Genomic DNA, 42,268 nt, shown 5'->3' with positions numbered 1-42,268 from the left:
TTACACGCTGCTGTCAACACCTCTTTTTCAACTCCCTTTCGGCTTCGATGAACTGAAGCAGCTTGCTGTCGAAAACTGCGTAACTCTTTGTTTACCAAGGAGTTTTCCGTTTCGACTGCGCCGGAAGTGGGGCGAATTATAGACACCTGGAATCTGCCGTCAACCACTATTTACGCCTTTTTGGCAGAAGAGCCCTTTTTAGCCATTAGACGCGGGATTCGTCGAGCCAAAGGCGGTAGCCGCAGCACTGACAGCAATGCACCTATAGATGCATAGATCACCCACTCCTTCAGGTCGGCGCGCACAATCCAGAGCATATGCAGCAATCCCAGCCCGAGAATGACATACGCCAGGCGGTGCAACTTCTTCCAGCGGGTACCCAATCGTCGCTGACTGTATCGATTGGAAGTCACCGCCAATGCCAGCAAACCAAGAAAACCCAGCACCCCGACAATAATGTAAGGCCGCTTGCGCAACTCGACACCCAGCTGCGACCAGTCAAAACCAAGTATGAATGCGCAATAACTACTGAGGTGGAGCAGCACATAGGCAAAGCACCACAACCCCAACTGTCGTCGCACGGCATTCCACCTCGCCCAACCAGTGAGTTTCTGCAAAGGCGTCAAGCTCAAGATTACGAGCAACAGAACAAGCGCTCCCAAACCCAGCCGATCGACCAGTACCTTGCCCGGATCCGGCCCGAGGACATCCTCACAGGCCTGATACAACCACAGCAGCGGCCACATCAGCACCACGACAAATACACCGATACGCCAAAACGGATAGCGCATCAGTAGTTCTTCCTCAGGTCGAGCCCCGTATATAGAGAGGCGACTTCCTCTGAATAGCCGTTGAACATTTGCGTGTCGCGCACATTGGGCTTGAACAAACCGCTAGGCAGGCGGCGTTCACGCGCCTGAGTCCAGCGAGGATGATCAACAGCAGGATTCACGTTCGCATAAAAACCATACTCATCCGCCGCAATGCTCTGCCAGGTGGTTTTCGGCTGCTCGCTGACCAGACTGATCCGCACGATGGATTTGATGCTTTTGAACCCGTACTTCCAGGGCACGACCAGGCGCAGTGGAGCCCCGTTCTGATTCGGCAGTTCACGCCCGTACATACCCACCGCCAGAATCGACAACGGGTTCATTGCCTCGTCCAATCGCAGCCCTTCTATATAAGGCCAATCGATCAAGGCAAAACCGGAGCGCTGACCCGGCATGCTTTTGGGATCCTGCAGGGTTTCGAAGCGGATGAATCTGGCTTTCGAGGTCGGCTCGACTTCCTTGAGCAAGGCCGAGAGGGGAAAACCGATCCAGGGAATGACCATCGACCAGGCTTCCACGCAGCGCAAACGGTAGATTCGCTCCTCCAGCTGATACGGTTTCATGAAGTCTTCGAGCGCATACCGCCCGGGCTTACCCACCTCCCCGTCCACCACCACCGACCACGGCTCCGTCTTCAGCGTGCCGGCATTCGCGGCCGGATCACCTTTGTCGGTGCCGAACTCGTAGAAGTTGTTGTAGTGGGTAGCATCCTTGAAGGGTGTGATTGCCTCATCCTTGACGACAACCGCCCCCCACTTGACCGAGGAAAGCTTTTCGCTGAACCAGGAAGGCGCCTTACCAGGCTCGACGTCCGCATAACGCGCCACATCGTCGGCAGCCGCCCACCGAGGAAGACCGCTCACGGCCAAACCGGCAACAGCAACACCCAATACATTGCGTCGAGAAAGATAGATGGATTCAGGCGTGACATCCGACTCATGGCAGTCGGATGCTTTAGGGACTTTGATCAGCATGGCTACTCCGCAGTATTGGAGAACAGATGCACCAACAGACTGCGGAGTATGAGGGAAATTACATCACTCGACGCTTTTACGCCGACGAAGATGTAACAGGTATTGAACCGGGCCGGACGCGGCATAGGCGAGGAAGACCAGCAGCAGAATGCGCGGCGGATCACTGAACACTACTGCGAACACCAACACCACCGCGAGAATCGCCACGAAAGGTACTCGCCCCTTCAGGTCCAGTTCCTTGAAGCTGTTGTACTTGATATTGCTGACCATCAGCATGCCGGCCGCCGCCACCATCAGCGCAACCAGGAAAGACATCTTGGAACCCTGGATACCGTAGTCGCTGAACGCCCAGACGATACCTGCAACCACACCTGCAGCGGCAGGACTGGCCAGACCGATGAAGTAGCGTTTGTCCGCGGTGCCGACCTGCGTGTTGAAGCGCGCGAGGCGCAATGCCGCGCCAGCCACATAGATGAAGGCGACCATCCAGCCAACCTTGCCCATGTCACCCAAGGCCCAGCCAAAGGCCAGCAATGCCGGCGCAACACCAAAGGCGACCATGTCCGACAGCGAGTCGTACTCGGCACCGAAGGCGCTCTGGGTATTGGTCATGCGGGCCACGCGCCCATCAAGACCATCGAGCACCATGGCGACGAAGATCGCGATGGCCGCGAACGCGAAATACTTGCTCGCATTGGCCGAGTCACCGGCACTCAAGGCCGCCTGGGCGCTCATCGAGCTGATGATGGAATAGAACCCTGCGAACAGGTTCGCAGTGGTGAACAGATTCGGCAAAAGATAGATACCACGATGCCGGACTTTACGACCTTCAGCGTCATGCCCTTCCTCGACATGTTCATCGATGGGCAGCAGGCTTTCGGCGTCAGAAGCCTGGTTTGGCTCTTCGGGGCGTTCGCTCATGGACATTACCTTGCAACGGGGTGGAAAGTTTGGACAGGTGTCTGGGACGACGGTTCGGCCGCAAACGATGCAGCTTTATACCAGAACCGGCCCCTCAAACGAAAAAACGCGGCCTAAGCCGCGTTTTTCGTACAAGCGCGTGACTTAGTTTTTAGCTTTGTCGACGATCTTGTTGGCACCGATCCACGGCATCATGGAGCGCAGTTGCTCGCCGATGATTTCGATACCGTGAGCGGCGTTGTTACGACGCTTGGCGGTCATCGAAGGATAGCCGGTAGCGCCTTCGCTGATGAACATCTTGGCGTATTCGCCGTCCTGAATACGTTTCAGGGCGTTGCGCATGGCCTGACGGGATTCGGCGTTGATGACTTCAGGGCCGGTCACGTACTCGCCGTACTCGGCGTTGTTGGAGATCGAGTAGTTCATGTTGGCGATACCGCCTTCGTACATGAGGTCAACGATCAGTTTCAGTTCGTGCAGGCACTCGAAGTAGGCCATTTCCGGCGCGTAGCCAGCTTCAACCAGGGTTTCGAAACCGGCTTTCACCAGCTCAACGGTACCGCCGCACAGAACGGCTTGTTCGCCGAACAGGTCGGTTTCAGTTTCGTCCTTGAAGGTGGTTTCGATGATACCGGTACGACCGCCGCCAACGCCGGCAGCGTAGGACAGAGCGACGTTCTTGGCATTGCCCGAGGCGTCCTGGTAGATAGCGATCAGGTCAGGGATACCGCCACCCTTCACGAACTCGGAACGTACGGTGTGGCCTGGAGCCTTCGGCGCGATCATGATCACGTCGAGGTCAGCGCGCGGCACAACCTGGTTGTAGTGGATCGCGAAACCGTGGGAGAAGGCCAGGGTGGCGCCTTTCTTGATGTTCGGCTCGATTTCGTTCTTGTACAGGGAGGACTGGAATTCGTCCGGGGTCAGGATCATGACCAGGTCGGCAGCTGCAACAGCGGAAGCAACGTCGGTCACTTTCAGGCCGTGGGCTTCAGCCTTGGCAACGGTAGCCGAACCTTTACGCAGGCCGACAGTCACGTCAACGCCGGAGTCTTTCAGGTTGCACGCTTGAGCGTGGCCCTGGGAACCGTAACCGATGATGGCAACTTTCTTGCCCTGGATGATCGACAGGTCGCAGTCTTTATCGTAGAAAACTTTCATGAATTTCCCCTATATCAGGCCGTTCAGGCCGTTCGCTAATTTGGTTTAGATGCTGAGTACTTTGTCGCCGCGGGCAATGCCGGTCACGCCACTACGGACGGTTTCCAGAATCGAGGCGGTGCCGATGGACTGAATGAAGCTGTCGAGCTTGTCGCTGGTACCGGTCAGTTGAACGGTATACACGCTGGCGCTGACATCGACGATCTGTCCACGGTAAATATCGGTAGTGCGCTTGATCTCGGCACGCTGGGCGCCGGTGGCCTTGACCTTGACCAGCATCAGTTCACGCTCGATGTGAGCACTCTCCGACAGGTCGACCAGTTTTACCACTTCGATCAATTTGTTCAGGTTCTTGGTGATCTGCTCGATGACTTCATCGTGACCAACCGTGGTCAGCGTCAGACGCGACAGGGTCGGGTCTTCGGTCGGGGCCACGGTCAGGCTTTCGATGTTGTAGTTGCGCTGCGAGAACAGGCCAACCACACGAGACAGAGCACCGGGTTCGTTTTCCAGAAGCAAGGAAATAATGTGCCGCATGATTAGGTACGCTCCGTCTTGCTCAGCCACATATCGCGCATGGAGCCGTCTTTGATCTGCATCGGGTAGACGTGCTCGCTGGTATCGACCGAAATATCGATCACCACCAGGCGATCTTTCATGGCGAACGCTTCTTCCATCTTCGACTTCAAATCTTTCGATTCAGTGATGCGCACGCCAACGTGACCATAGGCTTCAGCCAGCTTGACGAAGTCAGGCAACGACTCCATGTAGGAGTGCGAGTGACGGCTGCCATAGCTCATGTCCTGCCACTGGCGAACCATACCCAGAACGCCGTTGTTCAGAATGACGATTTTTACCGGCAAACCGTATTGCAGACAGGTGGACAGTTCCTGGATGTTCATCTGGATACTGCCTTCGCCGGTGACGCAAACGACGTCGGTATCCGGGAAGCTCAACTTGATGCCCATGGCGGCCGGGAAACCGAACCCCATGGTGCCCAGACCGCCGGAGTTGATCCAGCGGTTGGGCTTATCAAACGTGTAGTACTGCGCAGCGAACATCTGGTGCTGGCCCACGTCCGAAGCCACAAAGGCGTCGCCCTTGGTCACTTCGCACAGGGTTTCGATCACGGTCTGCGGCTTGATGACGCTGCCGTCGCCCTTGTCGTAAGGGAACAGGCCGCGATCACCGCGCCACTCATCAACTTGCTTCCACCAGCTGGCTACGGACTCCTTGTTCGGGGTCTCGCCGATCTCCTTGAGGATCGCAACCATTTCGGTCAGGACGCTCTCGACCGGACCAACGATAGGCACGTCAGCCTTGATGGTCTTGGAAATCGAGGCTGGGTCGATGTCGATGTGAATGATCTTGGCGTTCGGGCAAAACTTCGAAGCGCCGTTGATTACACGGTCATCGAAACGCGCGCCGACAGCGAGGATCACGTCAGCATGGTGCATCGCCAGGTTGGCGGTGTAGCTGCCGTGCATGCCGAGCATGCCGATGAACTGACGGTCAGTGCCAGGAAAACCACCGAGGCCCATCAGGGTATTGGTCACTGGCAGGTTGAGCATCTTCGCCAGTTCGGTCAGTGGTGCGGAACCACCGCCGAGGATCACGCCGCCGCCGGAATACAACACAGGGCGCTTGGCCGCCAGGAGCATTTCTGCCGCCTTGCGGATTTGACCGGAGTGACCGCGAACAGCCGGACTGTAGGAACGCAGCTTGGCTTTTTTCGGGAAGACGTATTCGAACTTCTCGGCCGGGTTGGTCATGTCTTTCGGAATATCGACAACGACCGGGCCAGGACGACCGGATTGCGCCAGGTAGAACGCCTTCTTCATGACTTCCGGGATTTCCGACGCGTGCTTGATCATGAAGCTGTGCTTCACGATCGGCCGGGAGATACCGATCATGTCGGTTTCCTGGAACGCATCGGTACCCACCATGGTGCTAGGCACCTGGCCGGAAATGATCACCATCGGAATGGAGTCCATATAGGCGGTGGCGATACCGGTGATGGCGTTTGTTGCGCCAGGACCGGAAGTCACCAGTACTACACCGGCTTTACCGGTGGCACGGGCGTAGCCGTCAGCCATATGGGTAGCCGCTTGCTCGTGACGAACCAGGATGTGGGTCACTTCCGGTTCTTTGAACAGGGCATCGTAAACATGAAGAAGAGCACCACCCGGGTACCCGTAGATATATTTGACGCCTTCGTCGCGCAAAAAGCGGACGAGCATCTCACCGCCAGATAAAAGCTCCACGTTGCTCACCTCTAAAACGCCAGAATACCGCCCACGAAAAACGGGACGGGTCTTAATAGGTTTACTTCTCGGCAGAGCATGAGCGACGGTGGTCGCCGACTACGTCAGCACTGACTGAGCAAGTATTGGGATCGTCCCAAGTGTTGCGGGGCTTTCCCACCCAGCGCGAGGTAACGCGTTGCGGGTGTAACAGGTCGACGCGGATATGCGCCTCATGATCTGCTGAGAGGGTCTGCTTCTGGCAGTCCCTGTACAGCGGACTTTGGATTCTTCTGTTTCGTCCTTCGCAAGTCAAGTCGTCTATGTGCTTTATTCTACTAAGCACATGAGAACGCAAGAAAAAACCCGTAAATCAGCCCTGTGTTAGCTTCGATTGCGCAACTTTTAGCAAAAAATTGGCACGCGAATGCACTTACCCAGCAACGGCCGACAAAATAGAGAGATATTGTGAACAACTGCCAGCGGACGCTGGCAGCTTCTGGCTCAGCGAGACGCTGTGATCAACTGATCAAACTGCTTGAGTAATACCTGCAGCTGCCGATCCTTGCCCTGGACATTGCGTCCGGCAAAGACCATCTCAGCCATTTCCTGAATGCCCGAAGCGTTGGGTAACGGCAAATCCTGCTCGAGGATCATCTTCATGCGTGGCAGGAAGATCCATTGCAGCCACTGCTCGAAATCCAGTGTGTCGACCGAAAACGGCTCGACACTGGAAAGCGCTTCGGCGGAGGGCGGGACTTCATCCCACCATCCTTGCACCCGCAATTCGCGTTCGATCAACAACAGTTGATCGGCGATTTTCAGAAAGCGCGCATCCATCACAGCGTTACCTTGGCCTTCTGACGAGCCAATGCCGCGCCTTGGGAGTCACCCTGCTTATCACGCGCCTGGCCAATCAGGTCCCACAAGTTGGCCTGAAGGGCTGGACGGCCATTGGCCAAGGTCAGCCCACGGCGAGCGAACTGCTCGGCCTGGGCCGCATCGCCCTGAGCCATGCGCACCTGCGCCAGACGGTAAAGCACCTGCGGCTCACGCGGCGCAACGCGTTGGGCGCGTTCGAGACTGGAGGAAGCACCGTTGAGATCACCGCTCGTCTGTTGCTGTTGAGCGGTGGTCAGCAAGGCCAACACCGGACCGTCCAGTTGCTCGTCGGCAGAAAGTCCGCCCGCACTGGCCGATGGAATCCCGCTTGGCGACGACGGCATGCTGTAGCTGCCCTGATTGATCGGGGCCGATTGGACCGGCGACGTGTCAATCGGCCCCGGCGTGATCGGACCCGGGGTAATCGGCGCGGTGCTGATCGGCGTCGAAGTCGTTGCCGCGCCTGGCACCATCACCACTACGCCGCTGTCACCCTGCGGAATCGCCTGGGTCCGCGACTGACCTTGCGCAGGACGCTTGACGGTCGTCTGGCGGAAGCCGCCATTGGCCGAGATCCGTTCACTGTTGGACACGGCGGTGCCGGAATCCACGACCGGAATCGAGCCACGTTGTACGCTGGAACAACCGCTGAGCAAAGCTACGGCGGCAACCGCTGGAATCAACCACTTGTTCACTTGAAACCCTCTTTGCTTAATTCATCCAGCCTTTGACCCAGTCCATCACCGACTCAGCAGGGTTTTCACCACCGCAAGCGGCGCCGGGAGGCGGTTCGCTGCCGCGAATATACGGCATCTGCACGGCACCCGGGCAACCGGCGTCAGAACCTTGCCCTGTTCGCGAGTCCACCCAGGCCTGAACGATATTATCCGGCTGCGGCATGTCCAGCGGCAACGGGTCGGCCTTGCGCATGAAGCTGGTCCAGACCTGCAAGGCCCCGGTGGCGCCGGTGAATGGCGTCTTGCCGTTGTCGTCGCGACCCAGCCAGACCACCGCCAGCAAGTCCTGGCTGAAACCGGCAAACCAGCTGTCGCGCGAGTCGTTACTGGTACCGGTCTTGCCCGCCAGGGTCAGGGTCCTTGGCAGCACGTTATAGACCGAGCTGCCGGTACCTTCACGCATCACCCGCTGCATGGCGCTCTGGATCAGGTAAATGGAGGCCGGATCGAAACGCTGCTGGATCTGGAACGGATAACGCTTGAGCGGCTCGCCCTCGGCAGTCAGCACGCTGCGAATCCCGCGCATCGGCGTATTGAAGCCGCCGTTGGCGAGGGTCTGGTACATGGTCGCCACTTCGATTGGCGTCATGCCGCCGGCGCCGAGCAACATCGACGGGAAGGCCGGGAATTCACGGGTCACACCCAGGCGCTCCACCGTCTTCAGGACGTTCGGCACACCGACCGCCAAACCGAGACGCGCGGTCGACAGGTTGTAGGAATGCGCCAGGCCTTGATAGAGGAACACCGTACCGTGAGAACGACGATCATAGTTCTGCGGTTTCCAGACCTGACCGTCCGCGCCCTTGACCGAGAAGGATTCGTCCGACAGCCAACTGGTCAGTGTGTACTGGCTTGGCTTCTCCAGCGCAGTCAGGTAAACCGCCGGCTTGATCAGCGAGCCGATCGGCCTTACCGCATCCAGCGCCCGGTTGAACCCGGCAAAACTGGCCTGGCGACTGCCGATCATGGCCTGCACTTCCCCGGTCTCCGGGTTGGTCACGACCATTGCCGCTTCGACGTCATCGGAACCCTTGCGCCCCGCCAGACGCTTGAAGGTGTCGTCGACCGAGGCTTCAGCCTTCATCTGCAGGATCGGGTCGAAACTGGTGAAGATGCGCAGCCCTTCCTCGGTCAAGTCTTCGTCGCGATAGTCTTCGCGCAACTGACGCTTGACCAGATCGAGGAAGCCGGGGAACGAGCTGTCCGCCAGACTGCCGCGCTTGGTCACGCCCAGCGGCATTTTCTTCGCCGCCTCAACCTGCTCGGCAGTCGCGACGCCCTGCTCTTGCAGCACATCGAGTACCAGGTTGCGCCGCTCGAGGGCACGCTCCGGATAACGACGGGGGTTATAGGAAGAAGGCCCCTTGACCATGCCCACCAGCAGCGCGACCTGATGCAGCTTGAGCTCCGCCAGCGGCTGACTGAAGAAGAACTGGCTGGCCAGACCGAAACCGTGCACCGCACGCTGACCGTCCTGCCCGATAAACACTTCGTTGAGGTAAGCCTCAAGGATTTCGCGCTTGTCGTAATGCAGTTCAAGCAGCAGCGCCATCATCGCTTCGGTGAGCTTGCGGCTCAGGCTGCGCTCGTTGGTCAGGTAGAAGTTCTTGACCAACTGCTGAGTCAGCGTACTGCCGCCCTGACGCATGCGCCCGGACGAACCGTTGACCCAGATTGCACGGGCGATCGACTTCGGCGAAACACCAAAGTGATGATAGAAATCACGGTCCTCGACCGCCACCAGCGTTTCAAGCAGGTACGGTGGCACCTGATCGATCTTGATCAGAATCCGGTCTTCGAGGTTTTTCGGGTACAGGCCGCCGATCAACAGCGGCTCCAGGCGCACCACCGACAACTTCGAGCCTTTTGCCCCCGCCAACTCGGCCACGTAATCGCCGGAAAAACGCACCCGCACCGGTTGCGCTTGCTCCATGCCTTCATAGAACTGGAAGCCACGGGTGTTCAGGTCAACGGTGTTGCCGCTGACCGACGCCGCACCCGGACCATTGGCCACGCTTTCACGGCGATAGCCCAGGGCATCGAGTTCGGTCAGGAAATCATCCCGGCTCAGCTTCTGTCCGACGAACAGCTCGAGCGGGCGCGCGTAAACCTTGGCCGGGATGGTCCAGCGCTTGCCGGAGAACTTCTCCTGGACGATTGCATCAAGGTAAACGGCGAATCCGGCCAGCACCACAAGGGCGACCAGACTGAGTTTAATGGCCCAGCCCAGCCACGGGCGCAGGCCCCTGGAGGGTGGTTTTTTCGGGGTGCGGGGAGTTCGAGTACGAGTCATGGCGGCGGATTATACGCACTTTATTCATCCTCAACAGGAGCGCTCCGAGGTTTGCGTCAGGCGGACTTGCGGCCATAATGACGGCCTTGAATTTTCCAGACTCTGAAGGATCGCCTGTGAGCCAGTCACTGATCGCTGCCCTGCAAAACCCTGCCCTCTACCCGCATCCTGTAGAGGGATTCCAGGTCATCGAGACCCATATTTCCTGGGTACTGCTCACTGGCCCCTATGCCTATAAAGTGAAGAAGCCGGTGAATTTCGGTTTTCTCGACTTCACCAGCCTTGAGGCTCGCGAACACTTTTGCGCTGAGGAACTGCGCCTGAACCAGCGCCTGACCGACGATTTGTACCTCGAAGTGCTGCCCGTCACCGGCAGCGCCGAGGCTCCGCAACTGGGCGGCGCAGGCCCGGCCATCGAATATGTACTGAAGATGCGCCAGTTTCCGCAAACCGGCTTGCTCAGCACCCTGCAAGCCAATGGCGAATTGACCACCGCGCACATCGACGAGATGGCCGAGCAAATCGCCCGCTTCCACCTCAACGCACCGAAAGTGCCGGCCGGGCACGAAGCCGGCACCCCGGACAGCGTCATGGCGCCGGTGCGGCAGAACTTCGAACAGATCCGTCCGTTCCTCAGCGACAAGGCCGACCTGTTGCAACTCGACGCCCTGCAAGCCTGGGCCGAAAGCAGCTTCGAGCGCCTCAAACCGCTGCTCGCCCAGCGCAAGGCCGAAGGCTTCACTCGCGAATGCCACGGTGATATTCACCTGGGCAACGCCACCGTGATCGACGGCAAGGTCGTGATCTTCGACTGCATTGAATTCAACGAACCGTTTCGCTTTACCGACGTTTATGCCGACACCGGCTTCCTGGCGATGGACCTGGAAGATCGCGGCCTGAAGTGCCTGGCGCGTCGTTTCATCAGCCAGTACCTGGAGCTGACCGGCGATTATCGCGGCCTCGAACTGCTGAACTTCTATAAAGCCTACCGCGCACTGGTTCGCGCCAAGGTTGCCCTGTTCAGCATGCCGGCCGACGCCACTGCAGTGCAGCGCGCCACGACCCTGCGCCAGTACCGCAACTACGCCAACCTGGCAGAAAGCTACAGCACCATTCCTTCGCGCTTCATGGCCATTACCCACGGTGTTTCCGCTGTCGGCAAGAGCCATGTCGCCATGCGCCTGGTCGAAGCCCTGGGCGCGATTCGCCTGCGTTCCGATGTCGAGCGCAAGCGCCTGTTCGGCGAGCAAACCGTCGAGAATGACGTACAGGCCGGCATCTATAGCGCCGACGCCAGCGCGGCAACCTATGCCCACCTGCACGAAATCGCCGACGTCATTCTGCGTGCGGGCTTCCCGGTGGTGGTCGACGCCACTTACCTCAAGCGTGATCAGCGTGACAGTGCCGCAAAGGTGGCCGAAGCCACGGGCGCCCCCTTCCTGATTCTCGACTGCAATGCGCCACAGGCCGTGATCGAAAGCTGGCTGGCCATGCGCCAGGCAGACAAGAAAGATCCGTCCGACGCCACCCTGGCCGTTATCGCAGCCCAGCAAGCCAGCCGTGAAGCGCTGACACCCGCGGAAATCCTCTGCAGCAAGCGCGTCCAGACCAATGAAAGCGGGACGCTCGATACCGTTGTGGAACAGATTCGCCAGCGCCTGCCAGGCCTGTAAGAAACTATTTCGGTCGTGAGGCCCGCACTGGCTTCACGACCGTCAAATAGTGGCACTATACTGGCGTCATAAAACCATCAGGTGATGCGACATGAGCCAGCCTAAACTTCTCGACACACCGCTATATGCCCTGCTGCACAAAGACGACATCAAAGGCTTCAACAGTGAACGCCCCAAGGATGGCCTCATCGACATGGTGGGTGGAGATTTCCGGGGGCTGGACCTGCGCGAACTGAATGCCGACGGCGTGGATTTCAGCGACGCCTACTTCCGTTCCTGCGACCTGCGCGGCATCGACTTTCGCAAAGCGAACCTGGAAGGCGCGAGCCTGGCTCACGCGCAGATTTCCGGTACGTACTTTCCGGTGGAACTCAGTGCCGACGAAATCCTGATGTCGATGAACTTCGGCACGCGACTGCGCTATCGCACTCGCTGATCATCGCCGCTGACTGAAACGTCCAGCGCCTCTCGTTGCGCTGGACTGTGGGGATGTTCGCCCTTGATTTCCAGATTCTTCCCCACCTCTTCCCCTGCGCTCATAGACTTGTTCACGCACTGCCAATACTTGTTTCTTAGAAGCATTTGCTTCGTAAACGAGCAAACAATCACGCTTTTCCTACTGATGGCTACACTCCTCAGAAGATTGCCCACGCTCTCCATTCGGCCATCGCAAGGAGGCTTGATGAATGATGAACTGCAACACCTGAAGAATCTTGGCAAGACGTCAGCGCAATGGCTGCATGCCGTGGGCATCCATAGCGCTTCGGACTTGCGTCGCCTCGGGGCGGTGGATGCTTATCGGGCCGTGCGCACGCGCGGTTTTCGGGCGTCCAAGGTGTTGTTGTACGCAATTGAAGGCGCCCTGATGGACGTTCACTGGAATGATATTCCTGCCGAGCGCAAGGAAGCCCTGAACAAACAGCTGGAAGCCATTTCTACACGCCACAAGAATTGATCCGACAAATATTTCTGAAACTTTGCAGCCTTAAACCCAATGATTACGAGGCCTGCAGACGTAAATCCGGCGAATCGCAAGGAAATCGGAAAACAGCGGTTGACTTGGTAATGAGAATCGATATGATTATCACAACTGGTCGCGAGACTGGTCAGATATTCTGAAAAGCCCTTGGTTCGGACTCTCGGATTATCTCCTCATCAGGCTAATCACGGTTATTTGACCCGGCTCTTGCCGGGTCTTTTTTTGCCTGTGGAAAAGTACTGCCGAGATGCGGAGATCGATGGTCAGGCGCACAAACGGCTTCCTTCAAAGGATTCCCGGGCATCGAAGCAGCCGGCCTAGTATCCTCGACGACAGGCACTTGTACCCGACGGGCAAGGCAGCCATTTGATAGCATTTAACCCTCAGACTCGGACATATCCGGTCACGAGCCGCGGGACCGAGGATAGACATGAAGTTGCTTTGCGCAGGTGCCGAGCTGGTCAATGACAGCAGTCGCGGGTTCGACATCGATGGCCAAAAGTTTTTTGCAGTGCGCCGCAGCGGGCAGGTTTACGTCTACATCAATCGCTGTCCGCACCGGGGTGTTGCCCTGGAGTGGCATCCCGACCAGTTTCTCGACCCCAGCAACAGCCTGATCCAGTGCGCCACCCATGGCGCACTGTTCCTGATCGAAGACGGTGAATGCGTCGCCGGCCCTTGCGCGGGGCAAGCCTTGACCAGCGTGGCCTGCCGTGAGGATGAGCAAGGGGTCTGGATCAGCCTTTAGCTGCCCGGAAACACGTCCAGGCGCCGGTCGACCAGCATTTCTTCGTGGCTCAACCGCACACCGTAAGCCAGCACCTCGACTCCACAGGCAATCGCCTCACGCAAGGCCTGCGCATAAACCGGATCGATTTCCTGCGCCGGGCGCACGGCCTCGATGTCGGTCAGGCAAACGCAGTACAACTGCACCGCACGAATACCGTCCCTGGCCAAGTGCGCCAGCTCCCGCAGATGCTTGGCGCCACGCTGGGTGACTGCATCGGGAAACGCCGCCACCGCCGTACCGTCGAAACCCAGGGTTACGCTTTTGACTTCGACGTAGGCCGGTCCTTCGGGGTAGTCGAGGCGGAAATCGATACGACTGTTTTCCTGACCATAAGCCACTTCGCGCTTGAGCCCGGTAAAACCGTTCAGTTCGGTGATGACGCCCGCCCGCAGCGCCTCTTCAATCAAACCATTGGCGCGGGCGGTGTTCACGCAAAACAGCCGCCCTTGCGGGGTTTCACCGATCTCCCAGGTGCCAGGCAACTTGCGTTTCGGGTCGTTGGAGCGACTGAACCAGACCTGCCCGCCTTCGACCTGACAATTGAGCATCGAGCCTGTGTTCGGACAATGAATGGTCAGCAACTCGCCGCCAACGGTTTCGATATCGGCGAGAAAACGCTTGTAACGTCGGATCAGGCGCCCTTCTTCGAGGGGAGGATGGAAACGCATCAGCCTTGCCAGCTCCGCAACCCACGGGCAATGCGCTCGACCGCCTCCTGCAAACGCTCGAGATTTTGCGTATAGGCGAACCGCACATGATGCCCGGCCTGATATCGCCCGAAATCCAGCCCCGGGGTGAATGCCACATGTTCGGTCTCGAGAAAATGCTTACAGAACGCGAAGGCATCGCCGCCGAACTTGCTGATATCGGCATACAAGTAGAACGCCCCTTCCGGCTCCACGGCAATGCCGAAGCCCAATTCACGCAAGGCCGGCAGCAGGTAATCCCGGCGCCGGCCAAATTCGGCGCGACGTTCTTCGAGAATGCTGATGGTTGCCGGCTCGAAACAGGCCAATGCAGCGTACTGCGCCATGCTTGGTGCACTGATGTAGAGGTTCTGGGCGAGTTTTTCCAGCTCACCGACCGCCGCGTCGGGAGCCACCAGCCATCCGAGCCGCCAACCGGTCATCCCGAAGTACTTCGAAAAGCTGTTCAAAACGAATGCACTGTCGTCGACTTCCAGCACGCTGGCCGCATCGGTGCCGTAGGTCAGACCGTGATAAATCTCGTCGACCACCAGATGACCGTGGCGCTCCTTGATCGCGGCAGACAGCTTCGCCAACTCGTCGCGGGTCAGGATCGTGCCGGTCGGATTGGCTGGCGACGCCACCAGTGCGCCGACGCTGTCGTGGTCCCAATGACGCTCGATCAGACCAGGCGTCAATTGATAACGCACATCCGGACCGACCGGCACCAGTTGTGCCGCGCCTTCGACCAGTCGCAGGAAGTGCCGGTTACATGGGTAGCCCGGGTCCGCCAGCAGCCAGTGTTTACCGGGGTCGACCAGCAAAGCGCTGGCCAGCAGCAGCGCGCCGGAGCCGCCAGGCGTGATGAGGATGCGCCGAGGGTCGATGTTCAAGCCATAACGCTGCTGATAAAAGCCCGAAATGGCCTCACGCAGCTCCGGAATGCCGCGCGCGGCGGTGTAACGGGTCTTCCCCGCTGTCAGCGCAGCCTGGCCGGCCTGGATGATCGGTTCGGCGGTGGTGAAGTCCGGCTCACCGATTTCCAGGTGGATCACATCGTGGCCGGCTGCCTGCAATTCATTGGCCCGCGCCAACAGCGCCATGACATGGAAAGGTTCGATCGCGCGACTGCGGGCACTGTAGGGCTGAGCCATTGGCCTTCCTTCAACGGAAAAAAACCGATTCTACCCAAGCGCAGGAACGAGCGAGAACCTAAAGCGGTCAGAGGCCTTGTAACCCCGATCACAAACGACTCAAGCGCGCGCGCAAGGTTTGACTAAAATCAATAATTGAGCAGGTTCCAGAGCCACCAGACAACGGTTTGTCATCATTTGCAAGCACCCTGTGCCGCGAGCTCGACATCCGGGAGTAGCGCGGCCCGAGTTGATCTGGTAAGTTCGCCCGCTTGCAGCCGCAGGGCCGGCAGGTGTCGGTGATGGAGCAATCCTGCGCAGATGGATTACAAGAGTAGAGGCGGTCTATTTCATGTCCACCCAAGCAAAGCAGCAAAACCAGACGATCAGCGGCTTCGAGCCCTATGTTCAGAAAACCGGCGAAGAGTACATGGGCGAGCCCATGCGAAAGCACTTCACCAAGGTCCTGAATCAGTGGAAAAGAGAGCTGATGGAAGGTGTCGACAAGACCGTGGACCACATGAAGGACGAAGCGGCCAACTTTCCTGATCCGGCAGACCGTGCCAGCCAGGAAGAGGAATTCGCCCTCGAACTGCGTGCCCGCGATCGTGAACGCAAGTTGATCAAGAAGATCGACAAGACACTTCAGCTGATCGAAGACGAAGAGTACGGCTGGTGCGAATCCTGCGGCATCGAGATTGGCGTCAAGCGTCTCGAAGCGCGCCCTACCGCCGACCTGTGCATCGACTGCAAGACCCTGGCGGAAATCAAGGAAAAGCAAGTCGGCAAGTAATTGCGACTTGAACGAAGAACGGAGCGTGCGAACGCTCCGTTTTTGTTTCTGATGTTTTTTTGGCTTTAAATGTATTCATGACCGCCAACACCCCCTATACCGGGCGCTTCGCCCCCACCCCTAGCGGCCATCTGCACTTCGGCTCGCTGGTCGCCGCACTGGCCTCCTACCTCGACGCGCGCTCGGTGGGCGGACGCTGGCTGATGCGCATGGAAGACCTTGATCCACCCCGCGAGGAACCCGGTGCCCAGGCCGCCATCCTCAAGGCACTGGAAAGCTATGGCTTCGAGTGGGATGGCGACCTGGTTCGCCAAAGCGAGCGGCACGATGCCTATGCCGAGGTGCTCAATCGCCTGTTCAATCAAGGCCTGGCCTACGCCTGCACCTGCTCGCGCAAACAGCTGGAGCCGTATCACGGGATTTATCCGGGGCTATGCCGCAATGCCGGCCATGGCACTGACGATGCGGCCATCCGCCTGCGCGTACCGGAACTGGAATACCATTTCATCGACCGGGTGCAGGGCGAACATCGCCAACATCTGGGCCGGGAAGTCGGCGATTTCGTGATCCGCCGCCGCGACGGGCTCTACGCCTATCAATTGGCTGTGGTTTTGGACGATGCCTGGCAGGGCATCACCGATATCGTTCGCGGTGCCGACCTGCTGGACTCCACGCCCCGCCAGCTCTACCTGCAAGAACTGCTCGGCCTGCCTCAACCGCGTTATCTGCATATCCCGCTGATTACCCAGCCTGATGGCAACAAACTCGGCAAGTCCTACCGTTCGCCGCCGTTGACCGAGGATCAGGCAACGCCCCTGCTGCTGCGGGCGCTTCGGGCGCTGGGACAGAACCCGGGAACCGAACTGACGTATGCCACGCCACGGGAAGTGCTGAATTGGGGCATTGCCCACTGGGATGCCTCGCTGATCCCGCGCACACTGAGCCTGCCCGAGGCACAGCTATCGTGATCGCACTTGCAGTGGCGCGCCCATCCGTTACCATCGCCGCACGTTTTCGGGCACGCACATAAAAAAGAGAGGCCGGGATGTACATCTATCGCTTGGTCCTGCTTTTGGTAGTGGGGATTTACCTGTTTTCCCCGGCCATCATGGATTGGTGGATCGACGCCACTGGCGCCTGGTATCGCCCTTATCTGCTCTGGCTGATTCTGATCGTCGTGACCTTCATCCTGCAGAGCCAAAAAGATGCCGATGAGCTTTAGCCTGACCCAGATGATCCTGATCAGCGCCGCGTACCTGGCGGTGCTGTTCGGTGTGGCCTGGATCAGTGAACGGGGCATGATTCCCCGGGCGATCATTCGCCACCCGCTGACTTACACCCTGTCACTGGGTGTCTACGCCAGTGCCTGGGCGTTTTACGGCACCGTGGGCCTGGCCTATCAGTACGGCTACGGTTTTTTGTCCAGCTACCTGGGCGTTTCCGGGGCATTCCTGTTGGCGCCGGTGCTGCTCTACCCGATCCTGAAGATCACCCGCACCTACCAACTGTCGTCACTGGCGGACCTGTTTGCCTTCCGCTTCCGCAGTACCTGGGCCGGTGCGCTGACCACGATTTTCATGCTGGTCGGCGTATTACCACTGCTGGCCTTGCAGATTCAGGCGGTCGCCGACTCCATTGGCATCCTCACCCGAGAGCCGGTACAGCATCGCGTAGCCCTGAGCTTCTGCGCACTGATTACGCTGTTCACGATTTTCTTTGGTTCCCGCCACATCGCCACCCGCGAAAAGCATGAAGGCCTGGTGTTCGCGATTGCCTTTGAATCGGTGATCAAGCTGATCGCCCTCGGCGGTGTCGGGCTGTATGCGCTTTACGGCGTGTTCGACGGCCCGCAACAGCTTGAACTGTGGCTGCTGCAAAACCAGACCGCGCTCGCTGCCCTGCACACGCCCTTGCAGGAAGGCCCGTGGCGTACGCTGTTGCTGGTGTTCTTCGCCTCGGCGATCGTGATGCCGCACATGTATCACATGACCTTTACCGAGAACCTCAACCCGCGCTCACTGGTCAGTGCGAGCTGGGGCCTGCCACTGTTCCTGCTGCTGATGAGCCTGGCGGTGCCGCTGATTCTCTGGGCCGGCCTGAAACTCGGCGCCACCACCAATCCGGAATACTTCACCCTGGGCATTGGCATCGCCGCCAACAGCAAGGCTTTGGCCTTGCTGGCCTATGTCGGCGGGCTGTCCGCCGCCAGTGGCCTGATCATCGTCACCACGCTGGCGCTGTCCGGGATGGCCTTGAACCACCTGGTGCTGCCGCTGTATCAACCACCGGCCGAAGGCAACATCTACCGCTGGCTGAAGTGGACCCGCCGGGCGCTGATTGTCGCGATCATCATGGCCGGCTACGGCTTCTACCTGATGCTCGGTGCCGAGCAGGACCTGGCCAACCTCGGCATTGTCGCTTTCGTCGCCACGCTGCAGTTCCTGCCGGGCGTGCTCTCGGTCCTGTACTGGCCGACCGCCAACCGTCGCGGCTTCATCGCCGGCTTGCTGGCGGGGATCCTGGTGTGGCTGGTGACCATGCTGTTGCCTCTGGTCGGCAACCTGCAAGGCTTCTACATTCCGCTGCTGAACATGATCTACGTGCTGGACGACACCAGCTGGCACATGGCGGCGATTGCCTCGCTGGCAGCCAACGTGCTGATGTTCACCCTGATCTCGTTGTTCACCAACGCCAGCACCGAAGAAGCCAGCGCTGCCGAAGCCTGCGCCGTGGATAACGTTCGCCGCCCGCAACGCCGGGAACTGCACGCCGCCTCGCCCCAGGAATTCGCCACGCAACTGGCCAAGCCACTGGGTGCAAAAGCGGCGCAGAAAGAAGTGGAACAGGCACTGCGCGACCTCTATCTGCCTTTCGACGAACGCCGACCCTATGCCCTGCGCCGCTTGCGTGACCGCATCGAGGCCAACCTCTCCGGCCTGATGGGCCCGAGCGTGGCCCAGGACATGGTCGAGACGTTCCTGCCGTACAAGGCTGGCGGCGAAAACTACGTCACCGAAGACATTCACTTCATCGAAAGCCGCCTTGAGGATTACCACTCGCGCCTGACCGGCCTGGCCGCCGAGCTCGATGCCCTGCGCCGCTACCACCGCCAGACCCTGCAGGAATTGCCGATGGGCGTTTGCTCGCTGGCCAAGGATCAGGAAATCCTCATGTGGAACAAGGCCATGGAGGAACTGACCGGCATCGCCGCGCAGCGCGTGGTCGGTTCGCGCCTGAGTACCATTGCCGACCCATGGAAAGAACTGCTGCAAGGCTTCATCAATCTGCCGGACGAGCACTTGCACAAACAGCACCTGGCCCTCGACGGCCAGACACGCTGGCTGAACCTGCACAAAGCGGCGATCGACGAACCCCTCGCTCCAGGCAACAGTGGCCTGGTGTTGCTGGTGGAAGACCTGACCGAAACCCAGATGCTCGAGGACAAACTGGTGCACTCCGAGCGCCTGGCCAGCATCGGTCGACTGGCGGCCGGCGTGGCCCATGAAATCGGCAACCCGATCACCGGAATCGCGTGTCTGGCGCAGAACCTGCGCGAAGAACGTGAAGAAGACCGCGAGCTGAAGGAAATCAGCGGCCAGATCCTCGAGCAGACCAAACGCGTGTCGCGCATCGTCCAGTCACTGATGAGCTTTGCCCATGCCGGCAGCCATCAGCACAGCGACGAGCCCGTCTGTCTGGCCGAAGTGGCTCAGGATGCCATCGGCCTGCTGGCCCTGAACCGACGCAATTTCGAAGTGCAGTTCTACAACCTGTGCGACCCCGAACACTGGGTCGAAGGCGACCCGCAACGGCTGGCCCAGGTATTGATCAACCTGCTTTCAAACGCCCGTGACGCCTCGCCTCCCGGTAGCGCGGTACGGGTCAAGAGCGAAGCCGGCGAACACACGGTCGATCTGATCGTGGAAGACGAAGGCAGCGGTATTCCCTCGAGCATCATGGACCGATTGTTCGAACCTTTCTTCACCACCAAGGACCCTGGCGAAGGCACCGGTCTGGGCCTTGCACTGGTCTATTCCATCGTTGAAGAGCATTATGGACAAATCACCATCGACAGCCCGGCTGATGTTCAAAGCCAACGCGGCACCCGAATCAGGGTTACCTTGCCGCGTCATGTCGAAGCGACGTCCGCTGTGAACTGAGACCGTCGAGAGTATCGAATCAATGCCGCACATTTTGATCGTCGAAGACGAAACCATTATCCGCTCCGCCTTGCGCCGCCTGCTGGAACGTAACCAGTACCAGGTCAGCGAAGCCGGATCAGTGCAGGAAGCACAAGAACGCTTCACCATTCCCTCGTTCGATCTGATCATCAGTGACCTGCGTCTGCCGGGCGCGCCTGGCACGGAGTTGATCAAGCTTGCCCAGGGCACGCCGGTGCTGATCATGACCAGCTATGCCAGCCTGCGCTCGGCGGTCGACTCGATGAAAATGGGCGCGGTGGACTACATTGCCAAACCATTCGACCATGACGAAATGCTGCAAGCGGCCGCACGAATCCTGCGTGATCGACAAACGGTACAAACCGGCGGTGAAGCGGTTTCCGGCAAAGCCGCCAACGGCGCGGCGAAATCCGGTACCGACAACAGCAACGGTGAAATCGGCATTATTGGCTCGTGCCCACCGATGCAGGACCTGTACGGCAAGATCCGCAAAGTGGCACCGACCGACTCCAACGTTCTGATCCAGGGCGAATCGGGTACCGGTAAAGAACTGGTGGCGCGTGCCCTGCACAACCTGTCCAAACGCGCCAAGGCGCCAATGATCTCGGTGAACTGCGCGGCCATTCCGGAAAGCCTGATCGAGTCCGAACTGTTCGGCCACGAAAAAGGCGCATTCACCGGCGCCAGCGCCGGGCGCGCCGGCCTGGTGGAAGCGGCGGACGGCGGCACCTTGTTCCTCGACGAAATCGGCGAACTGCCACTGGAAGCCCAGGCTCGCCTGCTGCGCGTATTGCAGGAAGGCGAAATTCGTCGCGTGGGCTCGGTGCAGTCGCAAAAAGTCGATGTGCGCCTGATCGCTGCGACTCACCGCGACCTCAAGAGTCTGGCGAAGATCGGCCAGTTCCGTGAAGACTTGTATTACCGCCTCCACGTTATCGCGCTGAAGCTGCCAGCCCTGCGCGAACGTGGTGCGGACGTCAACGAAATCGCCAACGCCTTCCTGGCGCGGCAAAGTGCGCGAATCAACCGCACCGACCTGAAATTCGCCGCGGATGCCGAGCAAGCCATTCGTCACTATTCCTGGCCGGGTAACGTTCGTGAACTGGAAAACGCCGTCGAGCGCGCCGTCATCCTGTGCGAAAGCCCGGAAATTTCCGCCGAGCTGCTGGGCATCGACATCGAACTGGGTGACCTGGAAGACGACGAGTTCATTGGCCTGGCGCCCCAACAGGGCAACGGCAGTACCAGTAACAGCAACCACGAACCGACCGAAGACCTCTCCCTGGAAGACTATTTCCAGCATTTCGTCCTCGAACATCAGGACCACATGACCGAAACCGAGCTGGCCCGCAAGCTCGGGGTCAGCCGCAAATGCCTGTGGGAACGCCGTCAGCGCCTGGGCATCCCGCGGCGCAAGACCGGGGTGGCCAGCGAAAGCTGAACTGCACCTGTCTCATGTGCGGGTAACACGTGACATTGTGAAAAAACTGTTACCTCAGCTTTTTCACGTAACAGAAGCCGGGGCTTACGGTAACGAAGCCCCGGCTTTTTTTGGCCCTCGAAATACCTGTCGACCGGCCTAACCCCTTGTTTTATTGGGTTTCGCAAAAGTTGGCACGCACCCTGCTATATGTTTGGTACAAGAACAATAACAAGCAATGCACAAGACAATAAAAATAAGACGAATCGACTCACGCACAATAAAAACAAGACGGCGAGAGGCGCAGCTAACTGATTCTTTTGGAGAGGCGTTGTATTTGGGGCTTGCCCCACGACCAGGCCGAGAACAACAAAAAACTGTCTTAAGACAGAGCCTGTACTGGTTGGATCGAAAGATCACTGCAATTCAGCGACCAAAGCAATCCGTTTGCTCTTGGCTCCCGATTGGGAGGGTCATGAAGGAAAGCTTCATGGCGAGGGCACTCAACAAAAACAAGAAGCCCGAAACCAAAAATAAAAATAGAGCATGCAACTACTTCTTGGGGAGCTTCGGCTCCCCTTGTGGTTTCCGCGATTCGGAAATCCTCGCAAATCGGCTCGTTCCAGCCTTGAATCCTGCGGCCTACAGCTCATATCTGCTGTGTCCTACACCATCCCCCGACTAAATGCTAGAATCCCCGCCCATCATGCGGTCATTCTTCTGTTATGGCCGAATATTCCTTCAAACAGTGCATCCCATGCTGAAGAAGCTGTTCCAGTCATTCCGTACTCCCAAGCGTCCTACGCAACACATTCGCAGCACGCCTGAAGTGCTCAACAGCGGCCAACACTCGCTGCAGAAGGCGCAATTCAGCCGTTACGCGGTGAATATCGTTGAACGCCTGCAGAACGCCGGTTATCAGGCTTACCTGGTTGGCGGTTGCGTGCGCGACATGCTGCTGGGTATCACACCGAAAGATTTCGACGTTGCCACCAGCGCTACACCCGAGCAGGTACGGGCCGAATTCCGTAACGCGCGAATCATCGGGCGCCGGTTCAAGCTGGTGCACATCCACTTCGGCCGCGAAATCATCGAAGTCGCGACCTTCCGCGCCAATCACCCGCAGAACGAAGACGAGGAAGACAGCAATCAGTCTTCGCGCAACGAAAGCGGGCGCATCCTGCGCGATAACGTCTACGGCACCCTGGAAGAGGACGCACAACGTCGCGACTTCACCATAAATGCCTTGTATTACGATCCGGTCAGCGAACGCATCCTCGACTACGCCAACGGCGTACACGACATCCGCAATCACCTGATCCGCCTGATCGGCGATCCGACGCAACGCTACCAGGAAGACCCGGTACGTATGCTGCGGGCCGTGCGTTTCGCCGCCAAGCTGAACTTCGGCATCGAAAAACACAGCGCCCTGCCGATCCGCGGCCTGGCGCCGATGCTGCGCGAGATCCCGTCGGCCCGCCTGTTCGAAGAGGTGCTCAAGCTGTTCCTCTCCGGCCATGCCGCCGATACGTTTGAAATGCTGGTCGACCTGCAGTTGTTCGATCCACTGTTCCCGGCCAGCGCCGAAGCACTGGAATACAACCCGACGTACACCCACACCCTGATCAGCGAAGCCCTGATCAATACCGACCTGCGGATCAAGCAGAACAAACCGGTAACTCCGGCGTTCCTGTTTGCAGCCCTGCTCTGGCCTGCCCTGCCGGCCCGCGTCCTGCGCCTGCAGGAACGTGGCATGCCGCCGATTCCGGCGATGCAGGAAGCGGCGCACGAGTTGATTGCCGAGCAGTGCCAGCGCATCGCGATTCCGAAACGCTTCACCATGCCGATCCGCGAGATCTGGGACATGCAGGAACGCCTGCCACGCCGCAGCGGCAAGCGTGCCGATCTGTTGCTGGACAATCCGCGCTTCCGCGCCGGCTACGACTTCCTGCTGCTACGCGAAAGCGCTGGCGAGCAGACCGATGGCCTGGGCGAATGGTGGACGGACTATCAGGACGCCAACGAAAGCGAGCGTCGCGACATGATTCGCGACCTCAGCGGCAAGGACGAAGGCACCGGCGCCCCGCGCAAGCGTCGCCGCAGCGGTGGTTCCAAGCGCAAACGCGCTGCCGGCGCTTCGAGCACCACGGGCGAGTAATCCATGGAACGCATCTACATCGGCATGGGCAGCAATCTGGCTGACCCCGCCGAACAATTGCGTAGCGCCGTCGAGGCGCTGGCGCACTTGCCACAAACGGAACTGGTCGGGGTATCCGCGTTTTACCAAAGCGACTCGCTACTACCCGGACAACCGCGCTACACCAATGCGGTGGCCGCTCTAGACAGCACGCTGGCGCCGCTGGACCTTCTGGATGCCTTGCAGGCCATCGAAAACGGCCAGGGTCGCGAACGCCTTGAGCGCTGGGGGCCGCGCACGCTGGACCTCGACATCTTGCTGTTCGGTGATCGCCTGATCGACGAACCGCGCCTCAAGGTTCCCCATTACCACATGCAGGAACGGGCCTTCGTTCTGTATCCGCTGGCGGAACTGGCACCTGCAGATCTGCGCCTGGCCGATGGCCGGACCTTGGCCGAACTGCTCAAGGCATGCCCGTTCGTCGGCCTGGAACGCCTCCCCCCGAACTGACCAAAATCCCCTGTAGGAGCGAGCCTGCTCGCGATGACTATTCAACATTCACCATATATGTTGACTGACAGTCCGCCATCGCGAGCAGGCTCGCTCCCACATTGGTTTGTGATGCGTCCTACAGAATCTGCTGAATCGCATCAGTTACCCCGGTAACACCCCACCCGTAACAATGCGGTAACACACGCAATTGACTTCCCTCGTTCTCCTCACGACTATAGGCGTCCCGCTGCCGCCTACACGGCGTTCAAGGGCGCAATCCAGGCCTTAAAAGCACGACGAAAGAGCGTGCGCCTGTATTCAACGAAGAATCACGCGCGTTACTCGCAGTAGTTTCCACAGCGCCTGAATGAGGAACTTTTCATGCCAGCCATCACCCTGACCACCCTGCAAGGTCTGAAGCAAAAAGGTGAAAAGATCACCATGCTGACCTGCTACGACGCGACCTTCGCCCACGCCTGCAACCAGGCCGGCGTCGAAGTGCTGCTGGTGGGCGACTCCCTCGGCATGGTTTTGCAGGGTCACGACAGCACCTTGCCTGTCACCACTGCAGAAATGGCTTATCACGTGGCCGCCGTCAAACGCGGTAACAGCGATGCCCTGATCCTCGCCGACCTGCCGTTCATGGCCTACGCCACCACCGAGCAAGCCATGATCAACAGCGCCCTGTTGATGCAGGCCGGCGCGCACATGGTCAAGGTCGAAGGAGCGTTGTGGCTGGCCGATTCGATCCGCCTGCTGGCCGAGCGCGGCATTCCTGTCTGCGCGCACATGGGCCTGACGCCGCAGTCGGTGAACATCCTGGGCGGCTACAAGGTCCAGGGCCGCAATGAAAACCAGGCGCGGCAGATGCGTGCCGACGCGATCGCCCTGGAACAGGCTGGTGCGGCAATGCTGCTGCTCGAGTGCGTCCCGAGCGAACTGGCGGAAGAAATCACCCAGGCGGTGAAGATTCCAGTGATTGGTATTGGCGCCGGCAATCGCACCGATGGCCAGGTACTGGTTCTGCACGACATGCTGGGCCTGTCCATTACCGGTCGCATGCCGAAATTCGTGAAAAACTTCATGACCGGCCAGACTAGCATCGAGGCTGCATTGAATGCCTACGTGACTGAAGTCAAAGCGGCAACATTCCCTGGGATCGAACACGGATTCTCTGCATGAACACCGTAAAAACCGTACGCGAACTGCGGGCCGCCGTGGCCCGTGCCCGGAGCGAAGGCAAGCGCATCGCCTTTGTGCCAACCATGGGCAACCTGCACAGCGGCCACGTGGCGCTGGTAACCAAAGCCTCCCAACGGGCGGACTTCGTGGTTGCGAGCGTTTTCGTCAACCCGCTGCAATTCGGTGCTGGCGAAGACCTCGACAAGTACCCGCGCACCCTCGTCGCCGACCAGGAAAAACTGCTCCAGGCCGGTTGCCATCTGCTGTTTGCCCCCACTGTTGAAGAGATGTACCCCGACGGCATGGCCGGCCAGACCCGCGTCAGCGTCCCGCAATTGTCCGAAGGCCTGTGCGGCGCCAGCCGTCCAGGGCATTTCGAAGGCGTGGCGACGGTGGTCAGCAAGCTGTTCAACATGGTCCAGCCGGACCTGGCGATTTTCGGCGAGAAAGACTTCCAGCAACTGGCGGTGATTCGCGCGCTGGTTCATGACCTGAACATGCCGATTCAGATCATCGGCGAGCCCACTGTTCGCGCAACCGATGGCTTGGCGCTTTCGTCGCGCAACGGTTTCCTCAGCGAGGAACAACGCGCTGTGGCACCAGTGGTTTATCGCACACTGAATGCGATCGGCGAAGCGATCAGGCAGGGCGAACGCGACTACCCGGCGCTGATCGGCACCCAGATCAAACAGCTCGAAGCAGCCGGCCTGCGTCCTGACTATCTGGAAATCCGCCACGCCCTGACCTTGCGCCCGGCGACGGCGCAGGATCGTGACATGGTGATTCTGGTGGCGGCGTTCCTGGGGACAACGCGGTTGATCGACAACCTGCACTTGAACCTCGACGCGCCAAACTAAACACTCTTTAGCCCTGTGGAGTGAGTCTGTGGCGAGGGGGCTTGTCGGACCGCCGCACCGCCCCGTTGGGCTGCGAAGCGGCCCCAAACTTTCGAGCGTTTCCGAAATTTTGCCAGTGCTACGCACTGGAACGGGGGCAAGCCCCCTCGCCACAAAAGTACACTTCAAACCCTTCGCTTCATTCGTATTGCCGCCCACAACCCCTTCGGGCAAACTGCCCGCCGTTCGATTCCGACCTGGGAAATACTCATGCACGCCATCATGCTCAAAGCCAAGCTGCATCGCGCCGAAGTCACCCACGCAGTACTCGATTACGAAGGCTCCTGCGCCATCGACGGTGAATGGCTGGACCTGTCCGGCATCCGTGAGTACGAACAGATCCAGATCTACAACATCGACAACGGCGAGCGCTTCACCACCTACGCCATCCGTGGCGAAGAAGGTTCGCGCATGATCTCGGTCAACGGCGCCGCCGCGCACAAGGCCAAGGTCGGTGATCGCGTGATCATCTGCGCTTACGCTCATTACAGCGAAGCCGAACTGCTCAACTTCAAGCCGCGCATGCTCTACATGGCACCGGGCAATGAACTGAGCCACACCAGCAACGCCATTCCGGTCCAGGTCGCCTGATCCGAGTCCTGTCTCTTCCGTTTGTCGGACCATTCCTAACTTCGATGTTAAAAAAGTACCGGAAACAGGTCAGACAAAGTCAAGACAGATCATTGCGCGGGGTTTACTGTAGTCGCCCTGCGCCATGAAATCGTGTCGACGCAGTTGACCGGAACGCCCACCCACAGCGCTCCGGGATTTTTAGTGTTCAAAAGGCCGTTCAAGTAATAAGGAAACCCGCAGCGATGGCGTATTACCGCACTCCTCACGACGTTACCGCTCTGCCTGCCTGGCAAGCGTTGAATGACCACCGCCAAGCCATGCAGGATTTCAGCATGCGCGAAGCCTTCAATGCCGATCCGCAGCGTTTTACTCAATTCACCCTCAGCAGCTGCGGCCTGTTTCTCGACTATTCGAAAAACCTGATCAACGCCGAGACCCGCAATCTGCTGGTGGGCCTGGCCAACGAAGTCGACCTCAAGGGCGCGATCAAGTCGCTGTTCGATGGCGAAATCGTCAACTCTTCCGAAGGTCGTCCGGCCCTGCACACGGCACTGCGCCGCCCGGTTGGCGACAAGCTGTCGGTCAACGGCGTCAACGTGATGCCCGAAGTGCACAAGGTGCTGAACCAGATCACCGACCTCGTCGGCCGTATCCACGACGGTCTGTGGCGCGGTTACACCGAGAAGCCGATCACCGACGTGGTGAACATCGGCATCGGCGGCTCGTTCCTCGGCCCGGAACTGGTATCCGAAGCCTTGCTGTCCTACGCCCAGAAAGGCGTGCGCTGCCATTACCTGGCGAACATCGACGGCAGCGAGTTCCACGAACTGACCATGAAGCTGCGCGCCGAGACCACGCTGTTCATCGTCTCGTCGAAATCCTTCAACACCCTCGAAACCCTGAAGAACGCCCAGGCTGCCCGTGCCTGGTATCTGGCCCAGGGTGGTTCGGAAGCCGAACTGTATCGCCACTTCATCGCGGTATCGAGCAACAACGCCGCCGCGGTAGCCTTCGGCATCCGCGAAGAGAACATCTTCCCGATGTGGGACTGGGTTGGCGGGCGCTACTCGCTATGGTCGGCCATCGGCTTGCCGATTGCCCTGGCCATCGGCATGTCGAACTTCAAGGAATTGCTGTCCGGTGCCTACACCATGGACCAGCACTTCCAGAGCGCACCGTTCGAACAGAATATGCCGGTGCTGCTGGCCCTGCTCGGCGTGTGGTACGGCAACTTCTGGGGCGCGCAAAGCCACGCGATCCTGCCGTACGATCACTACCTGCGTAACATCACCAAGCACCTGCAACAGCTGGATATGGAATCCAACGGCAAGAGCGTGCGCCAGGACGGCAAGCCAGTGTCCACCGACACCGGGCCGGTGATCTGGGGCGGCGTCGGCTGCAACGGTCAGCACGCCTACCACCAGTTGCTGCACCAGGGCACCCAACTGATCCCGGCCGATTTCATCGTGCCGATCGTCAGCTTCAACCCGGTGTCCGACCACCACCAGTGGCTGTACGCCAACTGCCTGTCCCAGAGCCAGGCTCTGATGCTCGGCAAGACCCTTGGCGAGGCCGAAACCGAGTTGCGCGACAAAGGCATGACTGACGCCGAAGTGCAGAAACTCGCGCCGCACAAGGTGATCCCGGGCAACCGTCCGAGCAACACCCTGGTGGTCGAGCGCATCAGCCCGCGTCGCCTCGGCGCACTGGTGGCAATGTACGAACACAAAGTCTTCGTGCAAAGCGTGATCTGGGGCATCAATGCCTTCGACCAGTGGGGTGTGGAGCTGGGCAAAGAGCTGGGCAAAGGCGTCTACAACCGCCTGGTCGGCAGCGAAGAAACCCCGGCCGAGGACGCCTCGACCCAAGGGCTGATCAATTACTTCCGTGGTCGTCACCGCGGGTGATTTGAAAGCACAACCCACGGGATTTGGATCAATCCGAATCCTGTGGGCAAAAACAATCCCCTGTGGGAGCGAGCTTGCTCGCGATGAAGGACTGTCAGTCGACAACCATGTTGACCGCCATGCCCTCATCGCGAGCAAGCTCGCTCCCACAGTGGTTTATGGTGTTCTCTCATTCTGCGGCGAGCCAGTCCCCAGGCCGATTGGCGACTGACTTGAACCCTTTGACCACTCGGCGCATCTTTATCCTTGTCGCAAAACAAGAATAAGGAACCGTCATGTTCGATATCAGCACGTTCCCCAAAGCCGATGCCGTCCGCCGGGCCGCACAATTGAGTCAAGACGACTATCAGCGCCTGTACCGCCAATCCGTCGAACACCCCAGCACCTTCTGGGCCGAACAGGCCACGCGTTTTCTCGACTGGAGCGCGCCTTGGGAAACCGTCCAGCGCTACAACCTGAAGACCGGTGAAGCCAGCTGGTTTGCCGGTGCGCAATTGAACGTCAGCTACAACTGCATCGACCGGCACCTGGAGAAACGCGGGGATCAGGTCGCCATCATCTGGGAAGGCGACGACCCTGCCGACTCCACCTCCATTACCTACAAAAAACTGCATGAAAACGTCTGCCGCCTGGCCAACGTTCTGAAAAGCCGTGGCGTGAAAAAAGGCGACCGCGTGTGCATCTACATGCCGATGATTCCCGAAGCGGCCTACGCCATGTTGGCCTGTACCCGCATCGGTGCGGTGCACTCGGTGGTGTTCGGCGGCTTCTCCCCGGACTCGTTGCGCGACCGCATTCTCGACGCCGACTGCCGCACCGTGATCACGGCCGATGAGGGCGTGCGCGGCGGCAAGGTCGTGCCACTTAAGCAGAACGTCGACAAGGCGCTGCAAAGCTGCCCGGACGTGAACACCGTGCTGGTGGTCGAGCGCACAAAGGGGGCGGTGAACCGGGTCGAAGGACGGGACATCAAGTACCAGCAAGCCCTGAGCGAAGCCAGCGCCGTTTGCCCACCCGAGCCGATGGACGCCGAAGACCCGCTGTTCATCCTCTACACCTCCGGCAGCACCGGCAAACCCAAAGGCGTGCTGCACACCACCGGTGGCTACCTGCTGCAAGCAGCGATGACCTTCAAGTACGTGCTGGACTACCGCGACGGCGAAGTCTTCTGGTGCACCGCCGACGTCGGCTGGGTCACTGGCCACAGCTACATCGTCTACGGTCCGCTGGCCAACGGTGCGACCACGCTGATCTTCGAAGGCGTGCCGAGCTACCCGAGTACCTCGCGCTTCTGGCAGGTGATCGACAAGCACCAAGTGAACATTTTCTACACCGCCCCGACGGCCCTGCGCGCACTGATGCGCGAAGGCCCGGAACCGTTGAAGCAAACATCCCGCGCCAGCATCAGGCTACTCGGTACGGTCGGCGAGCCGATCAACCCGGAAGCCTGGGAATGGTATTTCCATGCGGTCGGCGAAGAGCGTTGCCCGATCGTCGATACCTGGTGGCAGACCGAAACCGGCGGCATCATGCTCAGCCCGCTGGTCAGTGCCCAGTGGATCAAGCCCGGTTGTGCGACACAACCGATATTCGGCGTGCAACCGGTGCTGCTCGACGAGCAAGGCAAGGAAATCAAGGGCGCCGGCAGTGGCGTATTGGCCATAAAGTCCAGCTGGCCGGCGCAGATCCGCAGTGTCTATCGCGACCCGCAACGCATGGTCGACACCTACTTCAAGCCCTACCCCGGCTACTACTTCACCGGCGATGGCGCGCGGCGCGATGAAGATGGCGACTACTGGATCACCGGGCGCATCGACGATGTGATCAATGTGTCCGGCCACCGTATCGGCACCGCCGAAGTGGAAAGCGCCCTGGTGCTGCACGAGAGCATCGCCGAGGCCGCTGCGGTAGGTTACCCCCACGACATCAAGGGCCAGGGCATCTATGTCTTTGTCACGCCCATGAACGACGTCGAAACCAACGATGAGCTGAAGAAGGAATTGCTGGCCCTGGTCAGCCAGGAAATCGGCAGTTTCGCCAAACCGGACTTGATCCAGTGGGCGCCGGCCTTGCCGAAAACCCGCTCAGGCAAGATCATGCGGCGCATTCTGCGCAAGATCGCCTGCAATGAACTGGACAGCCTGGGCGACACTTCGACCTTGGCTGACCCGAGCGTGGTACAAGGCTTGATCGATAAACGCCTGAATCAATGACGTGCCTTTGTAGGAGCAGCCGGTCGACACTCGATTGCTCGCGATGAACTCAAGCGCGCCGCGTGTATTCAGGAGAAACGCGTTACCGTTAACGACCATTGCGAGCAATCGAGTGTCGACCGGCTGCCCCTACAGAGTACCTATGGAATTCATCCGCACCCGCATCGAAACCCAGATCATGAGCCTGACCGGTTTGTCTTTGGGCAAACTCGACCTGGAAAACCCCAAGGGCGACCCCGGGCTGTTCGGGCCGGACTCGGTGAGCTGGCAAGTCCATGGCGATTTCAGCAGCATGCTGATCGGTGGCATCAGCGCCCTGATGCTGCAGGCCCTGCATCCTCTGGCATTGGCCGGGGTCTGGGACCATTCGAACTTTCGTGAAGACATGCTCGGCCGCTTGCGCCGCACCGGGCAGTTCATCTCCGGCACCACCTTCGGTTCTCGAAAGGATGCCGACTGGTTGATCGAAAAAGTCCGCACCATCCATTTGCAGATCACCGGCACGGCACCGGACGGACGCGCCTACGCCGCCAGCGATCCCCAATTGTTGACGTGGGTGCATGTGGCGGAAGTCAGCAACTTCCTCGCCGCACATTTGCGCTATCGCAATCCGCACCTGTCGCCGGTCGATCAGGATCGCTACTACGCTGAAATCGCCCTGGTCGCCGAGCGCCTCGGGGCCCGGGATGTGCCCCGTTCGCGGCAGGAAATTGCCGACTACCTTGAGCGCATGCGTCCACAGTTACTGTGCGACGAACGCAGTCGTGAAGTCCTGCGCCTGTTGCTGAACGCCCCCTCCCCCAGTCGCCTGGCCAAGCCTTTCGGCGGTCTGATGATGCAGGCCGGGATCGATCTGCTGCCGGACTGGGCCAGCGACATGCTCGGCGTCAGCCAGAACCCGCTGCAACGCAAGCTGATCCGCGCCAGCGTCAATCGCAGTGCGCCGATGCTGCGCTGGGCGGTGCGTAATGGATCGGTGCAGCGGGCTAAACGACGGATGGGGTTATTGACCTGAACACAACTTCTTGAATGTGATCATCTCTGTGGCGAGGGAGCTTGCTCCCGCTCGAGTGCGTAGCGCTCGTAAAAAAACCGAAATGTGCCGGGATTTTGGGTCCGCTTCGCAGCCCAGCGGGAGCAAGCTCCCTCGCCACAGGCAAGCCCCTCATCTCTGTTCCACAGTGTTAAACTCCCGCGCCCATTTCCCTCCTGCAAGGCGCCCAGCATGTCTTCCTTGAATCAGGCGCTGCGCGCCGCCCTCGAACGTCGCCAGGATCTGCTGGCGGAGTTGCACAGCCAGGGTACCGATTGCTATCGCCTGTTCCACGGCAGCCAGGAAGGTGCCGGGGGCCTGACCATCGACCGCTATGGCCCGCAACTGCTGGTGCAAAGTTTCCACCAGGCGCTGGAGCGCGAGACGCTGCTGCAACTGCACGAAGCGATCAATCAACACCTGGGTTTTGAAACCCTGCTGGTCTACAACGACCGCTCCCGTGGCAATTCGCGCATCGACCGCGAAGACATCGTTTACCGCGCCGACGAAGCCGCCCTGCAAGACCTGGTCGGCCACGAATGGGGCCTGAACTATCGGGTGCGCGGTCGCCATGTCGGCCAGGACCCGCTGCTGTTCCTCGACCTGCGCAACACCCGCGGCTGGGTCAAGGATCACAGCAAGAACAAGAGCGTGCTGAACCTGTTCGCCTACACCTGTGGTGTCGGCCTCAGTGCCGCCGCCGGTGGCGCGCGCGAGGTGTGCAACCTGGACTTCGCCGAAGGCAACCTGGCGGTCGGCCGGGAGAACGGCCAACTCAACCCGCAGTTGCCGACCATGGAATTTATCCAGTCCGACTACTTCCCGGCCATTCGCCAACTGGCCGGCCTGCCGATCAGCCAGCGCCGCGGGCAAAAACTGCCGAGCTATCAGCGCCTGGAACAGCGCCAGTACGATCTGGTGCTGCTCGACCCTCCAGCCTGGGCCAAGAGCGCATTCGGCACCGTCGACCTGCTGCGCGACTACCAGAGCCTGCTCAAACCGGCCTTGCTGACCACCGCCGACAACGGCGTGCTGATCTGCTGCAACAACCTGGCGAAGGTCAGCATGGACGACTGGCGCGAGCAGGTTTTGCGTTGTGCAGAAAAGGCCGGGCGGCCGGTGCGTGAATGGACCGTGATGAAGCCAGGCGCCGATTTTCCGTCGATGGATCAGCAACCACCACTGAAAACCCTGATCCTGCAGTTCTGACCGTTGTGGGAGAAATCTGAAAAATCCTGAACAGGCCAATCACTTCGGAACCGGAAACGCATGCCATACTCCAAGGCACTCCGATTCAGACAGATGAAGCCGCACATGCACAAAGGATTGATTCGCGCCATCGGCGCCTTGTTGACTGCTCTGGCCCTCTACAGCTTGCTGGGTTTTCTGATTTTACCGGGTGTCGCATTGCGCGTTGCCAACCAGCAACTGACCAACTACGCCACCACACCGGCGACCATCCAGCGGATCGAATTCAATCCGTTCAGCCTTGAGCTTACCCTTTGGGGCTTGAACATCGGCGAACCCGGCAAGGAGCAGGTCGGTTTCGAGCGGTTGTACGCCAACCTGCAATTCGACAGCCTGTGGACCAAGGCGGTGCACCTGTCCGATGTCGAACTGGACAAGCCCAAGACCGAAATCCTGTTCAGCAAGGACGGCAAACTCAATCTGCTCGGGCTGTTCAAACTGCCAGCGAGCGAACCCACGCCGGCCGACCCTAATGCCAAGCCGTTTCCGCTGCGCATCGAGCGGATCAAACTGGCGGGCGGCGCCGTGCACTTTGAAGACGCCCGGCCCAGCGAGCCCATCGAGTTTCTCTACGACACACTCGATTTCGAGCTGAAGAACCTCAGCACCCTGCCCGATGACAGCGCCGACATGACCCTGGTGGCCGTCGGCCCCAATGGCGGACAGATCGACTGGACCGGCAACTTCAGCCTGATCCCGATCGCCTCCGAAGGTAAGCTGAAAATCACTGATGGCAAGATGAAAGCCTTTTGGCCCTATGTGCGCGATGCCGTGCCACTGGATCTCGAAAACGGCGTCATGAGCATCAGCACCGACTACAAACTCAACCTGGCCAAGGAAACCGAGCTGCTGCTGAACAATGTAGCGGTCAGCATCGCCCCCTTCGCGATCAAGGCGCCGGATGGTCGACCGCTGGTAAAGCTCGAGCGCCTGGACGTCAGCGAAACCACCGTGGACCTGGCCAAGCAGCAAGTGGTGGTCGGCAAGATCCGCAGCCACAAACTGGAAACCTGGGCCGCGCTGGAATCGGACGGCCAACTCGATTGGCAGAAACTGTTCGCCAGCCAACCGTCAAAACCCACCGCCAAAGCCAAGGCGGATGCCGAACCGACCAGTACTCCGGCGGCGGCAGACTCACCGAAACCTGAACCGGCCGCCCCAGACAAACCCTGGCAGGTGCTGCTCAAGGATGTGCAACTGCGCGACTACCAGGTGCATCTGGCTGACCGCAAGGCACAACCCGCCGTCGCTCTGGAACTGGGTCCGCTGAACCTCGACCTGCAAAACTTCGACAGCCTCAGCGGTTCACCCTTTACCCTCAAGCTCGATACCGGCGTGGGCAAGCAAGGCAAGATCATGGCCGACGGCGAGGTCAACCTGGCCCCGGTCAGCGCCAGACTGAAGGTACAGACCAAGGACATCGACCTGCGGGTTGCCCAGTCCTACATCACGCCGTTCATTCGCCTGGAACTACGCAGCGGCATGCTGGGCAGCGATCTGGCAGTCAACCTGAAAAGCACCGAGCCCCTGGCGTTCAACGTCACCGGCCGCGCCCAGGTCGATCAGTTGCATACCCTGGACACCCTGAAAACCCGCGACTTCCTCAAGTGGCAACAGGTCGTGGTCGAAGGCCTGAACTATCAGCATGGGGACAGCCTGTCGATCGACAAGATCAACCTGTTCCAGCCCTATGCGCGCTTCATGATCAACGATGATCGCACCACCAACATCGATGACCTGCTGATTCCGCAGCCGGCGGACTCCGGGGCAAAACCGGCGGCAAGCAAACCGGCCAGCAACGAAAAACCGCTGGGCATCCACATCGGCGGGATTTTCATCAATGATGGTTCGGCCAACTTTGCCGACTTCAGCCTGACCCCGAACTTCGCCACCGCCATCCAGCAACTCAACGGGCAGATCGGCACCATCGACAGCCGCCAGCCGAAACCGGCCAGTGTCGACGTCAAGGGCAAGGTCGATCGCTACGCGCCGGTGACCATCAAGGGCTCGGTCAATCCGTTCGACCCGATGGCCAGCCTCGACATCGCCACCAGCTTCAAACGCGTGGAACTGACCACGCTGACGCCCTACTCCGGCAAGTTCGCCGGCTACCGTATCCGCAAGGGCCGGCTCAATCTCGACCTGCACTACCAGATCACCAAGGGTCAGCTCAAAGCCGAAAACAAAGTGGTGGTAGAACAACTGCAACTGGGTGAAAAAGTCGACAGCCCGGATGCCGTGAGCCTGCCGCTGAAACTGGCCATTGCCTTGCTCAAGGACGTCGACGGCAAGATCTCCATCGAACTTCCGGTCACCGGCGACCTGAACAACCCTCAGTTCAGCGTCATGCCGATTATCTGGCAGACCCTGCGCAACCTGGTCGTCAAAGCCGCGGCAGCACCGTTCAAACTTATTGGCGGGCTGGTCAACGGTGGTGGCTCGGAAGACCTGGGCAGCGTTTCATTCGCAGCGGGTTCCAGCGAATTGGGCAAGGACGCCGAAGGCGCCCTGGACAAACTGTCCAAGGCGCTCAAGGAACGCCCAGCCCTGCGCCTGGAAATCGAAGGCACCGCCGCCCAGAGCAGCGATGGCCCGTTGATCGCCGAACAACGCCTGGAGCGTGAGTACCAGTACAACTACTACAAAATGCTCCAGCGCCGCGGTGACAAGGTCCCGGCCCAGGCTTCGTTGCTGGAAGTGCCGGACGGAGAAAAAGGCCCGCTGCTCGAAGGTATCTACCGCACCCGCCTGAAAACCCAGCCCCCTGCCGAATGGAAGGACCTGGGCAAGGAAGAGCGCACCGCGAAAATGCGCGCCGAGGTGATCAAGTTCTGGAGCTCCAGCGACGTGCTGTTGCGTCAACTGGGCCAGGAACGCGCCAGCAGCATCAAGGATTATCTGGTCGACAAGGCCCAGCTGGAAGATGACCGGGTGTACTTCATCGACGCCAACCTGGGCGAGGCGCAAAGTGACGGCCGCGTGGTGACACCAATGCATCTGGATGCCGAGTGATGAATCGGCGGCTGGCAGGCCTGGTTCTGGTGCTCTGCGCCAGTCAGGCTTGGGCGGCCGATACCCTGCGCTGTGGCAGCCAGTTGATCAGCGTCGGCGATCGCTCGAGTGAGGTCCTGCAGAAATGCGGGGAACCGGTCAGTCGCGACTTGCTGGGGTACAAGCGCAGTGCAGATCGGCGCGAGGAGTTTCAGGTCGAGGAATGGACCTACGGACCGAATGGCGGGATGTATCAATACTTGCGGTTCGAAGGTAATCGGCTGAAACAGATCACCAGCAAACGCAGCAATTGATTAGCACTATCCAATGTGGGAGCGGGTTTTCAGCGCTACACATAAAACAGGCCCCGGCAAAAGTGCGCGGGGCCAGTGACGGCCACATCCTTATGGCCCTTCACATGAACACTCAGGTTGCAACAGACGTATGACTCAGCCCGTCTGTCGCGCCTTCTCCCGGTCCAGGCGAGAAGCCTTGTCTTACTCGGCTTTGAGGCCGTCAGCGGAGACCGCCTTGACGCCTTTGATTTTCTTGGTAATGGCCACTGCGGTGGTTTTCTGAGCTTCAGTAATGGCGACCGTCGACGACAGCGATACAACACCCTTGTTGGTTTCAACTTTGATGTCGGTACCTGGAATGCCTTTTTCAGTCATCAGGTCACTTTTAACTTTGGTGGTGATCCAGGTATCGGAAGTAGCTTCTGTAGCCTTGGTCATTTCACCCGCCGCCAGGGTCATTGGAGCCTGGGTGGCTTGAGTGGTCTGGGCGAATGCCGCGTTTGCCATGGTCAGGGTCAGCGCGGTAGCAGTAGCGGCAGCGATAGCGAACTTCTTCATACGAGTAACTCCTGTTTTTCGGAAAGTCTGCCGGGTGTCTTGTCGGCAGGGTTACCTAGGATATTGCGAACGTTGTGCCAACTTTTAAAAAGAGAGTAAAACCTTATTAATCAACAAGTTACAAAATCATCCAATTTTCGGAATCATGCAAAATGCACGAGAACCCCAACCACTGCATGCAAGTTGCGGGTTTATGGAAAGTTCCTAAGATGCTGAAATTTCTGAGCTTTATCTGCGGCATTTGACGACGGGTCGACAAACAGGAAAATCCCCGCAAAAGCGGGGACTTGATTCAGCAATTCATGCCGCAGAACCGGAACACCCTTTAGGCAGGTAATCCTGGGAAACGCTGCTCTTGCATGACCAGCCTTTGTCTTCGTCCCGTGTCAGTGTGACGGTTTTGCCCTGAACCACCCCCGGGGCATTGTGCAACGTACAAACGATGGATCCCGCTCCCGCCGGCGTTGTAGCCGTCACAGACAGGGTGCAGTGGTTGGTCGATGTCTCGCCGGCAGGCGCCACGTTGGCAATTGTCGGGGTTTCCCCCTGGCTGATCACATCCTCGAATGGCACCTTCATTGCAGTCAGCTCGGCCAGCGCCGCCGTGACCTTGGCCCGGGCCTGGTACTTGGAATACATCGGCAGGCCCAGTGTTGCCAGGATCCCGATGATCGCCACCACGACGAGCAACTCGATCAGGGTAAAACCTTTCTGATTGTTCATGTACAAGCTCCATGCATGAGTCGAAGGCTCATGACCTGCCCCATGGCAGCACAGCCTGTGCCAAGGCCAGAAGCCCCTGTTGGCAGGGGGCATGGTGTCCGCAAAGCCCTTACCTACTACCAGGATTAGCACTATCTGACGTTTTTTGTCACCTCACCCTGGCGGGTTTGGCCCCGTCCCTTGACTAGGCTATAAGAGCAATTCAATCGGAATACCCAGGACTGAACATGGCGGTCAAGGCAGCGAAAATCAGCGTGTATGCATGGGAAGGCATCGACCGCAAAGGCACAAAAGTGACCGGCGAACTTAGCGCTCAAAACCCGGCGCTGATCAAGGCGAAGCTGCGCAAGCAAGGCATCACTCCCGGCAAGGTCCGCAAAAAAAACCATTCGGTGTTCAACATGGGCAAGCGCATCACGGCCCAGGACATTGCCCTGTTCACCCGGCAAATGGCGACGATGATGAAGGCCGGCGTGCCGTTATTGCAGTCCTTCGACATCATCGGCGAAGGCTTCGACAATCCGGCCATGCGCAAGCTGGTGGACGAACTGAAACAGGAAGTTGCGGCGGGCAGCAGCTTCGCCGCCGCCCTGCGCAAGAAGCCCCGGTATTTCGATGAGTTGTATTGCAACCTGGTGGATGCCGGCGAACAGGCCGGTGCCCTCGACACCCTTTTGGAACGGGTCGCAACCTACAAGGAAAAAAGCGAAAGCCTCAAGGCCAGGATCAGGAAAGCCATGACCTACCCGCTGGTGGTGGTGTTCGTCGCGGCGATTGTCACCGGGATTCTGCTGGTCAATGTCGTGCCACAATTCGAATCGGTGTTCAAAGGCTTTGGCGCCGAACTGCCGGCCTTCACCGTGATGGTCATTGGCCTGTCGCAATTCATGCAGACCTGGTGGTGGGTGGTCCTTGGCGCGCTTATCACGATGACCTTCGGCGTGCGCCACGCCCTCAGGACATCCCCCGCCTTCCGTGACCGGTTGGACACCTCGCTGCTGAAACTGCCGCTGGTGGGCACCCTGATGCACAAGTCCGCCGTGGCCCGGTTCGCCCGTACACTGTCGACCACTTTCGCTGCCGGCGTGCCGCTGGTGGAGGCCCTGGAATCAGTGGCCGGTGCGACCGGCAATGTCGTGTTCAAGCGCGCGGTACTGCGCATCCGGCAGGACATCTCGACCGGCATGCAATTGCATTTCGCCATGCGCACCTGCGGCGTCTTTCCGAACATGGCGATACAAATGACCGCCATCGGCGAAGAGTCCGGCACCCTGGACGCTATGCTCGACAAAGTCGCGGGGTTCTACGAAGACAACGTCGATAACATGGTCGATAACCTCACCAGCCTGATGGAGCCATTCATCATGGTGGTGCTGGGTGTTATCGTCGGTGGACTGGTAGTTGCCATGTACCTGCCCATCTTCCAACTTGGCTCAGCGATCTGACATGCCCTTGAATGAAATCCTGATTCACTCTGCGCTGGCCTTTGTCCTTCTCGCAGGCATCACCGGCCTGCTGGTCGGCAGTTTCCTCAATGTTGTGATCTGGCGCCTGCCGAAAATGCTCGAACGCGACTGGCGTGAGCAGGCCCATGACATTCTCGGGCTGCCTGGCGAAACGCCGTTGCCGACCTATAACCTGTTGCTGCCCCACTCCCAGTGCCCGCACTGCGGTCACCGAATCCGCGCCTGGGAAAACATCCCGTTGCTCAGTTATGTATTTTTGCGCGGCCGCTGCTCAGCCTGTGCGGCAGCGATCAGCCCGCGCTATCCGTTGACCGAACTGGCCTGCGGGCTGTTGTCGGCGTTTGTTGCCTGGCACTTCGGCTTCGGTTGGCCGGCCGCCCTGGTGCTGGTCCTGAGCTGGGGGTTGCTGGCGATGAGCCTGATCGACGCCGAACATCAGATATTGCCGGACGTACTGGTGCTGCCGTTGATATGGCTGGGGTTGATCGTCAACAGTTTCGGCCTGTTCGTGTCGTTGCACGAGGCGCTTTGGGGGGCGATCGCCGGTTACAGCCTGCTGTGGTCGGTGTTCTGGCTGTTCAAGCTGACCACGGGCAAGGACGGCATGGGCTACGGTGATTTCAAGCTGCTGGCGATGCTGGGCGCCTGGGGTGGCTGGCAGATTTTGCCGCTGACCATCCTGCTGTCCTCGCTGGTGGGTGCCATTATCGGGCTGATGCTGCTGCGCTGGCGTAATGCAAAAACCTCGACGCCGATCCCTTTCGGCCCCTATCTGGCCATTGCCGGCTGGATTGCGTTGCTCTGGGGTGGTCAAATAACCGACCTCTATTGGCAGTTTGTCGGTTTGAAATGAATAGCCCTGTGGAAAAACCCTGGATTCTCGGCCTGACCGGCGGCATCGGTAGCGGCAAAAGTGCGGCCGCCCAACACTTCATCGATCTGGGCGTGCATGTGGTCGACGCCGATCATGCCGCTCGCTGGGTAGTGGAACCCGGCCGCCCGGCACTGGCGCAAATCGCCGAGCACTTCGGCCCCGGCGTGTTGCAGGCCGACGGGCAACTGGACCGCGCCGCGCTACGCAAATTGATCTTCGAGGTGCCTGAAGAACGCCGCTGGCTCGAGGCCCTCCTGCATCCGCTGATCGGTGAGGAGATCGCTCACCACCTGGCGCTGGCAAAATCGCCTTATGCGATTCTGGTTTCGCCGCTGCTGATCGAGTCCGGGCAATACGCCATGACCCAACGGGTGCTGGTGATCGATGCCCCCGAACAATTGCAGATCGAACGTACCCTGCAACGTGACCAGACCAGCGAACAGCAAGTCCAGGCGATCCTCAAGGCCCAGTCCAGCCGCCAGGATCGCGTGAGCCATGCCGACGACGTCGTGGTCAATGACCGCGACCTTGCCTGGCTGCACAGCGAGGTTGAACGCCTGCATCACTTTTATCTTTCTTTGCGTGGAGGCCAGTCATGAGCCAACCAACAACTGTCGAATGCCCAACCTGTGGCGCCCCCGTGGAATGGACCGCCGAGAGCAAATTCCGGCCATTCTGCTCCGACCGCTGCAAACTGATCGACCTGGGTGCCTGGGCGTCCGAAGAGCACAAGATTCCAGTGGCTCCCGATGCCGAGGACGAGATGTTCAGCGGTGACTTCGACCCGCGCCACTGATCCATCGAGAAGGCGATTCCAGGTTTTGATGTGGATCAGGACTTGGGATCGTCGTCTTTCCAGGGGGCCGAGAGGTAGCGGGTGCGGTTGAACGTCTCCAGCCATTCCGGGCAGAACACCACCAGCGCACTGACGATCATGCCGTTGATAAACGCTTCGGGAAAAATGATCAGCCACAGGTAACCGACAAAATCCTCAAGCCAGTACGGCATCTCGAAACGCTCATCGAACCATAGCAACCACAGCGCCAGCAGCAGGCACAGCAACGCCGACAGCGCGGCGGCAAAGAATCCGGAAACGAAGATATACACGAAGGGATTCCGCGGCTGCGCACGCTCCACCAGAATGGCGCAGCACTCGGTGACCAGCACCGGCAGCGCAATCAACAGCGCGCCATTGACCCCGACCGCCGCCAGGTCCTGTCGGCCGAGCAGCACCAACCCCGTTTGCGCCACCAACCCGCCGACCAGCGCCAGCGGCCAGTCCAGCAGTAGCGTCACCGCTGTCATGCCGATGAAATGGTAAGACACGCCGGTATCAAAGTCGCGCCGCACCAGCCACAACAGAAACAGCGCAAACACCGTTCCAAACAGCAAATGCTGGCGCCGACTGTCGGTGAACAGTTCAACCCACGGCGCGCGAAAGATCGCCCAGGTCAACACCGGCACATAGATCAGCCAGCCGACCGCAAGGGTTTGCGATGACAGCAACTCTGCACCGATCATGGCTACGCGCGCCTCCCAGGCGAAGAACAACAGACACTCAGTCTACACCGCCGCTCGTCTGCCCTTCGACTTCAGGCCCAATGCCGCGGATCGTTCATCACCGCGTCATGTTCGGCGAACAGCTTCGGTAGCTCTGACTTGAGAAAGTCCACCCAGGTGCGGACCTTGGCATCGAGAAAGCGTCGCGAAGGATACAGCGCATACACATTGCGTTCGCGCAGGCGCCAAGCAGGTAACACGCGCAGCAAAGTGCCGTCGTTCAAGGGCCGCGTCGCTGTATAGAACGGCAGCAGGCTGATGCCCATGTCCGCCTCCGAAGCCTTGACCATCGACTCGGCAACATTGCACTGAAAGGTCTTGGCCGGGCTGACGGCATGCTCGCCGTGCGCGTCCTGGAACAGCCATTGATCGCTGTACAACGGGTCGAGCATGCGCAGGCATTGATGATCGCTCAGCGCCAGC

General features: G+C 59.5%; 39 protein-coding genes (1 of these 39 only partly in view). 24 read left to right on the top strand and 15 right to left on the bottom strand.

Annotated elements, in window-relative coordinates:
- Nucleotides 1–170 precede the first annotated feature (170 nt).
- The 9 genes from msrQ to mrcB form a co-directional block, all read right to left on the bottom strand.
- Complete coding sequence (gene msrQ, locus KGA96_RS21610) at nucleotides 171–791, bottom strand: protein-methionine-sulfoxide reductase heme-binding subunit MsrQ (protein ID WP_046041830.1); 621 nt, start codon at nucleotides 789–791, stop codon at nucleotides 171–173.
- A complete protein-coding gene (gene msrP / locus KGA96_RS21605) occupies nucleotides 791–1,804 on the bottom strand; it encodes a protein-methionine-sulfoxide reductase catalytic subunit MsrP (protein WP_046041829.1) in 1,014 nt (337 codons plus the stop codon). The genes msrQ and msrP overlap by 1 nt, the downstream gene beginning before the upstream one ends.
- A gap of 63 nt (nucleotides 1,805–1,867) precedes the next feature.
- Nucleotides 1,868–2,725 (bottom strand): CDP-diacylglycerol--serine O-phosphatidyltransferase, encoded by an 858-nt coding sequence (pssA, locus tag KGA96_RS21600; protein WP_046041828.1) that lies wholly within the window; start codon nucleotides 2,723–2,725, stop codon nucleotides 1,868–1,870.
- 144 nt (nucleotides 2,726–2,869) lie between these two features.
- Entirely contained in the window at nucleotides 2,870–3,886 is a 1,017-nt protein-coding gene (ilvC, locus tag KGA96_RS21595) for a ketol-acid reductoisomerase (protein WP_003228216.1), read from the bottom strand.
- Between the two features lie 45 nt (nucleotides 3,887–3,931).
- Nucleotides 3,932–4,423: an acetolactate synthase small subunit gene (ilvN, locus tag KGA96_RS21590; protein ID WP_003176102.1), complete on the bottom strand. Its 492-nt coding sequence runs from the start codon at nucleotides 4,421–4,423 to the stop codon at nucleotides 3,932–3,934.
- Nucleotides 4,424–4,425: 2 nt separating this feature from the next.
- On the bottom strand, nucleotides 4,426–6,150 hold the full coding sequence (locus tag KGA96_RS21585; protein WP_223465538.1) for an acetolactate synthase 3 large subunit: 1,725 nt from the start codon (nucleotides 6,148–6,150) through the stop codon (nucleotides 4,426–4,428).
- Between the two features lie 483 nt (nucleotides 6,151–6,633).
- Nucleotides 6,634–6,969, bottom strand: a complete 336-nt coding sequence (locus tag KGA96_RS21580) for a YqcC family protein (protein ID WP_046041827.1) — start codon at nucleotides 6,967–6,969, stop codon at nucleotides 6,634–6,636.
- Entirely contained in the window at nucleotides 6,969–7,706 is a 738-nt protein-coding gene (locus tag KGA96_RS21575) for a tetratricopeptide repeat protein (RefSeq protein WP_223465537.1), read from the bottom strand. The genes KGA96_RS21580 and KGA96_RS21575 overlap by 1 nt, the downstream gene beginning before the upstream one ends.
- A gap of 16 nt (nucleotides 7,707–7,722) precedes the next feature.
- The gene (gene mrcB, locus KGA96_RS21570) at nucleotides 7,723–10,041 is read right to left on the bottom strand and encodes a penicillin-binding protein 1B (RefSeq protein WP_223465536.1); all 2,319 of its coding nucleotides are present in this window, start codon (nucleotides 10,039–10,041) and stop codon (nucleotides 7,723–7,725) included.
- A gap of 116 nt (nucleotides 10,042–10,157) precedes the next feature.
- Here mrcB and KGA96_RS21565 point away from each other — a divergent pair, with 116 nt between their 5' ends.
- The 4 genes from KGA96_RS21565 to KGA96_RS21550 all read left to right on the top strand — a co-directional run bounded on the left by KGA96_RS21565 (nucleotide 10,158) and on the right by KGA96_RS21550 (nucleotide 13,441).
- Nucleotides 10,158–11,714: an AAA family ATPase gene (locus KGA96_RS21565; protein WP_046041824.1), complete on the top strand. Its 1,557-nt coding sequence runs from the start codon at nucleotides 10,158–10,160 to the stop codon at nucleotides 11,712–11,714.
- Between the two features lie 91 nt (nucleotides 11,715–11,805).
- Nucleotides 11,806–12,150, top strand: coding sequence for a pentapeptide repeat-containing protein (locus KGA96_RS21560; RefSeq protein WP_046041823.1), 345 nt, complete (start codon nucleotides 11,806–11,808; stop codon nucleotides 12,148–12,150).
- 246 nt (nucleotides 12,151–12,396) lie between these two features.
- Nucleotides 12,397–12,669, top strand: a complete 273-nt coding sequence (locus KGA96_RS21555) for a TfoX/Sxy family protein (RefSeq protein ID WP_008053897.1) — start codon at nucleotides 12,397–12,399, stop codon at nucleotides 12,667–12,669.
- 454 nt (nucleotides 12,670–13,123) lie between these two features.
- Nucleotides 13,124–13,441 (top strand): Rieske (2Fe-2S) protein, encoded by a 318-nt coding sequence (locus tag KGA96_RS21550; protein WP_046041821.1) that lies wholly within the window; start codon nucleotides 13,124–13,126, stop codon nucleotides 13,439–13,441.
- On the opposite strand, the gene sfsA is transcribed toward KGA96_RS21550, so the two are convergent.
- Complete coding sequence (sfsA, locus tag KGA96_RS21545) at nucleotides 13,438–14,151, bottom strand: DNA/RNA nuclease SfsA (RefSeq protein WP_046041820.1); 714 nt, start codon at nucleotides 14,149–14,151, stop codon at nucleotides 13,438–13,440. The genes KGA96_RS21550 and sfsA overlap by 4 nt on opposite strands.
- Nucleotides 14,151–15,323: a pyridoxal phosphate-dependent aminotransferase gene (locus tag KGA96_RS21540; protein ID WP_046041819.1), complete on the bottom strand. Its 1,173-nt coding sequence runs from the start codon at nucleotides 15,321–15,323 to the stop codon at nucleotides 14,151–14,153. The genes sfsA and KGA96_RS21540 overlap by 1 nt, the downstream gene beginning before the upstream one ends.
- 331 nt (nucleotides 15,324–15,654) lie before the next feature.
- Between KGA96_RS21540 and dksA the strand changes: the two genes are divergently transcribed.
- The 16 genes from dksA (at nucleotide 15,655) to KGA96_RS21460 (ending at nucleotide 36,682) form a co-directional block, all read left to right on the top strand.
- Nucleotides 15,655–16,095 (top strand): RNA polymerase-binding protein DksA, encoded by a 441-nt coding sequence (dksA, locus tag KGA96_RS21535; protein WP_046041818.1) that lies wholly within the window; start codon nucleotides 15,655–15,657, stop codon nucleotides 16,093–16,095.
- A gap of 77 nt (nucleotides 16,096–16,172) precedes the next feature.
- Nucleotides 16,173–17,063 carry a tRNA glutamyl-Q(34) synthetase GluQRS gene (gluQRS, locus tag KGA96_RS21530; protein WP_046041817.1) on the top strand — a complete coding sequence of 297 codons (891 nt, stop codon included), beginning with the start codon at nucleotides 16,173–16,175 and terminating at the stop codon, nucleotides 17,061–17,063.
- 77 nt (nucleotides 17,064–17,140) lie between these two features.
- Entirely contained in the window at nucleotides 17,141–17,317 is a 177-nt protein-coding gene (locus KGA96_RS21525) for a hypothetical protein (RefSeq protein WP_003176118.1), read from the top strand.
- Nucleotides 17,301–20,255, top strand: a complete 2,955-nt coding sequence (locus tag KGA96_RS21520; RefSeq protein WP_185754808.1) for a sensor histidine kinase — start codon at nucleotides 17,301–17,303, stop codon at nucleotides 20,253–20,255. The genes KGA96_RS21525 and KGA96_RS21520 overlap by 17 nt, the downstream gene beginning before the upstream one ends.
- A 22-nt stretch (nucleotides 20,256–20,277) precedes the next feature.
- Complete coding sequence (locus KGA96_RS21515) at nucleotides 20,278–21,717, top strand: sigma-54-dependent transcriptional regulator (protein ID WP_223514904.1); 1,440 nt, start codon at nucleotides 20,278–20,280, stop codon at nucleotides 21,715–21,717.
- 736 nt (nucleotides 21,718–22,453) lie between these two features.
- Nucleotides 22,454–23,854, top strand: a complete 1,401-nt coding sequence (locus KGA96_RS21510; RefSeq protein ID WP_046041814.1) for a polynucleotide adenylyltransferase PcnB — start codon at nucleotides 22,454–22,456, stop codon at nucleotides 23,852–23,854.
- Between the two features lie 3 nt (nucleotides 23,855–23,857).
- Entirely contained in the window at nucleotides 23,858–24,343 is a 486-nt protein-coding gene (folK, locus tag KGA96_RS21505; protein WP_046041813.1) for a 2-amino-4-hydroxy-6-hydroxymethyldihydropteridine diphosphokinase, read from the top strand.
- A gap of 363 nt (nucleotides 24,344–24,706) precedes the next feature.
- The gene (panB, locus tag KGA96_RS21500) at nucleotides 24,707–25,507 is read left to right on the top strand and encodes a 3-methyl-2-oxobutanoate hydroxymethyltransferase (RefSeq protein ID WP_046041812.1); all 801 of its coding nucleotides are present in this window, start codon (nucleotides 24,707–24,709) and stop codon (nucleotides 25,505–25,507) included.
- Nucleotides 25,504–26,364: a pantoate--beta-alanine ligase gene (panC, locus tag KGA96_RS21495; RefSeq protein ID WP_046041811.1), complete on the top strand. Its 861-nt coding sequence runs from the start codon at nucleotides 25,504–25,506 to the stop codon at nucleotides 26,362–26,364. Before panB ends, panC begins: the two co-directional genes overlap by 4 nt.
- Before the next feature lie 249 nt (nucleotides 26,365–26,613).
- Complete coding sequence (panD, locus tag KGA96_RS21490; RefSeq protein WP_008153310.1) at nucleotides 26,614–26,994, top strand: aspartate 1-decarboxylase; 381 nt, start codon at nucleotides 26,614–26,616, stop codon at nucleotides 26,992–26,994.
- A 224-nt stretch (nucleotides 26,995–27,218) separates the two neighbouring features.
- Complete coding sequence (pgi, locus tag KGA96_RS21485; protein ID WP_046041810.1) at nucleotides 27,219–28,883, top strand: glucose-6-phosphate isomerase; 1,665 nt, start codon at nucleotides 27,219–27,221, stop codon at nucleotides 28,881–28,883.
- 275 nt (nucleotides 28,884–29,158) lie between these two features.
- Entirely contained in the window at nucleotides 29,159–31,096 is a 1,938-nt protein-coding gene (gene acs, locus KGA96_RS21480) for an acetate--CoA ligase (RefSeq protein ID WP_223514901.1), read from the top strand.
- Nucleotides 31,097–31,238: 142 nt separating this feature from the next.
- Nucleotides 31,239–32,111: an oxygenase MpaB family protein gene (locus tag KGA96_RS21475; protein ID WP_046041808.1), complete on the top strand. Its 873-nt coding sequence runs from the start codon at nucleotides 31,239–31,241 to the stop codon at nucleotides 32,109–32,111.
- Between the two features lie 210 nt (nucleotides 32,112–32,321).
- Nucleotides 32,322–33,338, top strand: coding sequence for a class I SAM-dependent rRNA methyltransferase (locus KGA96_RS21470; protein WP_046041807.1), 1,017 nt, complete (start codon nucleotides 32,322–32,324; stop codon nucleotides 33,336–33,338).
- Nucleotides 33,339–33,398: 60 nt separating this feature from the next.
- Nucleotides 33,399–36,389, top strand: a complete 2,991-nt coding sequence (locus KGA96_RS21465) for a DUF748 domain-containing protein (RefSeq protein WP_223514898.1) — start codon at nucleotides 33,399–33,401, stop codon at nucleotides 36,387–36,389.
- The gene (locus KGA96_RS21460; RefSeq protein ID WP_185754807.1) at nucleotides 36,389–36,682 is read left to right on the top strand and encodes a DUF2845 domain-containing protein; all 294 of its coding nucleotides are present in this window, start codon (nucleotides 36,389–36,391) and stop codon (nucleotides 36,680–36,682) included. The genes KGA96_RS21465 and KGA96_RS21460 overlap by 1 nt, the downstream gene beginning before the upstream one ends.
- 183 nt (nucleotides 36,683–36,865) lie before the next feature.
- Here the strand turns inward: KGA96_RS21460 and KGA96_RS21455 are convergent, their stop codons facing one another.
- Together KGA96_RS21455 and KGA96_RS21450 are read right to left on the bottom strand one after the other, a co-directional pair.
- The gene (locus tag KGA96_RS21455; RefSeq protein WP_046041804.1) at nucleotides 36,866–37,222 is read right to left on the bottom strand and encodes a BON domain-containing protein; all 357 of its coding nucleotides are present in this window, start codon (nucleotides 37,220–37,222) and stop codon (nucleotides 36,866–36,868) included.
- A gap of 300 nt (nucleotides 37,223–37,522) precedes the next feature.
- Nucleotides 37,523–37,945, bottom strand: coding sequence for a pilin (locus KGA96_RS21450; RefSeq protein WP_046041803.1), 423 nt, complete (start codon nucleotides 37,943–37,945; stop codon nucleotides 37,523–37,525).
- A gap of 227 nt (nucleotides 37,946–38,172) precedes the next feature.
- Between KGA96_RS21450 and KGA96_RS21445 the strand changes: the two genes are divergently transcribed.
- The 4 genes from KGA96_RS21445 to yacG are packed head-to-tail and all read left to right on the top strand — an operon-like array spanning nucleotide 38,173 to nucleotide 41,081.
- On the top strand, nucleotides 38,173–39,390 hold the full coding sequence (locus KGA96_RS21445) for a type II secretion system F family protein (protein ID WP_046041802.1): 1,218 nt from the start codon (nucleotides 38,173–38,175) through the stop codon (nucleotides 39,388–39,390).
- A 1-nt stretch (nucleotide 39,391) separates the two neighbouring features.
- Nucleotides 39,392–40,264, top strand: coding sequence for a prepilin peptidase (locus KGA96_RS21440; protein ID WP_046041801.1), 873 nt, complete (start codon nucleotides 39,392–39,394; stop codon nucleotides 40,262–40,264).
- Complete coding sequence (gene coaE, locus KGA96_RS21435; RefSeq protein WP_046041800.1) at nucleotides 40,261–40,884, top strand: dephospho-CoA kinase; 624 nt, start codon at nucleotides 40,261–40,263, stop codon at nucleotides 40,882–40,884. Before KGA96_RS21440 ends, coaE begins: the two co-directional genes overlap by 4 nt.
- Nucleotides 40,881–41,081 (top strand): DNA gyrase inhibitor YacG, encoded by a 201-nt coding sequence (gene yacG / locus KGA96_RS21430; RefSeq protein WP_007970539.1) that lies wholly within the window; start codon nucleotides 40,881–40,883, stop codon nucleotides 41,079–41,081. Before coaE ends, yacG begins: the two co-directional genes overlap by 4 nt.
- A 35-nt stretch (nucleotides 41,082–41,116) precedes the next feature.
- Here the strand turns inward: yacG and KGA96_RS21425 are convergent, their stop codons facing one another.
- Nucleotides 41,117–41,806, bottom strand: a complete 690-nt coding sequence (locus KGA96_RS21425; RefSeq protein WP_223514910.1) for an energy-coupling factor ABC transporter permease — start codon at nucleotides 41,804–41,806, stop codon at nucleotides 41,117–41,119.
- 71 nt (nucleotides 41,807–41,877) lie between these two features.
- Nucleotides 41,878–42,268, bottom strand: partial view of a LysR family transcriptional regulator gene (locus tag KGA96_RS21420; RefSeq protein WP_223514895.1) — the end only. The gene runs 542 nt beyond the window's last position; only the last 391 of its 933 coding nucleotides appear in the window; the start codon falls outside the window, past its right edge; its stop codon occupies nucleotides 41,878–41,880.

Origin of the sequence: Pseudomonas sp. GL-R-26 (assembly GCF_019947365.1) — a bacterium.
Lineage (GTDB): Bacteria > Pseudomonadota > Gammaproteobacteria > Pseudomonadales > Pseudomonadaceae > Aquipseudomonas.
The sequence above is the reverse complement of the archived record's forward strand: the minus strand, read 5'-3'. Positions and strand labels throughout refer to the sequence as shown.

What these genes read in the sequence shown, in the direction of transcription:
- KGA96_RS21560 (WP_046041823.1), top strand. Translation starts at nt 11,806, where the DNA reads ATGAGCCAGCCTAAACTTCTCGACACACCGCTATATGCCCTGCTGCAC.
- msrQ (WP_046041830.1), bottom strand. Translation starts at nt 791, where the DNA reads ATGCGCTATCCGTTTTGGCGTATCGGTGTATTTGTCGTGGTGCTGATG.
- ilvC (WP_003228216.1), bottom strand. Translation starts at nt 3,886, where the DNA reads ATGAAAGTTTTCTACGATAAAGACTGCGACCTGTCGATCATCCAGGGC.
- panD (WP_008153310.1), top strand. Translation starts at nt 26,614, where the DNA reads ATGCACGCCATCATGCTCAAAGCCAAGCTGCATCGCGCCGAAGTCACC.
- KGA96_RS21455 (WP_046041804.1), bottom strand. Translation starts at nt 37,222, where the DNA reads ATGAAGAAGTTCGCTATCGCTGCCGCTACTGCTACCGCGCTGACCCTG.
- panB (WP_046041812.1), top strand. Translation starts at nt 24,707, where the DNA reads ATGCCAGCCATCACCCTGACCACCCTGCAAGGTCTGAAGCAAAAAGGT.
- KGA96_RS21470 (WP_046041807.1), top strand. Translation starts at nt 32,322, where the DNA reads ATGTCTTCCTTGAATCAGGCGCTGCGCGCCGCCCTCGAACGTCGCCAG.
- KGA96_RS21525 (WP_003176118.1), top strand. Translation starts at nt 17,141, where the DNA reads ATGTACATCTATCGCTTGGTCCTGCTTTTGGTAGTGGGGATTTACCTG.
- msrP (WP_046041829.1), bottom strand. Translation starts at nt 1,804, where the DNA reads ATGCTGATCAAAGTCCCTAAAGCATCCGACTGCCATGAGTCGGATGTC.
- dksA (WP_046041818.1), top strand. Translation starts at nt 15,655, where the DNA reads ATGTCCACCCAAGCAAAGCAGCAAAACCAGACGATCAGCGGCTTCGAG.
- KGA96_RS21510 (WP_046041814.1), top strand. Translation starts at nt 22,454, where the DNA reads ATGCTGAAGAAGCTGTTCCAGTCATTCCGTACTCCCAAGCGTCCTACG.
- KGA96_RS21445 (WP_046041802.1), top strand. Translation starts at nt 38,173, where the DNA reads ATGGCGGTCAAGGCAGCGAAAATCAGCGTGTATGCATGGGAAGGCATC.
- folK (WP_046041813.1), top strand. Translation starts at nt 23,858, where the DNA reads ATGGAACGCATCTACATCGGCATGGGCAGCAATCTGGCTGACCCCGCC.
- KGA96_RS21550 (WP_046041821.1), top strand. Translation starts at nt 13,124, where the DNA reads ATGAAGTTGCTTTGCGCAGGTGCCGAGCTGGTCAATGACAGCAGTCGC.
- KGA96_RS21515 (WP_223514904.1), top strand. Translation starts at nt 20,278, where the DNA reads ATGCCGCACATTTTGATCGTCGAAGACGAAACCATTATCCGCTCCGCC.
- KGA96_RS21460 (WP_185754807.1), top strand. Translation starts at nt 36,389, where the DNA reads ATGAATCGGCGGCTGGCAGGCCTGGTTCTGGTGCTCTGCGCCAGTCAG.
- gluQRS (WP_046041817.1), top strand. Translation starts at nt 16,173, where the DNA reads ATGACCGCCAACACCCCCTATACCGGGCGCTTCGCCCCCACCCCTAGC.
- KGA96_RS21450 (WP_046041803.1), bottom strand. Translation starts at nt 37,945, where the DNA reads ATGAACAATCAGAAAGGTTTTACCCTGATCGAGTTGCTCGTCGTGGTG.
- KGA96_RS21465 (WP_223514898.1), top strand. Translation starts at nt 33,399, where the DNA reads ATGCCATACTCCAAGGCACTCCGATTCAGACAGATGAAGCCGCACATG.
- mrcB (WP_223465536.1), bottom strand. Translation starts at nt 10,041, where the DNA reads ATGACTCGTACTCGAACTCCCCGCACCCCGAAAAAACCACCCTCCAGG.
- acs (WP_223514901.1), top strand. Translation starts at nt 29,159, where the DNA reads ATGTTCGATATCAGCACGTTCCCCAAAGCCGATGCCGTCCGCCGGGCC.
- KGA96_RS21440 (WP_046041801.1), top strand. Translation starts at nt 39,392, where the DNA reads ATGCCCTTGAATGAAATCCTGATTCACTCTGCGCTGGCCTTTGTCCTT.
- KGA96_RS21425 (WP_223514910.1), bottom strand. Translation starts at nt 41,806, where the DNA reads ATGATCGGTGCAGAGTTGCTGTCATCGCAAACCCTTGCGGTCGGCTGG.
- KGA96_RS21580 (WP_046041827.1), bottom strand. Translation starts at nt 6,969, where the DNA reads ATGGATGCGCGCTTTCTGAAAATCGCCGATCAACTGTTGTTGATCGAA.
- panC (WP_046041811.1), top strand. Translation starts at nt 25,504, where the DNA reads ATGAACACCGTAAAAACCGTACGCGAACTGCGGGCCGCCGTGGCCCGT.
- pgi (WP_046041810.1), top strand. Translation starts at nt 27,219, where the DNA reads ATGGCGTATTACCGCACTCCTCACGACGTTACCGCTCTGCCTGCCTGG.
- yacG (WP_007970539.1), top strand. Translation starts at nt 40,881, where the DNA reads ATGAGCCAACCAACAACTGTCGAATGCCCAACCTGTGGCGCCCCCGTG.
- sfsA (WP_046041820.1), bottom strand. Translation starts at nt 14,151, where the DNA reads ATGCGTTTCCATCCTCCCCTCGAAGAAGGGCGCCTGATCCGACGTTAC.
- KGA96_RS21520 (WP_185754808.1), top strand. Translation starts at nt 17,301, where the DNA reads ATGCCGATGAGCTTTAGCCTGACCCAGATGATCCTGATCAGCGCCGCG.
- KGA96_RS21475 (WP_046041808.1), top strand. Translation starts at nt 31,239, where the DNA reads ATGGAATTCATCCGCACCCGCATCGAAACCCAGATCATGAGCCTGACC.
- ilvN (WP_003176102.1), bottom strand. Translation starts at nt 4,423, where the DNA reads ATGCGGCACATTATTTCCTTGCTTCTGGAAAACGAACCCGGTGCTCTG.
- KGA96_RS21540 (WP_046041819.1), bottom strand. Translation starts at nt 15,323, where the DNA reads ATGGCTCAGCCCTACAGTGCCCGCAGTCGCGCGATCGAACCTTTCCAT.
- pssA (WP_046041828.1), bottom strand. Translation starts at nt 2,725, where the DNA reads ATGAGCGAACGCCCCGAAGAGCCAAACCAGGCTTCTGACGCCGAAAGC.
- KGA96_RS21555 (WP_008053897.1), top strand. Translation starts at nt 12,397, where the DNA reads ATGAATGATGAACTGCAACACCTGAAGAATCTTGGCAAGACGTCAGCG.
- coaE (WP_046041800.1), top strand. Translation starts at nt 40,261, where the DNA reads ATGAATAGCCCTGTGGAAAAACCCTGGATTCTCGGCCTGACCGGCGGC.